Annotated in this window: 39 protein-coding genes and 1 pseudogene (2 of these 40 cut by a window edge); 31 read left to right on the top strand and 9 right to left on the bottom strand. The window is 42.2% G+C overall.

All coding sequences use genetic code 11. From position 1 onward, the window contains the following. The 8 genes and pseudogenes from FNT16_RS01360 to FNT16_RS01325 all read left to right on the top strand — a co-directional run. Nucleotides 1–227, top strand: the 3' end of a protein-coding gene (locus FNT16_RS01360) for a nitrate reductase (RefSeq protein ID WP_246072301.1). It extends 2,488 nt beyond the left edge of the window; the window shows 227 of its 2,715 coding nt (coding positions 2,489–2,715); the start codon falls outside the window, past its left edge; the stop codon is at nt 225–227. Nucleotides 228–329: 102 nt separating this feature from the next. After that, nucleotides 330–1,364 (top strand): glycosyl transferase family protein, encoded by a 1,035-nt coding sequence (locus FNT16_RS01355; RefSeq protein WP_143869861.1) that lies wholly within the window; start codon nt 330–332, stop codon nt 1,362–1,364. 223 nt (nt 1,365–1,587) lie between these two features. Next, on the top strand, nt 1,588–2,784 hold the full coding sequence (locus FNT16_RS01350) for an alginate export family protein (protein ID WP_143869860.1): 1,197 nt from the start codon (nt 1,588–1,590) through the stop codon (nt 2,782–2,784). Between the two features lie 771 nt (nt 2,785–3,555). Further along, nucleotides 3,556–4,359 (top strand): uroporphyrinogen-III C-methyltransferase, encoded by an 804-nt coding sequence (gene cobA, locus FNT16_RS01345; protein ID WP_143869859.1) that lies wholly within the window; start codon nt 3,556–3,558, stop codon nt 4,357–4,359. Nucleotides 4,360–4,378: 19 nt separating this feature from the next. Continuing rightward, complete coding sequence (gene nirB, locus FNT16_RS01340) at nt 4,379–6,958, top strand: nitrite reductase large subunit NirB (protein WP_143869858.1); 2,580 nt, start codon at nt 4,379–4,381, stop codon at nt 6,956–6,958. A gap of 18 nt (nt 6,959–6,976) precedes the next feature. Continuing rightward, nucleotides 6,977–7,303, top strand: coding sequence for a nitrite reductase small subunit NirD (gene nirD, locus FNT16_RS01335; RefSeq protein ID WP_143869857.1), 327 nt, complete (start codon nt 6,977–6,979; stop codon nt 7,301–7,303). A gap of 128 nt (nt 7,304–7,431) precedes the next feature. Then, a pseudogene (locus FNT16_RS01330) lies at nt 7,432–8,855 on the top strand (NarK family nitrate/nitrite MFS transporter). Between the two features lie 391 nt (nt 8,856–9,246). Next, the gene (locus tag FNT16_RS01325) at nt 9,247–10,962 is read left to right on the top strand and encodes a bifunctional protein-serine/threonine kinase/phosphatase (protein WP_143869856.1); all 1,716 of its coding nucleotides are present in this window, start codon (nt 9,247–9,249) and stop codon (nt 10,960–10,962) included. Between the two features lie 26 nt (nt 10,963–10,988). Here FNT16_RS01325 and FNT16_RS01320 read toward each other — a convergent pair whose 3' ends face one another. Then, the gene (locus FNT16_RS01320; RefSeq protein WP_143869855.1) at nt 10,989–13,478 is read right to left on the bottom strand and encodes an EAL domain-containing protein; all 2,490 of its coding nucleotides are present in this window, start codon (nt 13,476–13,478) and stop codon (nt 10,989–10,991) included. Nucleotides 13,479–13,821: 343 nt separating this feature from the next. Between FNT16_RS01320 and FNT16_RS01315 the strand changes: the two genes are divergently transcribed. From FNT16_RS01315 to FNT16_RS01305, 3 genes are read left to right on the top strand one after another with little or no spacing between them, the layout of a single operon-like run. Then, nucleotides 13,822–15,597, top strand: a complete 1,776-nt coding sequence (locus FNT16_RS01315) for an Lcl C-terminal domain-containing protein (protein WP_143869854.1) — start codon at nt 13,822–13,824, stop codon at nt 15,595–15,597. Between the two features lie 13 nt (nt 15,598–15,610). Further along, nucleotides 15,611–16,147 carry an Lcl C-terminal domain-containing protein gene (locus FNT16_RS01310; RefSeq protein WP_143869853.1) on the top strand — a complete coding sequence of 179 codons (537 nt, stop codon included), beginning with the start codon at nt 15,611–15,613 and terminating at the stop codon, nt 16,145–16,147. 56 nt (nt 16,148–16,203) lie between these two features. Next, nucleotides 16,204–16,530, top strand: coding sequence for a hypothetical protein (locus tag FNT16_RS01305; RefSeq protein WP_143869852.1), 327 nt, complete (start codon nt 16,204–16,206; stop codon nt 16,528–16,530). Here the strand turns inward: FNT16_RS01305 and FNT16_RS01300 are convergent. The 3 genes from FNT16_RS01300 to rdgB are packed head-to-tail and all read right to left on the bottom strand — an operon-like array spanning nt 16,512 to nt 18,790. Continuing rightward, the gene (locus FNT16_RS01300; protein WP_143869851.1) at nt 16,512–17,078 is read right to left on the bottom strand and encodes a Cif family virulence factor; all 567 of its coding nucleotides are present in this window, start codon (nt 17,076–17,078) and stop codon (nt 16,512–16,514) included. The genes FNT16_RS01305 and FNT16_RS01300 overlap by 19 nt on opposite strands. Further along, nucleotides 17,053–18,189, bottom strand: a complete 1,137-nt coding sequence (hemW, locus tag FNT16_RS01295; protein ID WP_143869850.1) for a radical SAM family heme chaperone HemW — start codon at nt 18,187–18,189, stop codon at nt 17,053–17,055. Before hemW ends, FNT16_RS01300 begins: the two co-directional genes overlap by 26 nt. Nucleotide 18,190: 1 nt before the next feature. Then, the gene (gene rdgB / locus FNT16_RS01290) at nt 18,191–18,790 is read right to left on the bottom strand and encodes an RdgB/HAM1 family non-canonical purine NTP pyrophosphatase (RefSeq protein WP_246072299.1); all 600 of its coding nucleotides are present in this window, start codon (nt 18,788–18,790) and stop codon (nt 18,191–18,193) included. 120 nt (nt 18,791–18,910) lie between these two features. On the opposite strand from rdgB, the gene FNT16_RS01285 reads away from it, so the two are divergent. After that, nucleotides 18,911–19,663, top strand: a complete 753-nt coding sequence (locus FNT16_RS01285; protein WP_143869849.1) for an SDR family NAD(P)-dependent oxidoreductase — start codon at nt 18,911–18,913, stop codon at nt 19,661–19,663. A gap of 41 nt (nt 19,664–19,704) precedes the next feature. On the opposite strand, the gene slyD is transcribed toward FNT16_RS01285, so the two are convergent. Further along, nucleotides 19,705–20,187, bottom strand: a complete 483-nt coding sequence (gene slyD / locus FNT16_RS01280) for a peptidylprolyl isomerase (protein ID WP_143869848.1) — start codon at nt 20,185–20,187, stop codon at nt 19,705–19,707. Then, nucleotides 20,184–21,083, bottom strand: a complete 900-nt coding sequence (gene ygfZ / locus FNT16_RS01275) for a CAF17-like 4Fe-4S cluster assembly/insertion protein YgfZ (RefSeq protein WP_143869847.1) — start codon at nt 21,081–21,083, stop codon at nt 20,184–20,186. The genes slyD and ygfZ overlap by 4 nt, the downstream gene beginning before the upstream one ends. A 204-nt stretch (nt 21,084–21,287) precedes the next feature. Between ygfZ and FNT16_RS01270 the strand changes: the two genes are divergently transcribed. Both FNT16_RS01270 and FNT16_RS01265 read left to right on the top strand, forming a co-directional pair. Beyond that, nucleotides 21,288–21,536, top strand: coding sequence for an FAD assembly factor SdhE (locus tag FNT16_RS01270; RefSeq protein ID WP_143869846.1), 249 nt, complete (start codon nt 21,288–21,290; stop codon nt 21,534–21,536). A 22-nt stretch (nt 21,537–21,558) separates the two neighbouring features. Beyond that, on the top strand, nt 21,559–21,969 hold the full coding sequence (locus FNT16_RS01265) for a hypothetical protein (RefSeq protein ID WP_143869845.1): 411 nt from the start codon (nt 21,559–21,561) through the stop codon (nt 21,967–21,969). 7 nt (nt 21,970–21,976) lie between these two features. Here FNT16_RS01265 and nadB read toward each other — a convergent pair whose 3' ends face one another. Then, nucleotides 21,977–23,581 (bottom strand): L-aspartate oxidase, encoded by a 1,605-nt coding sequence (gene nadB, locus FNT16_RS01260; protein WP_143869844.1) that lies wholly within the window; start codon nt 23,579–23,581, stop codon nt 21,977–21,979. Nucleotides 23,582–23,786: 205 nt separating this feature from the next. Between nadB and rpoE the strand changes: the two genes are divergently transcribed. The 9 genes from rpoE (at nt 23,787) to FNT16_RS01215 (ending at nt 31,063) form a co-directional block, all read left to right on the top strand. Then, complete coding sequence (rpoE, locus tag FNT16_RS01255) at nt 23,787–24,365, top strand: RNA polymerase sigma factor RpoE (protein ID WP_143869843.1); 579 nt, start codon at nt 23,787–23,789, stop codon at nt 24,363–24,365. 63 nt (nt 24,366–24,428) lie between these two features. Further along, the gene (locus FNT16_RS01250; protein WP_246072298.1) at nt 24,429–25,037 is read left to right on the top strand and encodes a sigma-E factor negative regulatory protein; all 609 of its coding nucleotides are present in this window, start codon (nt 24,429–24,431) and stop codon (nt 25,035–25,037) included. Nucleotides 25,038–25,122: 85 nt separating this feature from the next. Next, on the top strand, nt 25,123–26,034 hold the full coding sequence (locus tag FNT16_RS01245; RefSeq protein WP_246072296.1) for a MucB/RseB C-terminal domain-containing protein: 912 nt from the start codon (nt 25,123–25,125) through the stop codon (nt 26,032–26,034). Nucleotides 26,035–26,047: 13 nt separating this feature from the next. Next, nucleotides 26,048–26,503 carry a SoxR reducing system RseC family protein gene (locus FNT16_RS01240; RefSeq protein ID WP_143869840.1) on the top strand — a complete coding sequence of 152 codons (456 nt, stop codon included), beginning with the start codon at nt 26,048–26,050 and terminating at the stop codon, nt 26,501–26,503. A gap of 139 nt (nt 26,504–26,642) precedes the next feature. Continuing rightward, nucleotides 26,643–27,350 carry a FadR/GntR family transcriptional regulator gene (locus FNT16_RS01235; protein WP_143869839.1) on the top strand — a complete coding sequence of 236 codons (708 nt, stop codon included), beginning with the start codon at nt 26,643–26,645 and terminating at the stop codon, nt 27,348–27,350. A 324-nt stretch (nt 27,351–27,674) separates the two neighbouring features. Then, nucleotides 27,675–28,901 (top strand): nickel pincer cofactor biosynthesis protein LarC, encoded by a 1,227-nt coding sequence (gene larC / locus FNT16_RS01230; protein ID WP_143869838.1) that lies wholly within the window; start codon nt 27,675–27,677, stop codon nt 28,899–28,901. Nucleotides 28,902–28,914: 13 nt separating this feature from the next. Then, complete coding sequence (larE, locus tag FNT16_RS01225; protein ID WP_143869837.1) at nt 28,915–29,793, top strand: ATP-dependent sacrificial sulfur transferase LarE; 879 nt, start codon at nt 28,915–28,917, stop codon at nt 29,791–29,793. Beyond that, the gene (gene larB, locus FNT16_RS01220; protein WP_143869836.1) at nt 29,786–30,439 is read left to right on the top strand and encodes a nickel pincer cofactor biosynthesis protein LarB; all 654 of its coding nucleotides are present in this window, start codon (nt 29,786–29,788) and stop codon (nt 30,437–30,439) included. The genes larE and larB overlap by 8 nt, the downstream gene beginning before the upstream one ends. Before the next feature lie 15 nt (nt 30,440–30,454). Next, nucleotides 30,455–31,063, top strand: a complete 609-nt coding sequence (locus FNT16_RS01215) for a hypothetical protein (protein ID WP_246072294.1) — start codon at nt 30,455–30,457, stop codon at nt 31,061–31,063. On the opposite strand, the gene FNT16_RS01210 is transcribed toward FNT16_RS01215, so the two are convergent. After that, entirely contained in the window at nt 31,060–31,572 is a 513-nt protein-coding gene (locus FNT16_RS01210) for a YgjV family protein (protein ID WP_143869835.1), read from the bottom strand. The genes FNT16_RS01215 and FNT16_RS01210 overlap by 4 nt on opposite strands. 289 nt (nt 31,573–31,861) lie before the next feature. Here FNT16_RS01210 and lepA point away from each other — a divergent pair, with 289 nt between their 5' ends. From lepA to acpS, 7 genes are read left to right on the top strand one after another with little or no spacing between them, the layout of a single operon-like run. Beyond that, nucleotides 31,862–33,661 (top strand): translation elongation factor 4, encoded by a 1,800-nt coding sequence (gene lepA, locus FNT16_RS01205; protein WP_143869834.1) that lies wholly within the window; start codon nt 31,862–31,864, stop codon nt 33,659–33,661. Between the two features lie 35 nt (nt 33,662–33,696). Then, nucleotides 33,697–34,650: a signal peptidase I gene (lepB, locus tag FNT16_RS01200; RefSeq protein ID WP_143869833.1), complete on the top strand. Its 954-nt coding sequence runs from the start codon at nt 33,697–33,699 to the stop codon at nt 34,648–34,650. Next, entirely contained in the window at nt 34,643–35,311 is a 669-nt protein-coding gene (gene rnc, locus FNT16_RS01195; protein ID WP_143869832.1) for a ribonuclease III, read from the top strand. The genes lepB and rnc overlap by 8 nt, the downstream gene beginning before the upstream one ends. Before the next feature lie 8 nt (nt 35,312–35,319). After that, nucleotides 35,320–36,225 (top strand): GTPase Era, encoded by a 906-nt coding sequence (gene era, locus FNT16_RS01190; protein WP_143869831.1) that lies wholly within the window; start codon nt 35,320–35,322, stop codon nt 36,223–36,225. A gap of 5 nt (nt 36,226–36,230) precedes the next feature. After that, nucleotides 36,231–36,905, top strand: coding sequence for a DNA repair protein RecO (gene recO / locus FNT16_RS01185; protein ID WP_143869830.1), 675 nt, complete (start codon nt 36,231–36,233; stop codon nt 36,903–36,905). Nucleotides 36,906–36,907: 2 nt separating this feature from the next. After that, entirely contained in the window at nt 36,908–37,639 is a 732-nt protein-coding gene (pdxJ, locus tag FNT16_RS01180; RefSeq protein WP_143869829.1) for a pyridoxine 5'-phosphate synthase, read from the top strand. Further along, a complete protein-coding gene (gene acpS, locus FNT16_RS01175) occupies nt 37,640–38,014 on the top strand; it encodes a holo-ACP synthase (protein WP_143869828.1) in 375 nt (124 codons plus the stop codon). Between the two features lie 125 nt (nt 38,015–38,139). Here acpS and asnB read toward each other — a convergent pair whose 3' ends face one another. Then, on the bottom strand, nt 38,140–39,816 hold the full coding sequence (asnB, locus tag FNT16_RS01170) for an asparagine synthase B (protein WP_143869827.1): 1,677 nt from the start codon (nt 39,814–39,816) through the stop codon (nt 38,140–38,142). A gap of 405 nt (nt 39,817–40,221) precedes the next feature. On the opposite strand from asnB, the gene FNT16_RS01165 reads away from it, so the two are divergent. Then, nucleotides 40,222–57,671: the 5' portion of an immunoglobulin-like domain-containing protein gene (locus FNT16_RS01165; RefSeq protein WP_143869826.1), read on the top strand. 5,722 nt of this gene lie beyond the right edge of the window; 17,450 of the gene's 23,172 nt are visible here — the first part of the coding sequence; its start codon is at nt 40,222–40,224; its stop codon lies beyond the right edge, outside the window.

The following is a 57,671-nucleotide window of genomic DNA, read 5'->3' as shown; positions in this document are numbered from 1 at the left end:
TTAAAGCTTTAGTGGCAGGCACTCCGACACCGGAAGTTGCCAAGGGTCGCCAAATATGCAGTTGTTTCCAAGTAGGTGAAAAGCAAATTATTGAAGCAATTGTTGATTATGGTGACGATACAGTTGAAAAGTTAGGCGAGCGCCTTAAATGTGGGACAAATTGTGGTTCGTGCAAAACCGATCTAAGTGGTTTGATTCGTGCTAATTGCCCGGCTGTGGCGGTTTAATCAGCAGGCAAAGCCACTGGAATTTGATACACTAAAAAGCAGGCTGAGCCTGCTTTTTTTGGTTTATACCCCGTCAAAAAGGGTATTTAAGGTAATACAACAATGACAACCGAGTTTAAAGAATATATTAAGATGATAGGTCGCGGTCAGCGTGCCGGGCAAACGTTAGATCAAGCGCAAGCAAAAGATGCAATGTTGCAGGTATTAGATGGGCAGGTAAGTGCCGAGCAGTTAGGTGCCTTTTTAATGCTCTTGCGTGTGAGAGAAGAAACACCTGAAGAGTTGGCTGGGTTTGTTGAGGCTATTAGAAGTTCAATCAATACTGAATTTGAAGGATTACAGATTGATTTGGATTTAGGTTGTTACGCGGGTAAAAGACGTCATTTGCCTTGGATGTTGCTCGCTATTATGGCGTTTGCACAAACTGGGCGCAAAATATTTGTGCATGGTACCGCAGAGCCAGAATCTAAGCGTTTATATATGCGAGAAACATTAGAGTACTTTGGTGTAACTCCGGCTAAAAACAAACAGCAAGCTGAAGATATGCTACAAAGGTTTGGGTTTTGTTACGCAGAGCTTGAAGATGTACATGAAAAGTTGAATGAATTGATTCAATTACGTTCTTTATTTGGTTTACGCTCTTGCGCTAACACTTTGGCACGAATGTTGAATCCAAGTAATGCAGAGTTTAGTTTACATGGTGTTCATCATCGACATTTTGATGTACGTCATGTAGAAGTAGCTGAGTTATGCAATCAAGGTAATGTTATGTGCTTTCGTGGTGAAGGGGGGGAGATTGAATATAACCCTGAGCGTGATGTCAATTTACATTATTTTATTGCGGGACAAAAAGAGCACTTAACTTTCCCAGCTTTATTAGACGGGTGGCAAGTCAAACCGAGAGCGTTGGAGCTCAACCAGCTTAAAGCGTTTTGGTTGGGTGACGTTGACAATGAATACGCTGAAAAAGCGGTTGTTGGTACTTTAGGTATTTATTTGGCTTTTAATGAATTGGCTAAAGCGCAAAAAACAAAAACTGAGGAAGATAAAGCACAAATAGTAGAGCACGCCATTCAGCAAGCTCAGGATATTTGGCAACGTAGAGATTCTAAAAACGGGTTATTTGGTCAAAATTAAGCACTTGATTGAGCGTCTGACTTGGCGCGCTCTACTACAAACAGTCTGGCTTTATAGTTAGGCTGTTTTTGTCGTTTTGTTTCTCATAACACATTGATAAATATTGATTTAATTTGTTTTTTTGCTTGACCATTCAAATCTTTTTAGCGTATTCTAGTAGCGCGTCTATACATCCAGCATCACTTTCAAACACAGAATTTTTATTTGTAATTGGGAGTGACCTATGGAACTTAAAAAATCTAAACTAGCATTAACTTTGGCATCTTTAATTGGTACAGGGTTAATTTCTAGCCCCGCAATGGCTGCGGATTCTCTAGCTGAAGCTTTTAAAGAAGGCAAAGCAACGGGTGATCTTCGTTTACGTTATGAAAGTGTAGATGATGCATCCAGTGCTAATGCTCTAACCTTTAGAACGCGTCTTGGTTTTAAAACAGCTGATCTTAATGGGTTTACTGGCTTCGTTGAATTTGAAGACAACCGTGTTGTTGCGGGTGTAGATGAATACAAAGTTCCGCCGGCAGGTAAGACTGAGCCCAGTGATAAAAGTGTCATTCCTGATCCAGAGTTTACCGAGCTTGAACAAGCTTATATCGCTTATAAAAGTGGTGGTTTCTCGGCAAAACTAGGCCGTCAGGTATTAACTTTAGATGGGCATCGCCATGTGGGTCATGTCGGCTGGAGACAGGATAGACAAACTTTCGATGCATTAAATGTTGTGTATGGCGTTGGTGATTTTACCGCGAATGTTTCTTACGTCTATAAACATAACCGAATTTTTGCTGAAGCCACGGATATCGATTCAAGCGATATTTTAGTCAATCTATCTTATAAAACACCGGTTGGTAAAGTTGTGGTTTATGGTTACCAAATTGATACAGATCCAGCAGGCCGGGAAGATCTAGATACATATGGTGTCAGTTTTGCGGGTAGCACAGGCAGTGATGTTAAGTTTTTATACTCTGCTGAATACGCGACACAGGACAATAACAAAGGTAATGATACGGATTATTTAAGCTTAGAGTTGGGCGCTGTGTTTAGTGGCGTTACCGTTAAATTAGGTCAGGAAACTTTGGGCTCGGATGATGGGCTTGCAAATTTTGCGACACCTTTAGCGACGCTGCATAAGTTCAATGGTTTTGCTGATGTATTTTTAGGCGGTACTTTTGCATCGGGCGGTTTACCAAATGGTTTGGTTGATACTTATGGTTTTGTTGGCACGAAAGTGGGTGGTATTGCACTAAAAGCTTTCTATCACACGTTCAAATCAGATTTTGGTTCGATTGATTATGGTGACGAAATCGATTTGGTTGCGGCAACTAAAGTAGGAGATTATGGTGTGGGTCTGAAATACGCCAGTTTCTCTGCTGACATGGGTACTGACAAAGATATTTTATGGGCTTGGGTTCAAACTAAGTTTTAATCTTTGTTGATAGTGCTTGCTACCGCAACACGTCAGTATGTTTATGTATGTCGGCCGTAAGGCCGACATTTTGTAGGCTGCCACTTTAATCCGGCAAAAGAGCGAATAACGCTCAGTTAACTATCTGTTCATACTCACCCGTTCGCATTAATATTCATTTATCACACAGACACGCGTAAATATATCTCTATAGCTTTAACGCAGCATCCTTGCTGCGAAAGTCTGTTTAGATAAATTGAATATCAACACGCACTCGAATCCGCTTTCTCGAAACTCGCAGCTCTAGCCCAGAAAACTAGTGTTTAATATTGGGTTGTCGGGCTAAAGCCACGACCTACAATGCACTTGAAACTTGAAACTTGAAACTTGAAACTTGAAACTTGAAACTTGAAACTTGAAACTTGAAACTTGAAACTCGTAGCTGGTAGCTACCAGCTCGCAGCTACCAGCTCGCAGCTCGCAGCTCGCAGCTCGCAGCTCGTAACTCGCAGCTCTAAAAACCATTGCTCAAACAAAGTGCGCTTAACTGGTATTTCATCCGCGCATTTGCTGTGCATTAATGGTGCAGGGTGCTTCACCAAAGTGAAAAATCATTTATAGAAGAATTGTAAGGAACGCTCAAAAAGCGGTTTTTATTACTTCTTTAACGAAAAATATAGAAAATAAAATCAATTAAAACAGCAAATTAAAAAATATATTTGTCGTTATTAAAGTGTTGGCATCGGCTTTGCTTTTAATGAATTATTCGTTCATTACTAAGCTTGTGCAAAGATGTTTAAGTTAGTAACAAAAGACATTGGTGTTGGTAAAGTTTTCCTTGTTGGCGCGGGACCTGGAGATGCCGATCTTATTACAGTTAAAGCGCTAAGATGCATTCAAACTGCAGATATTATTTTATATGACCGTTTGGTCAGCGATGATATCCGTAGTTTGTTTCCTGCCACTACACCTGCATTTTATGTAGGTAAAGCAATGGGTCACCATTGTATTCCGCAAGATCAATTAAATGCTCTACTCATCGAAAAAGCACAAAAAGGTTTCAGTATCTGTCGTTTAAAAGGCGGCGACCCATTTGTATTTGGTCGAGGCGGTGAAGAAATGCTGGCGCTAAAACAGCAAGGTATTGAAGTTGAAGTCGTCCCAGGTGTCACCTCTGGTGTTGGCGCGGCCGCTTATGCGGGTATTCCGGTCACGCATCGTGGTACTTCGCAGGCTTGTACTTTCATCACTGCACATGCTGAAAAAGAATTAAACGTGGATTGGCAAGCTTTAGCTCGCTTAGATCACACACTCGTTTTTTATATGGGATTAAACAAGTTGCCGGACATTCGTCAGCAGCTTACAACGCATGGTTTAGCTGCGGATACACCAGCCGCACTAATTGAGAATGGTTGTCGTAAAGAGCAAAGAGTTTTTACAGGGAGTGTATCTGACTTAGAAGGGTTGGCAAAACAACACAAGTTGCAGTCGCCCACTTTGGTCGTAATTGGTCATGTTGTCGAGTTAGCAGAATCCCTGCACTGGTTTGGATCACTGACCAGTTCAAATTCTGAATGGACGCAGTTGTCAGCTTAATAGAGGGTAAGTAAATAAAATGAGCAAGCAAAAAATAGTTGTTGTTGGTAACGGTATGGTTGGGCATAAGTTCATCGAAAACATGATTGAACATCCAGATTATGACCAGTATGAAGTCGTCACATTTTCAGAAGAGCCGCGTCTTGCCTATGACCGTGTGCAGCTGTCCTACTACTTTGCTGGTAAAACAGTAGATGAGTTAATGCTGACGTCTCCAGACTTTTATGACGAAAATGGAGTGCGTTTTATTGTTAATGATAAAGTCGTAACCATTGATAGCGATAATAATAAAATCGTGACGGCCAGTGGGCGTGAAGAATCATACGACAAACTTATTTTAGCCACTGGTTCTTATCCTTTTGTTCCACCTGTACCGGGTCGAGAGCAAGATCACTGTTTAGTATACCGAACCATTGAAGATTTAGAGGCGATCACTGCATCAGCAAAAGAAAGTAAAGTAGGTGTTGTAGTCGGCGGTGGTTTGTTAGGTTTAGAAGCGGCCAATGCGCTACAAAACTTAGGCTTAAAATCACACGTTGTTGAATTTGCGCCTAGATTGATGGCTGTTCAATTAGACGAAGGTGGCGGTCAGTTATTACGTAGTAAGATTGAATCGCTTGGTGTGGGTGTTCACACCGAAAAAAATACAACTGAAATCGTAGCTGGTGAAACGTGTCGTTATCGAATGAATTTTGCAGATGGCACGCATTTAGAAACAGACATGATTGTTTTTTCTGCTGGTATTCGTCCACAAGATGAGTTAGCTCGTCAATTTGATATCGAAATTGGTCCTCGTGGCGGTATCGTCATTGATAACTTCTGTCAAACATCGGCTAAAGATATTTACGCCATTGGTGAATGTGCGCTATGGGATGGCAAAATATTTGGCTTAGTGGCACCGGGCTACAATATGGCCAAAGTTGCGGTATCTCATATCACAGGTGGTCAAGAAGCGTTTGAAGGCGCGGATATGAGTACCAAATTAAAATTATTAGGTGTTGATGTGGCGAGTATCGGTGATGCGCAAGGTCGCACACCGGGTAGTTTAAGTTACACCTATAGTGATGGTCATGCGGGTGTTTACAAACGCTTAATTGTCTGTGCAGAGAACAAAAAAGTACTGGGTGCAGTATTGGTCGGTGATGTGGAAGCATACGGCAATTTGTTACAAATGATGTTAGGCGATATTGATATCCCAGGTTCTCCAGAGGCTTTCATTTTACCCGCAATGGACGGTGCAGCGCCGGCACTGGGTGTCGATGCGTTACCAGACAGTGCGCAAATATGTTCATGTCACGATGTTTCAAAAGGCGATATTTTTGAAGCGGTAAAAGGAGGTTGTACTGATATAGCCGGCATTAAATCTTGTACCAAAGCGGTAACAGGTTGTGGTGGTTGTGCTGCGATGACGACTCAGGTGATGAACGCTGCATTAACTGAAATGGGTGTCGAAGTTAATAACAATATTTGTGCACACTTTGAATACACGCGACAGGAATTATTTGACATTGTACGTGCGAAGAAAATCAAAACGTTCGATCAGCTAATCAGTGAACATGGGCATGGAAAAGGCTGTGAAATTTGTAAGCCAGCTGTCGGTTCTATGTTAGCCACTCAGTGGAATGATTATGTTCTTTCCGACGACAATATACAGCTGCAGGATACCAATGATATCTTTTTAGCCAACATGCAAAAAGATGGTACTTACTCTGTTGTTCCACGTATGGCTGCTGGGGAAGTAACACCGGATCAATTGATTGCATTGGGCGAGATTGGTAAAGAGTTTAACTTGTATACCAAACTAACGGGCGGTCAACGTATAGACTTCTTCGGCGCACAATTGCATCAGCTTCCAGTTATTTGGGAAAAGCTCATTGCTGCCGGTTTCGAAACAGGCCATGCGTACGGTAAATCTTTACGTACGGTTAAATCTTGTGTCGGTTCGACTTGGTGTCGTTACGGTATGCTAGATTCTGTCTCTATGGCTGTCTTATTAGAAATGCGCTACAAAGGCATGCGGACCCCGCATAAGGTGAAAATGGCGGTTTCTGGTTGTACCCGTGAATGTGCTGAAGCACAAAGTAAAGATGTGGGTGTCATTGCAACGGATAAAGGTTGGAACCTTTACGTTTGTGGTAACGGTGGTATGAAACCGCGCCATGCTGATTTATTTGCAACCGATTTAGACGATGAAACATTAATCAAATACGTCGATCGATTCTACATGTTCTATAGCCATACAGCAGATCGTTTACAGCGAACTTCGGTTTGGATGGATAACATGGAAGGCGGCTTAGACTACCTTAAGTCTGTCATTATTGACGATAAATTGGGTATCTGCGAAGAGCTTGAAGCTGACATGCAGCGCATTATCGATAACTACGAATGTGAGTGGAAGAAAACGATTCATAGTAAAGAAAGACTTAAGCGATTTGCTCACTTTATTAACTCTGATGCGACAGACGATTCGCTTGCATATGTTGCAGAGCGTGGTCAAGAGCGTGCCCGTATTGATATGCAAGCCAGAGCAAAAATTAGCAAAGGTGAAATTATTAAAACCCTTGACGTCACTGAAGTCGAAGCGGTTGAGCCAGTATAAGTGCAGGAGATATTTAAAATGAGTCAAGATTGGAAAGATATTTGTAATTTCTCTGATTTAGTAAAAAACACAGGTGTTTGTGCACTGCACAATAACGAGCAGGTTGCCATTTTTGTTGATGATGAAAATCACGTTTACGCGATTTCAAATTATGATCCATGTGGCAATGCGTATGTGTTATCGCGAGGTCTAATTGCTGATTGCAAAGGTAGGCTAACGGTAGCCTCTCCTTTATACAAGCAGCACTTTGATTTGCAAACGGGAGAATGTTTAGAAGAGCCGGAAAACTCGGTTAAAGCTTATCCTGTGCGTGTTGAAAATGGAAAGGTGCAACTTTCAGCCTAGTCGATTTTAGTTACTTACCCTCTAAGTAGTAACTCGCCGGCCTTCGGGTCGGCCACCAAATTTTTAATTTTGAGGTTTATATCGTGGATAAAGACACTAAGTTTAATCTTTTTTCCTTTACCGGAAAAATGAAAGTCCTGCACATGTCGTGGATGGCTTTTTTTATCACATTTTTTGTGTGGTTTAACCATGCACCTTTGATGGGCGCAATCGCAGAATCGTTAGGACTGAGCGCAGCTCAGGCTAAGACACTCCTTATACTGAATGTTGCGCTGACGATTCCAGCGCGAATTATTATCGGTATGTTGACTGATAAATTTGGTCCTCGCCGAGTATATTCTGCTTTGCTTTTTATTAGTGCTTTTCCATGTTTTATGTTCGCGTTTGCCGATAGCTTTGAAGTCGCCGCGTTAGCACGTTTGTTGTTAGGTTTTATTGGTGCTGGTTTTGTCATTGGTATTCGCATGGTCAGTGAATGGTTCCCACACAATGAATTAGGTACTGCAGAAGGTATTTATGGTGGCTGGGGTAACTTTGGTTCGGCTGCGGCTTCATTTACTTTACCTTGGATTGCAGTGTTAATTGGTGGTGATGATGCTTGGAGATACTCAATTGCAATTACGGGTGTTGTGTGTTTCTTCTGGGGTTTGTTTACTACAACACAGTAAGCGATACACCAAAAGGGTCTACTTATTTCCGTCCTAAAAACATTGGTGGTATGGAAGTAACCAGTAAAGGCGATTTTGCATTTTTAATTGTCATGAAATTACCTATGTATTTCGCGTTAGCATTGTTGACTTGGAAGTTATCGCCAAACGGTGTTCAACTTATTTCTGAAACTTTTGCATTAGCCGCTTATGTGGGGTTAGTGGCGCTATTTATTATCGATTGTTATAAAGCGTATGAAGTTAACCGCGAAATGTTTGTCAAGCCGGTACCTGAAATTCAGCGTTATAAATTTAAGCAGGTTGCAGTATTAAATATTTTGTATTTTGCAACTTTTGGTTCAGAGTTAGCAGTGGTTTCTATGTTACCTATGTTCTTTGCTGATACTTTTGGTTTGTCAGCAGTGGTTGCGGGTATGGTTGCTTCGGCGTACGCTTTTATGAACTTAATGTCTAGACCGGGCGGTGGTTTAATCTCGGATAAGTTTGGCCGTAAAAAGACCTTATTGATTTTAACCGCGGGTTTAGCAGTCGGTTATTTTGTCATGAGTCTGATTGATGCAACATGGCCTGTATGGGTTGCTATGGTAGCAGCAATGGCTTGCTCGTTCTTTGTACAAGCAGGTGAAGGTGCAGTATTTGCTGTAGTACCGCTTATCAAACGTCGATTAACAGGACAAATTGCCGGGATGACCGGTGCGTACGGAAACGTTGGTGCAGTCACTTACTTAACGATTTATTCTATGGTTGATGCGTCAACATTCTTCATTGTAATCGCATGTACAGCAGTGCTTGGGTTTGTTACGCTGCTGTTGATGGAAGAGCCAAGTGGGCACATGGCTGAAGTACGTGAAGATGGTTCAGTTGAGTTGATAAAAGTGGGTTAATCTTTAAGGTTAATTTATAAATTTTTAAAAACCGTCAAGCGAAGTGCTGCAATGCAGGCTTCGCTTTTTTACTTTTAAAAGATCAACCGACCTTAGGGCGTGTTTATCTTTGTTTATAATTTGAGCTGAGAGAAAAAATGGTCTTAGGCAAGGCAGAAATAATGAATTTTAGTCATCTAAATAAGTTATTTCTAACGCTGCATAAGACCATTTTGGCCTCAGCCCGAAGGGCAATGGCTATTTTAACCCTTAACGGCATTAGAATTCGTTTATTTAGAATGACTAACCCCCACTCATTCTGCTTTGTTAATGATTAAAATAGCCTATTGCTCAAAAATAATACAAAGATTCACACGCCCTAATAATTGGTTAAAATAAAAATGGATATACAATGAAAAGTACGCTTTCTATTGAGATCGGCGGTTCGAGTATCGCAGGTGTAAAGCCGGTTAATCAAGATGCCTTTGCTGCCCAAATTCCAAAAGGGCAGGCGTTAGATTTTAAAGGCGTTGCTGTTGCGATAGCCGATGGGATTAGCAGTAGCCGCCGTTCGCAGGAAGCCGCACAACTTTGTGTTACCCAGTTTATTACCGATTATTATTCAACGCCAGATACTTGGAATGTTAATAAATCTGCGGCTCGAATTTTGACCGCGCTGAACTCTTGGCTGCATAACGAAAACCGCAAAAAAACAGATGATGGATTGGTCTGTACACTCAGTACCTTAGTTATAAAATCTTGTACGGCACATTTGTTTCATATTGGTGATAGCCGGATATATCGGATGCATGACGGTGATTTTCATTGTTTAACGCGCGATCATGTCCATGGCTCACGCTCAGAAAATTTTTTAACGCGGGCAATGGGGATTGATAGTCATTTAGAAGTTGATTATCAAACAGTAGATGATTTGAAAGTAGGTGATTACTTTATCTTAAGTACCGATGGGCTGCACAATTTTGTGAGTGAAAGTACCATTTGCAAAATGGTTTCACAAGCCGAAGATCTCGTTAAAGCGGCAGAAGAATTAGCGGCTATGGCAGTGGAAAATGGCAGTGATGATAATATTTCTTGTGTTATTTTACGTATAGATAGCTTGCCACATGAAGATGTTGAAGAAGCGCATCGACGAATCAGTAAATTGGTTATTCCGCCTGTTTTAGAAGCGGGCCAGTCTATTGATGGTTTCACCGTGAGGCGCGTGTTGTTTAGCGGGACACGCAGCCATGTATTTTTGGTTGAAGATCAAGATAAAAATCAATTTGCGTTAAAAATGCCATCACACGGATATCGTGATGAACCCGAGTATTTAGATGGTTTTTTACGTGAAGAGTGGATTGGTACACGTTTAAAACACAGAAACGTGATGCGCATTCACGCTCGCCCAGAAAACAGCCCGTTTATGTATCACCTGTGCGAATATTTAGGTGGACAGAACTTGCGCCAGTGGATGATGGATAACCCGAAACCGAGCTTAGATGAAGTGCGTAAAATTATTACTGAGGTCGTGCATGCGCTGCGTTATTTTCAGCGTAATGGCATGGTACATCGAGATTTGAAACCTGAGAATGTCATTATAGACAAGTTTGGTCAAATCAAAGTAATTGATTTTGGAACGGTTGCGGTTGAAGGTTTAGAGGATATTCTTAGTCCAATAGAGGAGACATGTCCGGTCGGTTCTGTTGATTATATTGCACCTGAGTATTTAATGGGACACAAAGGGACATTCCAGGCAGATTTGTATTCTGTCGCAGTGATGTTTTATGAGATGTACGTAGGGCAATTGCCGTTTGAATTAGGAAATTTAAGGAATAAAATTCCAGATAACTATAACTTTTGGCGTTATCGAAGTGCAAAAGACTATCGTGTGGATGCGCCCAAGTGGCTAGATATCGCTTTAGAAAAAGCAACTTCGCCCAATCCGAGTTATCGCCATCAGGCATTTTCCGAGTTTTTAGCGGATATTAGCTCACCTAATCAGACATTGATGCGCCGCTATGAGTCTAAACCTTTAATAGAACGCAATCCAATTCAGTTTTGGAAGATAAGCAGTTTGTTGCTTTTTGTAAGCAACTTGCTTTTAATATATTTATTGCTCAATCGCTAATCTCATAAACTTAAAGCACTGGTTTTTCAGTTAACCAGTGCTTTAACTTCGGCACTTAAAAATGTATGAATCGGTGCAGGCTTGGCTATGTGGTAACCTTGCGCGAAATCGACACCTATTTCTTCTAATAAATTTAAGGTTTCTTGGTTTTCAACGAATTCGGCAACTGAGACCTTGTTTAAACTGCGAGCAATTTCATGAATAGCCCTCACTAGAGCTAAATCGATAGGATCGTCTGGCATGTCTTTGACAAAAGAGCCATCTATCTTAACGCTATGCGCGGGTAGTTGTTTAAGGTAGGTAAAGGTACTAAAACCTGTACCAAAGTCATCTATCGAGAAGTCACAGCCTAACTGAGTTAAACGTTCTATCATGCGCAGGGTACCTGCTAAATTGGTTAAACTGGCACTTTCCGTTAGCTCAAAAATAATCCGTTTAGGATCGACTCTATATTGCATCATTTTCTGTTCAATGAGTGGGGTTAGTTTTTCATCACTAAAGGCGTGCGCTGAAAGGTTAATTGCCATTCTGGGGATTTCAGGGTAATCCGCAAGATATTTAATGGCTTTTGCGACAACTTGATGGTCAAGCAATTTTATATCGTCGGCTCTTTCTAACGCTGGGATGAAACTTCCAGGGTAGATCAATTTGTTGTCAATATTTAAGCGGACCAAAGCTTCATAGTAGGCAATCTCACGTGTTCGTATTTCAATAACAGGTTGGAAATGTAATACGATTTGGTCATTAGCGATAGCTTGCTGTAACTGATGAATCCACTCTATCGTATCTCGCAGGTTCTCACTGTCCTGATCACTTTCTGAATAAATGTGGACTAAATCTCGACCTCTACGCTTTGCCACATACAAGGCGATATCAGCTTGCTTAAGGTATTCGTGTCCATCTTTTGCAATACCGTTTATACTGGTTACCCCGACACTGCAACTTAATTTATAAACTTGATCATTAAATTGATAATGGCCAGATTTGACGGTGTCGCATATCTCTTCCGCTAATTCATGTGCATCTAACATGCTTGAATGAGAGAGTAATAACGCAAACTCGTCACCACCGATGCGGCATAATAAGTCTGATTTTCTTAAACGAGATTTGATTGCACTTGCGACCTCTTTTAATACCATATCCCCTTGGTGATGGCCTTGAGAGTCATTAATAACTTTGAAATGGTCTAAGTCAATATACAATAGTGCATGTGGGCCTTCGCCACGACTGGCCATTTTGCTGTATCTGTTTAGTTCATTATCGAAATAGTAGCGATTATGTAAGCCGGTAAGGGTATCGTGTAATGCAAGATGTTCTAATTTAAATTCGGCGGATTTGCGTTTCGAAATATCGTCAATTGTTGCGGTTAATACGCTGCGTTTATCATGGTCTGAATTACTGGAGAATCTAGCTTCTACCCATATATCCTCGCCGTCTTTATGTTTAAGCTTAAATTCCAACGAGCAGTTTTTAACTTGCTGTAACAGCATATCGTTGATGGTATCGAAAACTAAACCTTCTTGGGCCTCAAATTTGGGACACACATAGTTGATGAACGGGCGTTGTATTGTTTCATGTATCTCAAAACCCGTTAAATTAGACCAAGCTTTATTGATAAAATTAACTTCACCTTTGTGGTTGAGTTCCAATACAACTGTTGTCATATTGTCTAATAACTGCTGGTGTGCTTGTGATATTTCCCGGTATTCAATTTCTCGTTGTCTGAGTTCAGTTACTTTTTCAGCAAACTGTTGGTTGCTGATCATGAAATCTTCACGTCTTGAGGCTATTTCGCAGACGCGCCTTAGTTGCTCAGCTCTAAATGGTTTTGTTATAAAATCAGCAGCCCCTTGGATGATCATGGTTTCCGCCATGTCAATTGTGCCATGCGCCGTCATGATAATTACAGCTTGTGCCGGTTTAACGGCCATCATATGCTCAAGCACTTTTTCTCCCGATAAGCCGGGCAACATCACATCTAATAATACAATGTCATAGTTTTGCTTACTCCAAAGTTCAATGCCTTCTTCCCCTGTCGCGGCAACAGTCACATCAAACCTGTGTTGTAGTATGCGCTCCACAATTTCTTGAATCGACTCATTATCTTCAACAACTAACATCGACACTTTATCTGAAGTCGAGGATTCACCTGACTGTGCGTCAGATAATACTTGTGATATTTGATCGATATTTTCATACGGAATGAGTTTATTAATACCGAATTCACGAGCGGTTGTTTCTGCTATATGTTCACACCAAGTTGCAGCTAAGACGATAATTGGGATGTTTGCAGAACAGCGAAAAATGCCAGAACGAACCATACGAGACAATCGCCAGCCATCGAGCCCTTCGATTTCAATGTCGGTCACGAGCGCGTGTATGTTTTGTTTGCGCAAACATTGAATGGCTTCAGTGCCACTGTTTGCACAAACCACTTCGTATACACCTGTATTTTCTATTTGCGCTTGTATCGTTTGACAATGTGTTTGATTGCCATTCACTAGCAGTAGTTTCATCGAACTCCTCATCCTGATTCTTCTTCTACCTGTGTTTTTTAACGAACATTTTGATAGCCCGAGTATTGTTTTGTTTTACTTTATTCTAACAGGCGACAGATTGTTCTGAGATTAACAAATAATCTTTAGTAGGGCGACACATTTTTTATAAACCCCTGATAGTTCTCTAAGTTAGCTTAATTTTGAAAGCGGGCTGGGAATAATATAATGCCAATCGCACCTCATTTGGTATATAGATTGCTAGTAACTAAATTATAGTTATAAATATTGGCACTTTTTCAATATTTAAGCGATTTAACGAACAGTTTCGTCGAGATTTTGACGTTTTAAGGTAGCTGTAACAATGAAAATTGAAATGAATAGGGTAGAACGACAAAGCAAATGGGTTATTTTGACATTCTTGTTGTTTTTAACAACCGCTTGTTCAGGCTCTTTGGAATCCGAACGACAGCAGGGTAATCAACCTGATTCAGGTTCACTAAACGTGGACATTGGTGGCGACATTGAATTGGCGATTGGCAGTGCGCCTATTGCTATTAATAGTTTAGTCACGGGCGGCGCTGAACCTTATACTTATGCTTGGTCAACTCAGCCGGTGTTGTTTAATGAAGCGTTATCTGCAGAGGATGCTGCAAATATAGAATTTGAAATTCCTGAAGATGTCACGACCGAAAGCACCGTATTGTTAACACTTAAAGTGACAGATGCAAATGGTGTAGCTGGACAAGCGCAAATCAATGTCTCTATTTCTCCTAACAACACATTGCCTATTGTTACACTTGCAGCAGACGATAATGATCAAGTGGTCGATTCGGGACAAGGTTTTAACTTAAATGCTGAGTGGATTGATGCTGAAGATGGCGAAAATGTCGCTGCAGCGCAGATATTTGTAGAACAATTATCAGGTATTACCATTGAAAATTTACCTACATCCGGTTTGCTGGTTTCATTTCCGATGTCTGACGATTCCTCTCCGGCACTAGCCGTCATTGCAGATAATCAGTTTGTAAATCAAAGTAGTAGTGTTGTTACTTTAAGATTTACATTGTCTGTAACTGATCAAGCGTCAGGTATTCGCACGCAAAGTATTGATATTGATATTTTACCTGCGAGTGAGTCTGCTCCGGTTGTCAGTGCGGGTAATAACAAGGTGGTTTATGAAGGAGAGTTGGTGACCTTGTTTGGTTCTGTCTCTTCCAATGGCATCAGTCAATTTAACTGGAATCAAGTTGACGGTGAAGTACCTTTGACTTTAGTTGGCGCGCAAAACCAAAATTTGCAATTTACCGCGCCGGATGTGCAAACGCCGACAATATATGAATTTCAGTTTACTGCTACGAATAGCACGACCAATAGACGTAACTCAGATTTTGTGCGCGTGACTGTTTTACCTGTTACCGATACAAATGGCTTAAATGACACTGGGGTTACTTTGTGTGCGGATCAGCAAAGCAATAGTGTGAACTGTGGTCTAACGAGTTTTCCACGTCAGGATGCTGAATCAGGGCGTGACCCAGCAGAGTTAATAAATGGTTTAAATAAAACCGGTGCAGGAGAGCTTGGGTTTGATTTTTCTTTACTAGACGAAAATGGTGAAGAAATTTATTCTGGCACACCAAGTTGTATTCGAGATAATGTCACTGGGTTAATTTGGGAAATTAAATCGACCTCCGGCTTACGCGCGCACACACATACTTTTACTTGGTTTGATAGTGGTGATACTAATGGTGGCATAGAGGGGACACAAAATTCATCGCAGGCAAGCTGCTTTGTCGATACCAATATTAGTTCTTGTGACACTGAATCTTACGTAAATGCGGTCAATTCGATTGGCCTGTGTGGTGCTAATGATTGGCGTTTACCTAGAGTTTTTGAGCTAGCCTCTATTCTTAATTATGGTCAGACTGAAGATAAGATGGCGCTTGGCGGAGATAATAGACAGTTGTGGCCCAATCATGCCAAACCTGATACTCCGTATTGGACAAGTTCTTCCAGTGTATTTGGTGTGAGTGATCCGGAAAATGTAGCAGCACCAAGAGCCTGGGCTATAAACTTGTCAACCGGTAACGAAGCGTCGCGTAGTAAAAGTAATACAGCACATGTATTGTTAGTGCGCTAACGGAGAATAAACGATGAAATTTACGCTGTTAACTGCTACAACTTTATTTGTTTCGAGCTTTAGTCTAAATACATACGCATTTTGTACCGACTCAGTGGCACCAACTGTTGATACAAGTAATTATATCCTGGATAGTCAAAACGGGGTTATCACAGATGCCAAAAATGGATTAATGTGGTCTGTGTGCAACCATGGTGAAAATTGGATTGCATCAGATTCTCGTTGTGACGGCAGCGCGGAAAGCGTTACTTGGCAAAGCGCTTTACAATCTAGTACGACAACGTCGTTAGCCGGTTATGATGATTGGCGGGTACCGAATATAAAAGAGTTGATGAGTCTTATTGAACGACAATGTGCGGAGCCTGCGATCCCGATTAGTCTTTTTGCAAGTACCGAGAATGAAGCATACTGGACCTCAACACCCGTTTACAACACAGGAACAACTAATTTAGTTTGGGCGGTCCACTTTAAAGAGGGGACAAACATACAAAGAGATAAATCGAGTGCAGCACTTATTCGATTTGTGCGCAAAGTGTCAAATGCAAATTAGATTTCAAATGTGTATATTTTTTATGCATTGTGGTTGTTATACTTAAGGAAGATAAAATGAAGAATGTAAATTGCTTCTTAATGTCTGATAATGCTGTCGTTCAGGAGATTGTTATGGACAAAGACAAACAGACAGCAATTCGACGCAAAAAAATGACTGTTAGCGCATGGCTAATTCTGATTTGTGTGGCGTTGCTGCCCGTCGTTATAGCTTGGGGGCTTTCCCAATTTAATATTGCGGATAGTACAATAACCATTTTCACCATTATCGGCGTTTTAGTCGCCGTATTGGGAATTCAGTTATATTGGGCACGTCGCAACAACCTAAAGGACCTGGATAAAAAGAAAGATCATCTAAAAAATAATCAATCATCAAATAAGTAATTTGGTATTTTAATTTCTCTATTTGAATCAGGACTGTTTGTGAATATCACTTTAGGGGTGTAGTTAATCCAATCGACTTGTTTAGCTATTTTATAGTCTTGATCAAATTCTAATACCATCATCATATGCCATGGACCAAACTTTATACCGTCATAGATAAATGGCATAAAGTAGCCTGTAACTATCGCCGTGCTGTTGTCTACCCATATTTCCTCTACCACAACCGCACTGGCTGAATTCCCGAGTGAAAACTTTTCATCATGCCAGTTAAAAAAAGCTTTTATTGCTTCACGACCTGTAGCCTTTTCACCTCGAATAATATCTTTGACCTGAGCATTTTCAGCATAAAAGCTTAAAAAATACTCGAAGTCATCATGAAAGGCATACGCTGTCATAAATTGACTGGCAACTTCTTTAACTTTTTGCGCTTTTATTGGGTTTTCCGCTTGAGTTGATTTAGGTGTTGTATTGCAACCAAGCAGTGTTAATGACAGTGCTAATGTCAGTGCTAAGTACAATGCATTAAACAAATATTTCGAGTAAATCATTAAGGTATCTGTGTCCATGTTGAGTCACTTGCCAGTGACTTTTTGTAACTTCAATAAGCTCTTTGTCTGCCGCTTGTTGGATCATAGTGTTTATAGTGTTTACATGAAGGCCGGTAAGATTTTCAAAATCGAGCTGTTCACACACTTCAAAAAGTCGAAAACGATTCATAAAAAACTCAAATATACGCTCTTCTTTTGCGACTAAGTGCGTTTTATAATTAAATTCTTTTGCGGCTTGCATATAGCCTTTCGGGTGTTTTATTTTCTCATATCGGAAAATTTCATTGCGCTCAGCACGTGTTATCTTACCGTGTGCACCACAGCCTATTGCTAGGTAGTCACCATAGCGCCAATAATTTAAGTTGTGCTTACTTTGATGATTATTTTTGCTGTATGCACTAATTTCGTATTGTCTATAGCCATGTTTAGCCAACAGTGCTTGGCCTTGTTGTTGAATTTGCCACAAGGTTTCGTCTAGCGGTAAAGTGGGAGGTTTTGAGGCAAATAATGTATTGGGCTCTATGGTTAATTGATACCAGGATAAATGTGGTGGTGCTAAATCGATTGCTTTTTGTAAATCAAATAACGCATCTTCAACACTTTGTGCTGGCAATCCGTGCATTAAATCAATATTAAAACTATTAAGCTTTAGTTGCGTCGCCAATTGAGCGGCCTGTTGTGCTTGTAATGGATTGTGAATGCGCCCTAATTGCGTTAATTTATCTGCTTGGAAGCTTTGTACGCCAATCGAGAATCGATTGACACCAGCTTGTTTAAATCCCGTAAATTTTTGATTATCGAGTGTGCCCGGGTTTGCTTCAAGTGTAATTTCGCAATGCTCATCGAGCTGCACTAAACTCTTAACCCCTCTAAGTATTTTATCTATTGCTTGAGCACTAAAAATGCTGGGTGTGCCACCGCCAAAAAAAATACTTTGAATTTTTCGGCTTTGTACTAGCGGTAAGTCTTGTTGCAGATCTTTAAGTATCGCAGCGATATATTGATCTTCTGGGATGCCATTTTTCACAGCATGCGAATTGAAGTCGCAATACGGGCACTTCTGCACACACCAAGGAATATGGATGTATAAACTAAGAGGAGGAAGTATCATATCAGGCCAGTTTATCTATTTCGCGTGCCAATAATTTTAAAGCTTGCGCTCTGTGACTTAAGGTGTTTTTTCGTTCTTTATTTAATTCAGCAGAGGTACAGTTTTCACTTTTTACAAAAAATACTGGATCATAGCCAAAACCATTGCTACCGCTTTGCGTTTCGGTTATCTGTCCGTGCCAAGTACCGTGACAAATTAATGGGGTTGGATCTTTTTCGTGCCGCATGAAAACCAGTACGCACTGAAATTTGGCAGTCCTTTGGATGGCAGGCACACCTTTTAGTGCGGCCTGTAATTTATCTATATTGTCTTGGTCAGTCGCATCTAAGCCTGCATATCTTGCTGAATATATACCCGGTAAACCATGTAAAAAATCTACTTCTAAACCGGAATCATCTGCAATGGCTGGTAAACCGGTATGGTGACATGCATTGCGTGCTTTTAGAATTGCGTTTTCGACAAAAGTTAAACCTGTTTCATCGGCTTCAGGTACGTTAAATTCGCCCTGAGAAACAACTTCATAGTGTTTGTCTGAAAGCATTTGATTTAACTCAGCTACCTTGCCTAAATTGCCTGTAGCTAAAACTATTTTTTTCATCATGACCTGCCACTCTAGTGTATTTTCCCGCTAGTTTACTGTGCCTTGCTTTCTGAGTCGAATTAGATCTAATGCTTGAGTACATTCGTAAACCAATAAATGGCGTTTAATGTGGATGGATAAATGAAACCTTGTATCGTTATCGCAGGTGCGAGCAGTGGTATTGCTCAGGCTTTATTTAACTATTGGTATGAAAAATTTCAGTCTTTTAATTTTTTATTGATAACGCGCAGACCCGAACACCTGAAAGCATCCTTGCCTACTTATCAGAGTCATTTTGCTAACCGTGTTTCATGGCTGGCGGTCGATCTGTCACAAGCGAGTTCTGTTGATACAGTCTCTACATATGTTAAAACACATCAATTAGATACGCGTTATTGGATTAATTGTTGCGGCTTTTTGCACAACGCTCACGTCAAACCCGAAAAGTCATTGCAGCAATTATCTGTTGAGGCTTTAAATATTAACTTGCAGGGTAATTTGCACCCTCATATACATTTTGCTCAGATTGTAAACAATTGTTCTCAAGCCACGCAAAGACAAACCTGTATCAATCTGTCAGCATTGGTTGGTAGTATCAGTGAGAATTATCTGGGGGGCTGGTATAGCTATCGCATGAGTAAAGCGGCACTCAATATGTTGGTGAAAAATATTTCGATTGAATGGCGTCGTCGATACCCAAATAATATTATTGTGGCTGTGCATCCGGGCACCACAGATACAAAATTATCTAAACCCTTTCAAGCAAATGTCGATAAGGAAAAGCTATATTCAGCACAACTTACAGCGCAGAGATTAACAAAGGTTATTCAAGGTTTAACCGTCGAGGATTCTGGGCGATTATTGCATTGGGATGCAACAGCAATTAACTATTGATTGCTGTTGCCTATTTTTATTCAGCTTTGTAGACTAACAATCTAGTGGCCACAGCCACCAGCGCCATGGACATGGCCATGAGCGAGCTCTTCTTCGGTTGCTGCGCGCACTTCAACAACTTCCACGTCAAATTCTAACGTTAAACCAGCCAGCGGATGGTTACCGTCTACTGTTACAAAACCGTCTTCGATTTTAGTAATAATAACAGATTGTTGCCCCTGATCTGTATCAGCACGTAAGTGCATACCTTCATGAATTTCTTCAATATGGTCAAATACATCAGCCGGTAGCTTTTGAGAAAGTTCTTCATGGTATTCGCCATAAGCTTGTGCAGGTTCAATCGTACAAGCAAATTTATCACCTGCTTCTTTACCCGCCAATTGGTCTTCTAAGCCTTTAATTAAAAAACCCTTGCCGTGAATAAACGCAAGTGGCTCACCACCTTTTGAGCTATCGATCTGCTCGCCATCGGCGTTTTTTACTTGATAGTGCATGGATACAACTGTATTTGCTTCGATTTTCATTTACTTTCCTCATAGTCTAGTGAGTAAGGTAGAGCGGACAGCTGAACCTGGAGGCTACTATCATCTTTTACTCGGTATTGTGCTGAGATATCACTGTCTATTGGCATAACAGCGATCCCTCTAGTTTGATTTGTTTGTGCGTCATAGGTACTTAATATGACTTCTCCGCTGCGTCGCCAATTGTCACCTAACGCAACTTCAATATCACTGCCCGTTATAACTTGGTTGTTTGCTGAAAACGCGAAACTGGCTTTTTTACAGCCACCGCGGTAGCGCATTCGGGCAACGGTTTCTTGTCCTAAATAACAGCCTTTCTTAAAGCTAATGCCTTTAAGCGCATGTGCGTTTAGCATTTGGGGTACATACGTGTTTTGGTGCAAATCAGTGATAAACGGAATGACAGCTGCAGACAATGCTTGTTCAAAGTCGCCAGTGTTTTCTTCGGCATCTAGTGCGCTAATCGATTGTGCATCACTTGCAGATTCGGCGATAATAAGCTCAATATTGTCACACATACCTACACGATAAGCCGAACCCTGAGGTGAGACTTGATGTTGACTGGTCGACTGATTTGCGCCTAATAAGGCAAAAAATTGCAAGGAATTTGCATCCGCTATTATTTCTACTTTTGAAAAGACACTGAATTTTTTGAGTTCACTTAACGACTTTTCAATACTGGATTGATGTTGAAAAAGCAGTATTTGATCTTTAAGGACAATTAAATAAAACTGTGACCACACTTTTCCTTTGGCATCACAATGGCATGCAAAACTGGCCCTGTTCTCAGCCAAAGCTTCCACATCACAAGTGAGCTGGCTGTTGAGATATTTTTTTGCATCTTCTCCGGTGACTCTGATGGCCTGCCACTGCGCTAAGGATACCAATTTATTTGCCATATTAGGTAAAACTCCAAACAATTTATGCGTTCATCTGGCTGTTAGTTATGTGGGTATTGTAGCAAATCACAAGTGTTGATTTATATAGACAATTATAAATATCTAGGATGACCCATTATGCTGTTGTATTAATAATTACTATCGACTGCAATTTTATCACTCTGGGTATATACTCAGGCAGTAAATTAATTTGTAGGAATATCTATGCAAAGTGAAGCAAGAACCAGATGGGCATGCCGCAGAGGTATGTTGGAATTAGATGTAATATTAATGCCATTTATGGATAACCATTACGCGCAATTACCAGAAGAAGAAAAGCTTATATTTCAGCGTTTGTTGGCAGGAGATGATCCTGAGTTGTTTGCTTGGTTTATGGGGCATGAAGCGTGTAACGATGCCGAACTTGCGCAAATGATTAAAAAAATACATAAACTAAATGGCGCACTCGTATAGTATTAGGGTTTCGAGGCGTTCAATGCTGGCAGTGTATATATATACTGCCCATTTAGTGTTTTTTATTTTAATGATATGCACTTTACATTTACCAGATGCTGGATTACTACGTCTGTTATTTATCGCAAGTTTTGCAACGCTGATGGGCTGTTTAGCGTATTTTGCTAAACGACAACTCTATCAGAGGTTGCCGCAACGGTTTTTACTGTTGTTTAAAAAATCACATGGCTGTCAATTGATTCTCGATGGTGAACTTTTAAACTTGAGTCGTCGGAGCTTTTACCTAGGCAATTGGTTTTTCATTCGCTTTGGAAGTCATCATGCCAGCTGGCTATTAGCGCCAGATATGTTAAATAATTCAGAACAATGCCGCTTACGACGCGGTATTAAACTATTAAGACATTCTGGTGCAACTGGCACAACGTCCTCGTAAAACGAATTTATTGCGGATCTAAAACTGTAGGTTTAGAGTTTTTGTCCAGATCTGGGTAATCCAGATTGTAGTGTAAACCGCGGCTTTCTTTTCGCTCCATTGCACAGCGGACAATGAGTTCTGCAACGTCTAGTAAATTTCTGAGTTCTAATAAATTGTTACTCACTTTAAAGTTCGCGTAGTAGTCTTTTACCTCTTGCTGCAGTAATTCTATACGTCGCAGTGCGCGTTCCAATCGTTTATTCGTGCGAACAATACCAACATAATCCCACATCAATAACCGTAGTTCGTGCCAATTGTGCTGGATCACGACTTCTTCATCGCTGTCAGAAACTTGGCTTTCGTCCCAAGCCGGGATAGCAGGGAATACTGAAGTGTCGAATTCATTGGCCAGTATTTGTTTGGCCGCCGCTTCAGCGAATACCAGACATTCAAGTAATGAATTACTTGCCATGCGATTTGCCCCATGTAGCCCAGTATATGCAACTTCACCAATCGCGTAGAGGTTTTCGATATCCGTTTGTCCGTTGAGATCCGTCATCACCCCACCGCAAGTATAATGTGCCGCGGGTACAACCGGAATCGGGTTTTTACTGATGTTTAATCCATACTTTTTACAGCGTTTATATATATTCGGAAAATGATGCTTAATAAAATCTTTAGGTTTGTGGCTAATATCTAAATACATACAATCAGCCCCGAGACGTTTCATTTCGAAATCAATTGCCCGCGCCACAATATCACGAGGAGCTAACTCAGCCCGCTCATCAAAATCTGGCATAAAACGGCTGCCGTCTGGTCGACGCAAATAGGCACCTTCACCGCGCAATGCTTCTGTTAGCAGGAAGTTTTTTGCATCAGGGTGGAATAAACAAGTAGGGTGGAACTGATTAAATTCCATATTTGCCACTCGGCAACCTGCACGCCATGCCATTGCGATACCATCACCACTTGCGATATCGGGATTTGAAGTATATTGGTAAACTTTACTGGCTCCGCCCGTTGCTAAAACAACACGCGCCGCTTTAATCACTTCAACTCTTTCATCATTACGGTTCCATACGTAAGCACCATAAACAAGTTTGCCTTGTTGGCGAATTTTTTTAGCAGTGATTAAATCAACCGCATTGTAGCGCTCAAATATATTAATATTTGGATGAGATTGAGCAGAACGAATTAACGTTTTTTGTACCGCTTTGCCGGTTGCATCGGCGGCATGTAAGATGCGTCTGTGGCTATGACCACCTTCTCTTGTTAAGTGAAATTTTTCAACGCCTTGCTCATTGACAACCGTGTCAAATGGTACGCCATAACTAATTAAGGTTTCTAAGCTTTGACGGGCATTCTCGGCAGTAAATCTAACAGCCTTCTCTTCGCATAAACCGGCACCGGCAATTAAAGTATCTTGCACGTGCGATTCAATGCTGTCGTTTTTATCAAATACGGCGGCAATACCCCCTTGAGCATAATAAGTTGAACCTTCTTTGAGTTTTGACTTACTAAGTACTATTACATTGGCAGAATCGGCCAATCTAAGTGCTAGGGTCAGGCCTGCTGCACCTGCACCTATTACTAATACATCACATGTATGCTCAAGCGCGGTATGTTTCATATATATTATTAATTAACTCTTTATGTGTAAGTATATTACTATGAACAGTTATATTTGGGTTGATTTTACAGTTAAATAAATTTTTTAGAACTTTTTCTGCAACTGACTGTCTATCAACTCATAAATGTGAAATATTCACAGTACTGATAATACAATTGTTTTATCGTATCAATAATTTAATGAGATTACAGGAGCGCGAGCCAAAATGAAGCTGGATTTAAGCGATCAGCAACTAGTTGAGCGTGTTCAGCGAGGTGATAAACAAGCGTTTAACTTGTTGGTGCAAAAGTATCAACATAAGGTTACCAATTTGGTTTCTCGCTATGTTAAGCACCCAGGTGATGTGGCAGATGTAGCGCAAGAGGCTTTTATTAAAGCATATCGTGCAATACCCGGTTTTCGAGGGGAAAGTGCATTTTATACTTGGTTATACCGCATCGCAGTGAACAGTGCTAAAAACTATATTGCTTCTCAAGCAAGGAAAGTAGCAGTAAATGATATTGACGTGTCAGAAGCTGAGTTTATCGATAGTGCAGATGCATTAAGGGTAAATAGTTCGCCAGAACAGCTGATGATGTCTGATGAAGTTAAAAAAGTGGTATTTAGCACAATTGATACTTTGCCAGATGATTTAAAAACGGCCATCACATTAAGAGAAATTGATGGTTTGAGCTATGAAGAAATTGCAGAGGTAATGGATTGTCCGGTTGGTACAGTTCGATCTCGCATTTTCAGAGCACGCGAAGCGATTGACGGTAATTTACAACCTATGTTAGCGCGCTAACAGGTTTGTACTTTAGTTTGCATAAATTTTTGTTGGAAAAGTGAAGTGAGTATGAGTTCAAAAATGAAAGAAAACATTTCCGCCTTTGTTGACGGTCAGCAGGATAACAATCAAGCGATTGATAAACTAAAGCAAGACCCTAAACTGGCTGAGTGTTTTGGCAGATACCATTTAATTGGTGATGCCATGCGAAACGAACTACCTCAAGAATTAAACTTTGACATTGCTGCTAAGGTTGCACAAGCAATTGATAAAGAGCCAGTGGTGTTAGCGCCAAATGCTAAACATACGGCACAACAAGCAGTTAATGTTGAAAATGCTCAGTCAACTAAAAGTAAAGTGGTGAGTTTTTTCCGGCCAGCGATGCAATATGGTATCGCGGCCTCTTTTGCAGCAGCGCTTGTGATTGGCTTTCAAGTAGAGCAAAATAGTCAGCAAGACGTTCAGGTGCCTCAGCCTGTGTTGCAAACATTTCCAGTTGGTGGTGCACTTGACCCAGTGAGTATGCAACACGTAGAAGCTTATCCAAGTGTTAGCACGTCTGATGCTATGCTGCAAAGACAACGTATCAATGCATATATTATGGATCATGCTCAACAACTTAAAACAAGGCAGTATAGTCAAATTGAAGACAAAGAAAATGTTCAAACTAAAGGGGCTCAGCCTGACTAGCAGATTTCAAAGTCGCATGAATGATTTATTATTAGGCCACCTGTCCAAATGGACTAGGTGGCTTATTTTTTTCAGCGTTATTGTGGTGAGTCCTAGGATATATGCTGAAACTCAAGATGCAGCCCAATGGTTGCAACGTATGAAAAATTCAATTAGCCAATTAAACTATGAGATTTCGTTTGTCGTTGTTGCGGGTAATAAAGCCGATCCATGGCGTTGGTTTCATGGTGTAGTCGATGGTGATGAAGTAGAAATATTAACGGCCCTTAATGGTCCGGGCCAGCAGCTTATTCGCAAAAATGATGTCGTGACTTATTTGCAGCCTGAGCAGTCACCTTACAGTATTAGAGACACCATTAGCGACGGTCCATTACCTGAGTTATTGCGCGCAGATCTGAAAAAAATAGCAGAAGCATATGAGTTTCATTTGGTTGGTAAAAGCCGGGTTGCGGGGTTACCTGCGCGACTGATTCGAATTATTGCAAAAGATAATAACAGATTTGATTATTGGCTATGGTTACATGAAGAAACGGGCTTAATGCTAAAGTCAGCAATTGTCTCCAGAGATGGCGAAGCTTTAGAGCAAATCCAAGTCTCTAATGTTCAAGTCACCGATACCCCGAGTAGTTTGTTAACTGAAGTGAATGAAGCTGAGCTACCAGAAGCGTTTACAATAAAAAATAGCGCACCTATTCGGAGCGTAGATTGGCAAATTTCATGGGTACCAAGTGGCTTTGAACCTGTTAAAGTAGACCGCCATTATTTGTATGGTAGCGATCGCGAATTAGTTGACTATGTTATGTTGTCTGACGGGGTTGTATGGTTCTCAATTTACTTACGCAAGTTAAAAAGTCATGAGTCGTTCACGCCGGTATCTCTCAGCTCCGGGGCAAATACTTATTTAACGCAGCAAGTTCAGCAGGCCGAAGTTACTGTAATTGGCAAAATACCTTTTGAAACGGCTGAACGTTTAATCGATTCAATACGTTGGAAATAGCAGAAACTCCGTCATGATGTACGAAAAGGCAATAGTAGTAGAGCGTTTTGACTCGCAGCACATTTGGGTGGAAACTCAAATAAAAACCACCTGCGGTAAATGTCAGCACAATAGTGAATGCGGAACAGGGGTGTTGGCGAAACTGCTGACCACTCGTACCAATAAAGTTTTAGTGTCTTGTTCTCATGCTGTTGAAGCTGGTCAGGTTGTGACGCTTGCGGTAGCCGAAAATAATCTAGTTTTCGGTTCTTTTGTGCTGTATGGCATCCCTACTTTGTCATTACTCTTAAGTATGTTGTTATTTACACTGGTTTTTGATGCCGAGTTGCTTGTATTGTTATTTAGTCTGTTAGCAACACTGGCGAGTTTTCAATTGGTTAAGTATTTTCAAAGCCAGCGGCCTTCTAACCAGATAACAGCGGTGGTCGTCGAAGAAGTGGATGTTCAGACCTTTAACTGTAAATATTAACAGCCACGTCTATTTTTTTGGATGTGTATATGGAATGCAACACAGCGAATGTTGTTTTCTAAAAAGGTTAAATGGTAAGATAGATTGTTCAGTTCAGGTCATATGCAGTGAATAACATTCGGGACAAAGAAATTTCGTTATGGTGAGTAAAGACACATTTAAAGTAATTACAACGGATAGGTTGTACATCAAAGTGGCTGATCAACTAAGAGAGTTGATTGAAAACAAAACATTTAAACCGGGTGAGAGGTTTCCTGCAGAGCGTTCGCTGGCGGAAAAGCTAGGTGTAAGTCGCCCAACAGTTCGTGAAGCTATGATTGCACTAGAGCTTGCTGGCCTGATTGAAATTAGAACCGGTTCAGGTATTTATGTCGCTAAAAATGCAGGGGTAAAAGATGCAAAACTGGCTGATGATGGGATTGGGCCGTTTGAAATTCTAGAAATGCGTTATGTACTCGAGTCTGAAATTTGTGCATTGGCAGCGCAAAGAATAACCACAGAACAATTAAATGAGTTGGCACAAACTTTGGAAGAAATGCAGGCTCAACAAGAGCAGGGAGAGGCCAGCGAAGTAGCCGATAATAAATTCCACCTAATTATTGCTAAAGCCAGTCAAAACACAGCCATGTATGAATCTGTAAAGTGGTTATGGGACTTACGCAATAGAGAATATATTAGTACTGCTTTTTTTGAACGCATTCGCAATGAAGGGATTTTACCTTCTATCGAAGAGCACCGTAAGATTTATCAAGCATTAAAAAATGGTGATAGTGAGCGTGCACGATTGGCAATGAAAAACCATATTGATAGCGCGATAAACAACGCAGCTAAACATTTTAACGATTAAATTTTAAGTTTATGCCCACCTGATATACTTTTTGTGAAGAAGCGCTCTTCATTTATCTTAATAGCGAATTTTTATGCGCTTTTGGATATTTTGTTTGAATATACTTAAATTGGTAAGGCCGCTTGACCTTGCTTCCTTTTTTGAGTATGCTCAACTTGTTCTAATGTTCCTTCAATCACTTATTGCGAGCGTTTTTAGAAATTTAAGCCAATGCTTATTCATTTTTGAGCTTAAAAGTAATTGTAATAATACTGAAGTTGAACTTTGTAGTGCCAAACCGCTATTTTAAAGCCTCAAAAAGTCATCAAATATAAGGTTTATTTAATGTGTCAAATGCATATTCAGTTAGATATTGTGGGTGGAATTGCCGGTGATATGTTTGTTGCCGGAATGCTGGATTGTTTTAGCTCATTAAAACCAAAGGTGCTTGAAGCGGTAGCAACCGTTGTACCGCATAACGTTGGACATGCCGAGCTTACAGAAGGCATAAACTCAGGTATCAGTGGTTTGCACTTTAAGTTACATGAAATTGAACGTGATGGTATACAACATAATCACCATGGACATCACACACATCATTCAGATGGCGACCATCAACATACTCATCATACAACATATCGATATATCTGCCAGCATTTGCAACAAAGTGGTCTGGATGCATCAGTATGTCAAGTTGCGATTGATATTCTAACGATTATTGGTAAAGCTGAAGCCAAAATTCATTCGAAGTCGCTGGATGAAGTACATTTTCATGAGCTAGCTGATTGGGATTCTGTAATGGATGTGGTTGCTGTTGCAGTTATTTTAGATGCTTTAAAAGATACACGTTGGAGCATTTCAAAATTGCCGTTGGGGCAAGGATTAGTTAATACAGCGCATGGACTCATTCCTGTACCTGCGCCGGCCACAGCAGAAATACTGCAAGGGTTTGAATTTGTCGATGACGGTGTAGCTGGTGAGCGTATTACGCCAACCGGAGCCGCAATTTTACGTTATTTACATGATACAGAAGGCTTATGTACTAGCGCAAAAGGGATATTGCAAGGTACTGGTTATGGTTTAGGGACAAAAAAACTGGCAAACATGCCAAATATATTAAGAGTTTTGCACTTCAGTCAGCCTAAACAACCGTTACAGCAAAGTGATCAGGTGATGCTGATAGAATTTGATGTAGATGATATGACGGGGGAAGAGTTGGCAACAGCGGCGGACATTATCCGTGCGACCGAAGGTGTGATTGACTTACTGAGTTATGCCACGCGAGGTAAAAAAAATCGACCCGTTGAATCGTTTCGAGTTATGGTAAAACCAGATCAATTAACGCAAGTCGTTAATGCGTGTTTTAATCAAACATCAACCATTGGCTTACGTTATCGGCTCGAATCTAGGCAGTTACTCAAACGTCTGTTAAGTAGGGTTGATGAGCATCAAGTGAAAGAAGTGAGCCGTCCTGATGGTACAAAAACCATCAAAATTGAACACGATGAGCTATTGCAACTTCCAACCTTACTGCAAAGAAGAAAGACAAAATATACAGCTGAAACTAATTAACCTGGGTGAAACCATGAAAAATACTGCAAACAGCGAGCGATTAAGCAATGAGATCTTACAGAAAAGAGATAATCTCATTGCATATATAGATCAGTTCCCAATGGTTGCAATCGCGGTCAGTGGAGGCATAGACAGTATGCTGCTAGCTTATCTTGCGCATCGATTTTCGCGTGCCGATGTCGCAGTTGTGCATGCACAATCACCGGCTGTACCAACTCAAGCTCTACAACGAATTCTAAATTATGCAGAGCGTGAAAATTGGTCGCTTAAGTTAGTCAATGCCGGCGAGTTTGAAGACGCGAATTATCTTAAAAATCCAGCTAATCGCTGTTATTTTTGTAAGAGTAATTTATATAATCGGGTGGCGAGTTGTGCTCAAGGTGTGATTTTTTCAGGTACGAATCTGGATGATTTAAATGATTACCGACCCGGCTTAGTGGCCGCACAAGAACAGTCTGTTTGCCATCCTTACGTTGAAGTGCAAATTACTAAAGCTGAAATTTATCAACTAGCTCGCTTTTACCAACTCACAGAGTTACAAGATTTACCCGCACAACCTTGTTTAGCCAGTCGTGTTGAAACAGGTATCCAGATTACCAAAAAAGACTTAGATTTCATCGATAAAGCTGAACAGTTTACCCGTCACCAGTTTGCAGATGGTAAAAATATTCGCTGTCGTATAACTCATCAAGGTGTGGTTATTGAGTTTGATTGTTTACCCCGCGATGAACAATTAATCGCTTATAAACTAAAGATAACTGAACTTTGCGCACAACACAGTTACTTATTTTGCGGTGTACGAAAATATCAGCGTGGTTCTGCTTTTTTGTTAGATACGCAAAATCGTAAGCCGCCTAAAAACGTAATTTACAAAGAGGTGGTTAATGGCTAATTTTGTTTGGGATGCAGAGCGCCAAAAAAGAACAGGCGTGGCAGAAGCGGTATTTTGTAGTGGCAAAAGTGCCCAAGATTTAGCGGATATAGTGACGCATAATATAGCGCATAGTTTACCTTTGTTGATGACCCGCTTAACGCAAGCGCAGTGGCAAAGTTTACCGATAAGTTTGCAACAACAATTGAGTTATGACCAAGTGTCACAAACCGCTTGTGCTAATACGCCGAACATAACCCAGGAACCGCAGCACGTTTGTATTGTATGTGCGGGTACTTCCGATTTAAGTGTCGCTCGAGAAGCGCAGCGCACTTTAGAATTTAATGGACTTGCCGCACCTTTAATTGCGGATGTCGGTGTAGCTGGGCTTTGGCGTTTGATGGACCGAATTGAAGAAATTCGCAGGTATAAAATAATTATCGCGGTGGCGGGTATGGAAGGTGCTTTATTCAGTGTATTGGCAGGTCTGGTCAGTGCGCCTGTGATTGCTGTGCCCAGTGCAGTGGGTTACGGAGTCTCTGAAAATGGTCAGGCAGCGCTAACTAGCGCTTTGTCCTCCTGCGCACCGGGTGTGTTAACGGTGAATATTAACAATGGGTTTGGTGCCGCCGTTGCGGCGATTAAAACTTTGCGTCAATTTGAGTAGATATTGGAACTTATCGTGGATTTACAAAATAGCAGTGTAATATTTTTAGGTTTAGTGGTTGGGCTGTTACACGCCTTTGATGCAGATCATGTTATGGCGATGTCTACTTATGTTAATAAAACATCGCGCATTAAGTTGGTGCTACTATATGCCACAAGATGGGGGATTGGCCACGGTGGTGTACTGTCGTTTTTGGCCTGTATTTTACTATTGATTGGATTCCAATTGCCACAATGGTTAGTACATGCTTTTGAAATGGCAGTTGGCGTGTTGTTGATTTATTTAGGGGTACGATTACTTGCAGCTTATAACCGGGCTTGGTTTGATAAATTGTCGAAACGTTTCTTTAAGCATGATCACATGCCGCTATTTATAGGTATGTTGCATGGTGTTGCCGGCAGTGCGCCCTTATTAGCACTGTTGCCTAACATGCAGCAAACTGATTTTATGTTGCATATTGCACTGTTTTCAATTGGTTGTTTAGTTGGGATGTTTTTATTTGGCCTGGGTTTGGGTTTAATACAAACGCGTATCTTGCAACCGCATACGCGATTATCTTCATTGTTTACCCAATTGATGGGGTGCTCATCAATTGGCTTAGGCGGTTATTGGCTAATCGCTTAAGCGTTGGCCAAACGCTTCTTTTTGGCACTGTAGATCCTAAAAATTGTGAACACATTGGCGATTATAACCAAAGCTTCAAGGGCGGTACCCCCTAACGAACCAATTACACTATTATGTATTATCCAAAAAGTCGCACCTAAGATAAAGACCAATCTCATTTTAATACCTTCTAAAAAGAAGACCGCATATGTGCCTGCACAGCCACCCATAATAGGTAAAAAACTGATGGGCGACTGGTACAAATAAATGCCCCAGAGTAAGTTTAAACTAATAAACCCACTGGCAGCCCATTTGTTACTAAACCTCACACATACGATTGTTCTAATTAAACTCAATGTGTTGCTGGCAGCAGCGGTTGCAGAACCCATTAAAACAAAATGTAAAGTTTGACTGGCAAACAGGAACACCATACAAATTTTTAGTTTTAAGTCGTCTTTTTGTAAAAAAGTACAAATGCCCAAAAATAAACTGAGAAAACCGATTAACTGTGCTGTGTTTATTTCTATCATGGGCCTGTAAATTTTTAATATTGGGTTGGTAAAAACGAAGTCGTGTGATCATTTAATGCAAGCGGAAAGAGTTTAACATAAATTAAGGGATGTTGGTCTTAGCTTTAATCCAATGTTCTCAAAAACGTAACATACAAACAAAACTTTATAGCTTTAGTATTCAGTGTATAATGTCGCGATTAACTTAGTTAAAAACGAATTCAGAAAATAAAGAAGGTAGGAGAAATTTTAAGTGTGCAGATCGAATAGTTGATCGCAACCTCGACCTTCTTTTTCAAGAGGCTAAAAATTGAGTAAATTCAACAATATCCGCAACTTCTCCATTATCGCGCACATCGACCACGGCAAATCCACTCTATCAGACCGCTTGATTCAAATGTGCGGTGGTTTGACTGATCGTGAAATGGCATCACAAGTGCTTGATTCTATGGACTTAGAACGTGAGCGCGGTATCACTATAAAAGCACAAAGTGTGACATTAAATTATACAGCTAAAGATGGTGAAACTTACCAGTTAAACTTTATCGATACTCCAGGTCACGTTGATTTTTCTTACGAAGTTTCACGTTCACTGGCAGCATGTGAAGGGGCATTATTAGTTGTTGATGCCGGGCAAGGGGTTGAAGCTCAGACTTTAGCGAATTGCTATACTGCCATCGAAATGGATTTGGAAGTCGTACCTATCCTGAATAAAATTGATTTACCTGCCGCTGAGCCTGATAGAGTCGCTGAAGAAATAGAAGATATTGTTGGTATTGATGCGTTGGATGCGGTTAGATGTTCAGCCAAAACGGGTTTGGGCGTTGAAGATGTATTAGAGGTTATCGTTAAACAAATTCCACCGCCGGAAGGTGAGCCCGATGCCCCATTACAAGCATTGATCATTGACTCTTGGTTTGACAACTATCAAGGTGTCGTCTCGCTCGTGCGTGTTAAACATGGTGAAATCCGCACCGGTGAAAAAATGAAAGTGATGTCTACTCAGCACGATCATGTGATTGACGAAGTGGGCATATTCACACCACACCAGACCAAAACAGGTGTATTAAAAGCCGGTGAAGTCGGTTACATCATTGCGGGTATTAAAGATATTTTAGGTGCGCCGGTAGGCGATACCATTACCATGACAAAAAATCCGGCAAAAACACCACTACCTGGGTTTAAAAAAGTAAAACCTCAAGTTTATGCGGGTATTTTTCCCGTATCGAGTGATGATTTTGAAGATTTGCGTGATGCATTAGGTAAACTTAGCTTAAATGATGCGTCGTTGTTTTATGAACCAGAAAGCTCTACAGCATTAGGTTTTGGTTTCCGTTGTGGCTTTTTGGGTATGCTGCACATGGAGATTATTCAGGAACGTTTAGAGCGTGAATACGATCTGGATTTAATAACGTCAGCACCCACAGTAGTGTATAAGGTAGAGCTTAAAGACGGCTCGGAAGTGATGGTTGATAATCCATCTTTATTGCCACCAATCAATAATATTGAATCTATTCATGAACCTGTCGCAGAATGTAATATTTTAGTACCTCAGGAACATTTAGGCAGTGTGATTACTCTATGTGTTGAGAAACGAGGTGTGCAACGCAATATGAGCTATCACGGTAATCAAGTTAGTGTTGTATATGACATCCCAATGGCCGAAGTGGTACTCGACTTTTTTGATCGCTTAAAATCAACCAGTCGAGGCTATGCATCATTAGATTACAATTTTAAAGAATTCCAAGAATCAGATATGGTTCGGGTTGATATTCTAATTAATGGTGACAGAGTTGATGCGTTGGCCTTGATTACGCACAGAGATAATTCACAGTACCGCGGCCGAGAAATGGCCGATAAACTGAAAGAGCTGATACCAAGACAAATGTTTGATATTGCTATTCAGGCGGTTATTGGTAGTCATGTTATTGCGCGTACAACGGTTAAACAATTGCGTAAAAACGTTATTGCTAAATGTTATGGTGGTGACGTTTCGCGTAAGAAAAAATTACTACAAAAGCAAAAAGAAGGTAAAAAGCGCATGAAACAGCTCGGTAACGTAGAAGTGCCACAAGATGCCTTTTTAGCTGTACTTAAATTAGGTAAGTAAACTCGGAACTATTTAAAATCGATTCAGGAAATTTTATGGCCAATTATTTTTCGTTACTTTTGTTTATATTAACCGTCACTACTGGCTTGATCTGGTTGTTAGATCTGATTTTATGGGCGCCAAAACGTAAACAAAAGTTAGCCGCAGCAGGTGCTGCAACACAACTGGACTTAGAGGATGAAGTTAAACACAGAATTGCTCCTCAACATCCGGTCGCTGAGTTTTCTGAATCGGTATTTCCAGTTATCGCATTTGTATTTGTACTACGTTCTTTTTTGTATGAACCGTTTCAAATTCCCTCTGGGTCAATGATGCCAACCTTATTGGTAGGCGACTTTATATTAGTTGAAAAGTTTAGTTATGGGATTCGCAATCCAATTGCCAATGAAATCTTGATGGAAACGAATAAGCCAGAACGCGGCGATATTGCGGTCTTTAAATTTCCTGACAACCCACAATTAGATTACATCAAGCGGGTGGTTGGTTTGCCGGGTGACCGTATCATATATCGCCGGAAATACTTATATGTAATGCCGGCATGTCAAGGTGAAGCCGCTTGTGAAGAAAAGTATCAGGAAATGGAAAAACAACTGATCAAACGTGGCGAGTTCCAGCACGGTCCATATTCATTAGATCGTTATGTTGAAGATTTGGGCGGCGTCAAACATGATGTCTTGTTAAACTTCCGTATTCCAGATATGACAGCTCAGTACTTTAAACAAAGTTCTACCTACAATCGTGATGAATGGATTGTGCCAGCTGGGCATTACTTTGTATTGGGTGATAATAGAGACAACTCACAAGACAGTCGTTATTGGGGATTTGTACCAGAAGAAAATTTAGTGGGTGAAGCCGTTTTTGTTTGGATGAGCTTTGAATTTGGCAGAGACGAAGACGATTGGTTACCAACTTGGGTTCCAACCAAAGTTAGATTTGATCGAATTGGTAAAATTGAAGGTGGCAGTGAAGTTGAGCCTAAAGATGAATAATTTGGAGCGTTTAAGCAAAACGCTAGGCTATACGTTTAATGATATTAATTTACTTGAACAAGCGTTAACTCACAGAAGTGCTAAAAGTGTACATAATGAGCGCCTTGAATTTTTAGGGGACTCGGTTTTGAGTTTTGTCATCGCCGAGAAGTTGTATGCACAATTCCCAAAATGCAAAGAGGGTGATTTAAGCCGCATGCGTTCGACATTAGTGCGCGGTGAAACCTTAGTTGAGTTGGCGCAAAATTTTAAAATAAGCGATTATTTAGTGCTCGGTCCAGGTGAGTTAAAAAGTGGTGGCCATCGTCGAAATTCTATATTGGAAGATGCGGTGGAAGCAATAATCGGTGCCGTATACCTAGACTCTAATATGGACACCATAAAAGATTTAATATTAACTTGGTACAGAAGCCGCTTAGAAACTTTAAAACCTGGCCAATCGCAAAAAGATGCAAAAACACAGTTGCAAGAATGGCTACAAGGGCGCAAGCAAGAATTGCCAGTTTATCAAGTTGAAGAAATAACGGGCAAAGATCATAAACAGACGTTTACCGTCAGTTGCATTATTGACGATGAATCCAGTACCTTGGGAAAAGGTTCTAGTCGTCGTAAGGCGGAGCAGGAAGCTGCTCGAGCTATGCTAAATCAATTAACCTCTTAGGTATTTTCATGAATCCAGATACATATTGCGGGTTTGTCGCAATAGTAGGCCGACCGAATGTCGGAAAATCGACACTGATTAACCGTATTGTCGGTCAAAAAGTGAGTATAACTTCGCGCAAACCACAAACCACACGTCACAGGGTATTGGGTATCCATACAGAAGGTAAATATCAAACTGTTTATATTGATACCCCAGGACTTCATTCTGATGAGAAGCGCGCAATCAATCGCTTAATGAACCGTGCCGCGCACAGCTCTCTAGGTGACGTTTCTTTAGTATTGTTTCTAGTTGAAGGTACGCATTGGGAAAAAGATGATGAAATGGTGCTTAAACGCATCAAACAAGCTGGTGTACCGTGCGTGCTGTTAATTAATAAAGTGGACAATGTAAAAGATAAAGAGAGTTTATTACCGCACTTGCAATTTTTGTCAGCGCAGCATGATTTTAAGGATATTATTCCTATTTCTGCGACTAAAGGTGATCATGTTGATACGGTCGAAAAATTTGTCAAAGCGAGTTTAGAGCCTTGTGAATTTTACTTTCCTGAAGACTACTTCACTGACCGCTCGTCTCGATTTATGATCAGTGAGCTGATTCGTGAAAAAGTTATGCGTAACACTGGCGACGAATTGCCTTATGACACTGCGGTGGAAATTGAAAAATATGAAACGCAACCTAATGGCGTACTTAAAATACACGCTGCGATTTTGGTTGCTCGTGATGCACAAAAAAGAATTGTAATCGGTAAGGGTGGAGAAAAAATCAAAACCATCGGGCGAGATGCGCGCTTAGATGCCGAGAAAATGCTAGGCTGTCGTATATTTTTAGAGCTTTTTGTAAAAGTTAAATCCGGCTGGGCAGATGACGATAGAGCTCTGCGTAGTTTGGGTTATGGCGATGACGCATTTTAACGTATATGCAGCAAGCGGTTTTACTTCATAGTCGTCCGTACCGCGAAAATTCATTTATTTGTGATTTGTTAACGGAAGAAGATGGTCGTATCAGTATTTTTTATCGAAAGTCAAAAAATGCTGAACCGTTAACATTATTTAATGTGTATTGGATTTCATTGGCCGGTGGCCAGAATGAGTTATATTTTATCCGTCAATTGGAGTTAAAAGAACGGTTTGATAATTTAACCGCAGAAGTTTTATACAGTGCTCTGTATATTAACGAAATTACTTGCAAATTACTTGCAAAAGTCGCAACGACTCAGGCAATCTTTCCCGCTTATATTGAGTGTCTATCCACGCTATCTTGTACACCTTCAAGTCTGCAGACAGCGCTTAGAAACTATGAATTAGAAGTACTTTCTGAGTTAGGCGTCATACCCGATTTTGCAGCGGATGTTGAAAGCCAGCAGAGTTTGAGGGATGATCAACTGTATTATTTTGACCATACAGCAGGCTGGTTTCGGCAAGCTAAACTCGGAGCGCCTGCTGTTTTAGGTAAGCACATAAAACAAATTGCTTTGCGAGATTTTTCTGACCCACAATGTTTGCGCAGTACTAAGGTATTGATGCGTTGGTGGATTGAACAGTTAGTTGGAAAGAATCGTATAAAAAGCAGAGATTTATTTAAGAGAAAATAAGTATGAAAGAGATTTTTTTAGGCGTCAATATAGATCATATCGCAACCATTCGACAGGCTCGAGGTACGAGTTTTCCAGACCCAGTTCACGCTGCCGCAGTGGCGGAGCATGCTGGGGCTGCTGGCATAACTGTGCATTTACGCGAAGATAGACGGCATATTCAAGATCGAGATGTTGAAATATTAGCAAAAACAGTGACAACTCGGCTCAATTTAGAAATGGCTGTAACAGAAGAAATGATTCAGTTGGCTGAGCGACTTAAACCAGAATTTTGTTGCTTAGTGCCGGAAAAACGAGAGGAACTTACCACTGAAGGTGGGTTAGATGTTGCGGGGCAGTTGGATAAAATTATAGATGCCGTAGAGCGAATTAGTGCTGTCGGCACGCAGGTATCTTTGTTCATTGATGCGGATAAAAACCAAATTGAAGCGGCTCGCAAGACGAATGCACCTTACATTGAAATTCATACGGGGGGCTATGCAGATGCTAAAACTGAAGCCGAAGCTGAAGAAGAGCTAGAAAGGATACGTCAAGCAGCTAAATTTGCTGATTCGATAGGTATTAAAGTCAATGCGGGACATGGATTAAATTATCATAACGTGAAGCCTATTGCCGCCATTCCGCAAATGATAGAGCTTAATATCGGACATGCGATAATAGCACGCGCTGCTATTGATGGTTTGGAAAAAGCGGTTAGAGATATGCGCCAGTTAATGATAGAGGCACGTGGTTAAATGGCAATAATTGGCATTGGTACAGATATTGTCGAAATCAGCCGATTCGATACAGTCAATCTAAATGCTATTGCAAAACGAGTATTAACGGCTGAGGAGCTAAGTGCTTTTCAGCAAAATAAACAACCTCATCGGTATTTAGCCAAACGCTGGGCGGCAAAAGAAGCTGCAGCTAAGGCGCTTGGAACGGGGATTGCGGCTGGTGTGACGTTTCACGATTTTGTTATCAGTAACTTACCCAGTGGCGCTCCGGTATTACAGTTATTTGGTAAAGCTGCAGAAAGACTGGGAAGCAATGTTAACGTGCATATTTCTATTTCAGATGAAAAACAATATGCGACCGCGACTGTGATTTTTGAAAGTATCAGTGCTTAGAACTTATTTATAGAAGTCTAGTAAATTCTGAAAGTACCAATATAATTGATAATACAATCTATAAAAAAGCCCCCATTTTATTGGAGGCTTTTATATTCAATTAACTATAGTATAGTTTTTTGTATTTAATTCTTTTTCTCATAGGCTTCGTTATGCACAGAAGCAACCGCGCGACCCGAAGGATCAGCCATTTTACTAAAGCTTTCATCCCAAGCTAACGCTTCAGGTGTACTACATGCAACAGATTTACCGCCTGGAACACATTCGGCACAGCTTGCATGTGGGAAGAATTCTTCGAAAATACTACGGTAATAATACGCTTCTTTAGTGTCTGGTGCGTTGTGCGGATATCTATGATCAGCATTTGCCAATTGATCATCCGATACTTGCGCAGCAGCATGCTCTTTTAAGCTATCAATCCAACTATAACCTACACCGTCACTAAATTGTTCTTTTTGACGCCATAAAACTTCTTCAGGTAAATAACCATCAAAGGCTTCACGTAGAATATTCTTCTCAATTTTACCATCACGACACATCTTCGCTTCTGGATTAATAGACATGGCAATATCTAGGAAGTCTTTATCTAAGAAAGGTACGCGTGATTCAACACCCCAAGCAGACATCGCTTTGTTTGCGCGTGCACAATCAAACATGTGTAGTTTGTTTAACTTACGTAATGTTTCTTCATGGAATTCTTTAGCGTTTGGTGCTTTGTGGAAATATAAATAACCACCAAATACTTCGTCTGCACCTTCACCTGATAATACCATCTTAATACCCATAGCTTTAATTTTACGTGCCATTAGGTACATAGGGGTGGAGGCGCGAATCGTTGTAACATCATAAGTTTCTAAATGGTATATAACGTCGCGAACGGCATCAATACCATCTTGCACTGTGTAATGAATTTCGTGGTGAACGGTACCAATTGCATCTGCAACTTTTTTGGCGGCAATTAAATCGGGTGCACCCTCAAGTCCTACCGCAAATGAGTGTAATTTAGGCCACCAAGCGTCAGTCTGGTCATTATCTTCGATACGTTTTTCTGCAAATTTTTGTGTAATAGCAGAAATCACAGACGAGTCTAAACCACCTGAAAGTAATACGCCGTAAGGCACATCAGACATTAAATGTGTTTTAACGGCTTTTTCTAATGCTGCATTGATATCTTTCGCGTCGGCTTTGTTATCTTTAACCGCATCATAGCTCATCCAATCACGCTGGTAATATTTTGTCAGCTCACCAGTTGCACTGTGTAAATAATGCCCAGGAGGGAACTCTTTAATTGAATGACAAGCCGGAACTAAAGCTTTCATTTCTGAAGCAACATAAAAGTTACCATGCTCATCCCAACCCATATATAAAGGTATGATCCCAATATGGTCGCGAGCAATTAAGTATTCATTTTTTGCTTCATCATAAAGAATAAATGCAAACATGCCTTTAAGCTCATCGATAAAGCTAATGCCTTTTTCTTCATACTTAGCCAAAATAACTTCACAGTCAGACTTAGTTTGAAATTTGTAATCGATGCTTAAGCCTGCTTCCAGCTCTTTGTGATTATATATTTCACCGTTGACAGCCAAGATGTGATTTCGATTTTGGTTGAAGAGTGGCTGTGCGCCATTGTCTACATCGACAATAGCCAAACGTTCGTGAGCTAAGATTGCATTTTCACCAGCATAGATACCAGACCAATCTGGACCACGGTGTCGCATTGTTTTAGACAGCTCTAAAGCTTGCTGTCTTAATTCTGCTCGATCTGTTTTCAGATCGAGAATACCAAAAATTGAGCACATAGAGTTTATTACTCCCTCTTCAACCTATTCAAACTATTCGAAATCACAACGGGGTATGTATCCCCAATTAAGGGTTAGTCAGCATATTCATAAATGCATAGAATGCAAGACCTGATTGTTATATGGCCTAAATTTTTTGTTGCATGACTAAGCGGACGCGCATTATAGCAAAGTGTTCTTAATCTGAACATCTTTAGTCACGACAAACATCAAATGGTTTTTCACTTAAATTGTAAATGGGTTGACGTTTGGTCAAAAATGTGTCGATTCCTTAACAAATATAGGTTTAAGTGGCATATAAATGACGTATTATAGTTTAAAAAAAATTATGCCTAAGCTAGACTCAATATCATATCTTAACTGATATTTGTGTCAGTTTTGGCGGCTGAGATTTTGGGGTAATAAATGGCTAGCGAAGTAGTATTAAAAGATTCAGGAAGGGTTTCTGATATTCAAGGCGTTGTTTATAAATCTGTCAATGGTGAGCTTATTCCTGTTGCAGTAGGTGAATCTTTGGTCGCTGGGCAAATTTTGGTATTAGAAGCCGGTGCTAAAATTAAATTTATTAAACCTAATGGTGAAGAAGAAGAAATAGTCGCATCTGATAGTTCTGAACAAGTCATTCAAGTTGATGGCGAGGTAGTAGAACAAGGAGATGAACAAGATACGACAGGGGATGAAATTGAACAAATTCAACAAGCGGTTGAAGAAGGGGATTTAAGCCAAGTAGCAGCGACGGCAGCAGGGGGCAGTAACAGCTCCGAAGGTGGCGCGTCAGTGACATCAATTGAGAGGAACGACCAGCAAACAATTGCTAATGCAGGTTTTTCTACCGGTTCTAATCAGTCAAATACACAACAAGAGTTTACTTTTACTCCACCACAGCCAGTTTCTGAATTCTTGCTGGACTCAACAGCACCGAGTGGTGCTTTTGATGATTTAGTTACCAATACCCTGACACCTACTTTGACAGGCACGGTAGATGATGCTTCCGCAACCATTACCGCGACTGTTAATGGACAGCCTGTTAATGTTTTAAATAATGGTGATGGTACATTTAGCTTCGAATCTGGCTTTTCTTTGCAAGAAGGTAATAATCAAATAGAGGTGACTTTTACTGATGCCAGTGGTAACCAATCCAGTATAACTGCTTCTATTACTGCAGATACAGTTGTACCTACCGGTACTGTCAATGATCAAGTAACGGATGATGTTACACCTGAAATAACAGGGACAGTCGATGATCCCGAAGCTTTAGTTGTGGTTTCTATTAATGGCCAACAATTTCAAGCTGTTAATAACGGGGATGGCAGTTGGACGTTAGCTGATAACCAAGTCGCTGAGCTTGCCGAACAGGGACATGTTGTTACAGCTGAGTTTTTTGACTTAGCGGGTAATTCCAGTAGTGCTTCAGGCACCGTCACAGTTGAAATTAACGAAGCGCCGGAGATTGAACTTAGAACGAACAATATTTCTGAAAATAATAGTTTTGCAGGGCAAGTCATTGCAAATATTTCGGTATCAGATCCGGATGGTGATTTTGTTACTGTCAGTTTATTAAATAACGAATTAGGTTATTTTACGATTCAAGGAAATCAGGTTGTATTAACCCAGGTTGGTGTTGATGCAATTCAAAATGATGAGTTAAACTTAACAAGCCTTAATTTAACAGTCAGTGCAACTGATGGTGAATTGACATCGAAAAGTGAGGCCGTTGTGTTGGTCGCTCGAGGTGACAATGCCGCAGTTTTGTCTGTTGATATGAGTGGCGAGCTCTCGGAAGCCGGTGGCGCTATTACTTATACCGCGTCGTTATCTCAAGCCAGCCAAGCAGACATCACAGTTACCTTGGATGGCGGTGAAACAATTGTTATCGGCGCGGGGCAATTAACCTCTTCAATTACAGTACCTGTCGCAGCAGATAATAATGTTTATGTAGACCAGCGCGTTATAGAAAACTCTATTCAAAGTGTTACGGGTGGCAGTTTTGATAATTTGGTGGTTGATTCTGCGCCTATGTCGTTGAATGTAGCGGATACGATTGATGAGACCGTTATTTCGTTACAGGCAACTGATTCGCTTACTGAAAGTGGCGGAGAAATTGTTTATACAGCAACTTTATCAAACCCAGCACAAACTGATGTAATTGCGACATTGGCTAATGGCAGCCAGATCACGATAGCAGCAGGAAATACCAGTGGCTCAGTCACATTGAATGTTGCACCTGATGAAGATGTATACCTAGATAGTTTTGTTATTAGTAATTCAATAGTTGATGTTGTTGGTGGCAATTTTGAGCGACTTGTGACTGATTCAACATCAGCAACTACAGTGGTTCAGGATACAACTGACACCACTACTTTAAGGTTACAGGCAACAGAGAATGTGAACGAAGGTGGAGATATTCTTTACGTCGCAACTTTGTCCAATCCTGCTGAAACCGATGTTACGCTGAGCTTAACGACCGGTGAGTCAATCACTATTGTAGCCGGTGATACACAAGGTAGTGTTATTGTCTCAACACAAAATACACCCATTGCAGATGCAAAGACTATTCTATCGCAAATAGACATTGATTCAGTCACAGGTGGAAATTTTGAAAATTTAGACATCTCTACAGAAGCCGTTGCGACGGTCGTTTCTGATGTAGCAGATACGACAACATTAAGTTTATCAGCTAACTCTAGTGTGACTGAAGGCGCAGGTATTATCTACACGGCTACTTTGTCTTCACCAGCAGGATCAGAAGTCACTTTATCTCTGACAAATGGCACAACTATTGTTATTCCAGCGGGAGAAACTGAAAGTAGTGTTGTTGTTGAAACATCGAATGATGTTTATTTGGGTGAACAAGTAATAAATGTCGCAATTGATGCAGCCTCAGTCATTGGCGGAAACTTTGAAGATTTATCAATTGATAGCGATTTTGTTTCTACTCGAATTGTAGACGCTATTGATACTGTATCTTTGTCGTTAAATGCAACAGCGGCAGTGACAGAAGGTGAAAGCATTGAATATACAGCGACACTGAGCGAACCTGCACAGACAGATGTGACGTTTTCATTATCTAATGGTCAAGTGATGACGATTGCTGCCGGGTTGACGCAAGCTAGCATTACCCTTGATACACAAGATGATGTTTATCTTGATGCGGGAGAGATAACTGCTTCTATCATTGCTGATTCTGTATCTGGCGGTAATTTTGAAAATTTAGCCGTAGATACAAACACTGTGACAACAGTTGTATCGGATACCATTGATACTGTTTCTCTAAATTTAACTGCGACCGAAACGGTAGAGGCAGGCGGAAGCATTGTTTATACGGTTTCATTGAGTCATGCAGCGCGATCTGATTTTTCTGTTGAATTATCTAATGGCGAAATTGTGACGGTTGCGTCTGGAGCCCTTGAGGGTAGTGTAACTACTTCAGTCGACAGTGCGCAGTCAGAAGATGTTGTTGTAAATATTTTGGAAGACAGTTTAAGTGGCGGCTCTTTTGAGCAGGTTCAGGTTGCTAATGGTTCTGCAAGAACAGTGGTCAATGATTCGGTTGATACGGTTGAATTAAATTTATCTGCGACATCCAGTGTCTTTGAAGGCGGCACTATTATTTATACGGCCAGCTTAAATGCAGTCACTGATAGCGATATTACAGTTCAATTAACTAATGGGCAGTCTATCACTATTTTGGCAGGTCAAAGCTTTGGTGAAATAGCTGTTAATGTTGACGATGATGTGTATGTTGGTGCGGATGCTGTGACTGCGGGTATTGCACAATTAGAAGATCAAAGCTTCAACATTACCGGCGGCAATTTCGAGAACCTAGTGGTGGGTACTTCAAGTGCAACCACGACCGTTTCAGATTTTGACACTGATGTGACCCTGAATTTATCAGCCACTTCTAGCGTATTAGAAGGCGGTACTATTACTTATACCGCAACCTTAAGCCATGCAGCTGAAACTGACATGACCATTGGCTTAACCAATGGCCAAAATATTACGATTGCAGCGGGTAGCACATCAGGCACGGTTAATGTGACAGCTAGCGATGATGTCTATGTTGGCGCGGATGCGGTTACGGCTGGCATTGCACTGCTTGAAGATGAAAATTTTGATATCACAGGCGGCAATTTCGAGAACCTAGTGGTGGGTACTTCAAATGCAACCACGACCGTTTCAGATGTTGACACTGATGTGACCCTGAATTTATCAGCCACTTCCAGCGTATTAGAAGGCGGCACCATCACTTATACCGCAACCTTAAGCCATGCTGCCGAAACTGACATGACAATTGCTTTAACCAATGGCCAAAATATTACGATTGCAGCGGGTAGCACATCTGGCACAGTTAATGTGACCGCTAGCGATGATGTTTATATCGGCGCAGATGCGGTGACTGCAGGTATTGCACAATTAGAAGAAGGCTTCAACATTACCGGCGGTAATTTCGAGAATTTAGTTGTTGAAACCAGCTCGGTAACCACATCGGTATCTGATGTCGATACAGATGTCACCTTAAATCTATCAGCGACAAGCAGCGTATTAGAAGGCGGCACCATCACCTATACCGCAACCTTAAGCCATGCAGCCGAAACAGAAATGACGATTGGCTTAACTAATGGTCAAAGTATTACGATTGAGGCGGGTAGCACATCTGGTACGGTTAATGTGACTGCGGCAGATAATGTTTATATCGGCGCAGATGCGGTGACTGCAGGTATTGCACAGCTTGAAGATGAAAATTTTGATATCACAGGCGGTAACTTCGAAAATCTAGTAGTTGAAACCAGCTCGGTAACAACATCGGTATCTGATGCCGACACAGACGTCACCTTAAATCTATCAGCCACTTCTAGCGTATTGGAAGGCGGCACCATTACTTATACCGCAACCTTAAGCCATGCAGCTGAAACTGAAATGACGATTGGCTTAACCAATGGTCAAAGTATTAACATTGCAGCGGGTAGCACATCTGGCACAGTTAATGTGACAGCTAGCGACGATGTTTATATCGGCGCGGATGCTATTACAGCTTCAATAGCTGTTGACCAACAGCAGCAACCTGCGATCACAGGCGGTAATTTCGAAAACTTAGTGGTCGGCACCAGCTCGGTAACCACATCAGTATCCGATGTGGATACCGACGTCACCCTGAATCTATCGGCCACTTCCAGCGTATTGGAAGGCGGCACCATCACCTATACCGCGACTTTAAGTCATGCTGCCGAAACTGACATGACGATTGGTTTAACCAACGGTCAAAGCATTACGATTGCAGCGGGTAGCACTTCTGGCACGGTTAACGTTACGGCTAGCGATGATGTTTATATCGGTGCAGATGCGGTGACTGCAGGTATTGCACAATTAGAAGATCAAAGCTTCAATATTACCGGCGGCAATTTCGAGAACCTGGTGGTGGGTACTTCAAGTGCAACCACGACCGTTTCAGATGTCGATACAGACGTCACCTTAAATCTATCAGCCACTTCTAGCGTATTAGAAGGTGGCACCATTACTTATACCGCAACCTTAAGCCATGCGGCCGAAACTGACATGACGATTGGCTTAACCAATGGTCAAAGTATTACGATTGAAGCGGGTAGTACCTCTGGTACGGTTAATGTGACTGCTAGCGACGATGTTTATATCGGCGCAGATGCGATTACAGCTTCAATCGCTGTTGATCAACAGCAGCAACCTGCGATCACCGGCGGCAATTTCGAAAACCTAGTAGTTGAAACTAGCTCGGTAACCACGACCGTTTCGGATGTGGATACCGACGTCACCCTGAATCTATCGGCCACTTCCAGCGTATTGGAAGGCGGCACCATCACCTATACCGCGACTTTAAGTCATGCTGCCGAAACTGACATGACGATTGGTTTAACCAACGGTCAAAGCATTACGATTGCAGCGGGTAGCACTTCTGGCACGGTTAACGTTACGGCTAGCGATGATGTTTATATCGGTGCAGATGCGGTGACTGCAGGTATTGCACAATTAGAAGATCAAAGCTTCAATATTACCGGCGGCAACTTCGAGAATTTAGTTGTTGAAAACAGCTCTGTGACAACGACCGTTTCGGATGCCAATACCGATGTTAGCCTGAATTTATCGGCCACTTCCAGCGTATTAGAAGGCGGCACCATCTCCTATACCGCAACCTTAAGCCATGCAGCCGAAACTGAAATGACGATTGGCTTAACTAATGGTCAAAGCATAACGATTGCAGCGGGTAGTACCTCTGGTACGGTTAATGTGACAGCCAGCGATGATGTCTATGTCGGTGCAGATGCAGTTACTGCCGGCATCGCACTGCTTGAAGATGAAAATTTTGATATCACCGGCGGCAATTTCGAAAACCTAGTGGTGGGTACTTCAAGTGCAACCACGACAGTTTCAGATGTGGATACAGACGTCACCTTAAATCTATCAGCCACTTCTAGCGTATTGGAAGGCGGCACCATCTCCTATACCGCAACCTTAAGCCATGCTGCCGAAACTGACATGACAATTGCTTTAACCAATGGGCAAAATATTACGATTGCAGCGGGTAGCACATCTGGCACAGTTAATGTGACCGCTAGCGATGATGTTTATATCGGCGCAGATGCGGTGACTGCAGGTATTGCACAATTAGAAGAAGGCTTCAACATTACCGGCGGTAATTTCGAGAATTTAGTTGTTGAAACCAGCTCGGTAACCACGAGCGTTTCAGATTCCGATACAGACGTCACTTTAAATCTATCAGCCACTTCTAGCGTATTGGAAGGCGGCACCATTACTTATACCGCAACCTTAAGCCATGCCGCCGAAACTGACATGACAATTGGTTTAACCAATGGCCAAAGCATTACGATTGAGGCGGGTAGTACCTCTGGCACGGTTAACGTTACGGCTAGCGATGATGTGTATGTGGGCGCAGATGCAGTGACTGCAGGTATTGCACAATTAGAAGATCAAAGCTTCAATATTACCGGCGGCAATTTCGAGAACCTAGTGGTGGGTACTTCAAGTGCAACCACGACCGTTTCAGATGTCGACACTGCTGTGACCCTGAATTTATCGGCAACTTCTAGCGTATTAGAAGGCGGCACCATCTCCTATACCGCAACCTTAAGCCATGCTGCCGAAACTGAAATGACGATTGGCTTAACCAATGGTCAAAGTATTACGATTGCAGCGGGTAGCACATCTGGTACGGTTAATGTGACAGCTAGCGATGATGTGTATGTTGGTGCAGATGCGGTGACTGCGAGTATTGCCGTTGATCAACAGCAGCAACCTGCGATCACAGGCGGCAATTTTGAAAACCTAGTGGTGGGTACTTCAAGTGCAACCACGACCGTTTCGGATTCCGAAACAGACGTCACCTTAAATCTATCAGCCACTTCTAGCGTATTAGAAGGCGGCACCATCGCCTATACCGCAACTTTAAGCCATGCAGCCGAAACTGAAATGACAATTGCTTTAACCAATGGTCAAAGTATTACGATTGCAGCGGGTAGTACATCTGGTAGTGTTAATGTGACTGCTGCAGATGATGTTTATATCGGCGCGGATGCGGTGACTGCAGGTATTGCACTGCTTGAAGATGAAAATTTTGATATCACCGGCGGCAATTTCGAAAATCTAGTAGTTGAAACCAGCTCGGTAACCACGAGCGTTTCAGATTCCGATACAGACGTCACTTTAAATCTATCAGCCACTTCCAGCGTATTAGAAGGCGGCACCATTACTTATACCGCAACCTTAAGCCATGCCGCCGAAACTGACATGACAATTGGTTTAACCAATGGTCAAAGCATTACGATTGCAGCGGGTAGTACCTCTGGTACGGTTAATGTGACAGCTAGCGATGATGTGTATGTGGGCGCAGATGCGGTGACTGCGGGTATTGCGCAATCAGAAGAAGGTTTCAATATTACTGGCGGCAATTTCGAAAACTTGGTTATTGAAACTAGCTCTGTTACCACGACCGTTTCGGATGCCAATACCGATGTTAGCCTGAATTTATCGGCCACTTCCAGCGTATTAGAAGGCGGCACCATCACCTATACCGCGACTTTAAGCCATGCAGCCGAAACTGACATGACAATTGGTTTAACCAATGGTCAAAGTATTACGATTGAGGCGGGTAGTACTTCGGGTACGGTTAACGTTTCGGCTGGCGATGATGTTTATATCGGCGCAGATTCTGTGACTGCGAGTATTGCCGTTGATCAACAGCAGCAACCTGCGATCACAGGCGGCAATTTCGAAAACTTGGTTATTGAAACTAGCTCTGTTACCACGACCGTTTCAGATGTCGACACAGACGTCACCTTAAATTTATCAGCCACTTCTAGCGTATTAGAAGGCGGCATCATCACCTACACCGCAACCTTAAGCCATGCAGCTGAAACTGAAATGACGATTGCTTTAACCAATGGTCAAAGTATTACGATTGAGGCGGGTAGTACCTCTGGCACGGTTAACGTTACGGCTAGCGATGATGTGTATGTTGGTGCGGATGCTATAACAGCTTCAATCGCCGTTGATCAACAGCAGCAACCTGCGATCACAGGCGGCAATTTCGAAAACCTAGTCGTTGAAACTAGCTCGGTAACCACATCGGTATCTGATGCCGATACAGATGTCACCTTAAATCTATCAGCCACCACGAGCGTATTAGAAGGCGGCACCATCTCCTATACCGCAACCTTAAGCCATGCAGCCGAAACTGACATGACGATTGGCTTAACCAATGGTCAAAGCATTACGATTGAGGCGGGTAGCACCTCTGGTACGGTTAATGTGACGGCTAGCGATGATGTGTATGTTGGCGCCGATGCGGTGACTGCAGGTATTGCGCAATCAGAAGAAGGTTTTAATATTACTGGCGGCAATTTCGAGAACCTAGTGGTGGGTACTGCAAGTGTAACCACGAGCGTTTCAGATGCCGACACTGATGTGACCCTGAATTTATCGGCAACTTCTAGCGTACTAGAAGGTGGTACCATCTCCTATACCGCAACCTTAAGCCATGCTGCCGAAACTGAAATGACAATTGCTTTAACCAATGGTCAAAGCATTACGATTGAGGCGGGTAGCACATCTGGTACGGTTAATGTGACTGCTAGCGATGATGTTTATATCGGCGCAGATGCGGTGACTGCGGGTATTGTGCAATTAGAAGAAGGCTTCAATATTACAGGCGGCAATTTCGAAAACCTAGTCGTTGAAACTAGCTCGGTAACCACATCGGTATCTGATGCCGATACAGATGTCACCTTAAATCTATCAGCCACCACGAGCGTATTAGAAGGCGGCACCATCTCCTATACCGCAACCTTAAGTCATGCAGCTGAAACTGACATGACAATTGGTTTAACCAATGGTCAAAGTATTACGATTGAGGCGGGTAGCACATCTGGTACGGTTAATGTGACAGCTAGCGATGATGTTTATGTCGGTGCGGATGCGGTGACTACGGGTATTGCGCAATCAGAAGAAGGTTTTAATATTACCGGCGGCAATTTCGAAAACCTAGTGGTGGGTACTTCAAGTGCAACCACGACCGTTTCAGATGTTGACACTGATGTGACCCTGAATTTATCGGCAACTTCTAGCGTGTTAGAAGGCGGTACTATTACTTATACCGCAACCTTAAGCCATGCTGCCGAAACGGAAATGACAATTGCGTTAACCAATGGGCAAAGCATTACGATTGAGGCGGGTAGCACATCTGGTACGGTTAATGTGACAGCTAGCGATGATGTGTATGTCGGTGCAGATGCGGTGACTGCAGGTATTGCACAATTAGAAGATCAAAGCTTCAACATTACCGGCGGAAATTTCGAGAATTTAGTTGTCGGTACTTCAAGTGCAACCACGAGCGTTTCAGATGTTGACACTGATGTGACCCTGAATCTATCAGCCACTTCTAGCGTATTAGAAGGCGGTATTATTACTTATACCGCAACCTTAAGCCATGCAGCTGAAACTGACATGACCATTGGCTTAACCAATGGCCAAAATATTACGATTGCAGCGGGTAGCACATCAGGCACGGTTAATGTGACAGCTAGCGATGATGTCTATGTTGGCGCGGATGCGGTGACTGCAGGTATTGCAGTGCTTGAAGATGAAAATTTTGATATCACGGGCGGCAATTTCGAAAACCTAGTGGTGGGTATTTCAAGTACAACCACGACCGTTTCAGATGCCGACACAGACGTCACCTTAAATTTATCAGCCACCACGAGCGTATTAGAAGGCGGCACTATTACCTATACTGCAACCTTAAGCCATGCAGCTGAAACTGAAATGACGATTGGCTTAACCAACGGTCAAAGCATAACGATTGCAGCGGGTAGTACTTCGGGTACGGTTAATGTGACGGCTAGCGATGATGTGTATGTTGGCGCCGATGCGGTGACTGCAGGTATTGCGCAATCAGAAGAAGGTTTTAATATTACTGGCGGCAATTTCGAGAACCTAGTGGTGGGTACTGCAAGTGTAACCACGAGCGTTTCAGATGCCGACACTGATGTGACCCTGAATTTATCGGCAACTTCTAGCGTACTAGAAGGTGGTACCATCTCCTATACCGCAACCTTAAGCCATGCTGCCGAAACTGAAATGACGATTGGTTTAACCAATGGTCAAAGGATAACGATTGCAGCGGGTAGCACATCTGGTACGGTTAACGTAACCGCTGCAGATGATGTGTATGTTGGCGCAGATGCGGTGACTGCAGGTATTGCACAATTAGAAGATCAAAGCTTCAACATTACCGGCGGCAATTTCGAGAATTTGGTTGTTGAAACCAGCTCGGTAACCACATCGGTATCTGATGTCGATACAGACGTCACCCTGAATTTATCGGCCACTTCTAGCGTATTAGAAGGTGGTATTATTACTTATACCGCAACCTTAAGTCATGCAGCTGAAACTGACATGACAATTGGTTTAACCAATGGTCAAAGTATTACGATTGAGGCGGGTAGCACATCTGGTACGGTTAATGTGACAGCTAGCGATGATGTTTATGTCGGTGCGGATGCGGTGACTACGGGTATTGCGCAATCAGAAGAAGGTTTTAATATTACCGGCGGCAATTTCGAAAACCTAGTGGTGGGTACTTCAAGTGCAACCACGAGCGTTTCAGATGTTGACACTGATGTGACCCTGAATTTATCGGCAACTTCTAGCGTGTTAGAAGGCGGTACTATTACTTATACCGCAACCTTAAGCCATGCTGCCGAAACGGAAATGACAATTGCGTTAACCAATGGGCAAAGCATTACGATTGAGGCGGGTAGCACATCTGGTACGGTTAATGTGACAGCTAGCGATGATGTGTATGTCGGTGCAGATGCGGTGACTGCAGGTATTGCACAATTAGAAGATCAAAGCTTCAACATTACCGGCGGAAATTTCGAGAATTTAGTTGTCGGTACTTCAAGTGCAACCACGAGCGTTTCAGATGTTGACACTGATGTGACCCTGAATCTATCAGCCACTTCTAGCGTATTAGAAGGCGGTACTATTACTTATACCGCAACCTTAAGCCATGCAGCTGAAACTGAAATGACGATTGGTTTAACCAATGGTCAAAGCATTACGATTGAGGCGGGTAGCACATCTGGTACGGTTAATGTGACTGCTAGCGATGATGTCTATATCGGCGCAGATGCGGTGACTGCGGGTATTGTGCAATCAGAAGAAGGTTTCAATATTACAGGCGGCAATTTCGAAAACCTAGTCGTTGAAACTAGCTCGGTAACCACATCGGTATCTGATGCCGATACAGATGTCACCTTAAATCTATCAGCCACCACGAGCGTATTAGAAGGCGGCACCATCTCCTATACCGCAACCTTAAGCCATGCAGCCGAAACAGAAATGACGATTGCTTTAACCAATGGTCAAAGCATAACGATTGCAGCGGGTAGCACATCTGGTACGGTTAACGTAACCGCGGCAGATGATGTCTATGTTGGCGCAGATGCGGTGACTGCGGGTATTGTGCAATCAGAAGAAGGTTTCAATATTACAGGCGGAAATTTCGAGAATTTAGTTGTTGGCACCAGCTCTGTGACAACAACCGTATCTGATGCTGACACTGATGTGACCCTGAATCTATCGGCCACTTCTAGCGTATTGGAAGGCGGCACCATCTCCTATACCGCAACCTTAAGCCATGCAGCTGAAACTGACATGACAATTGGTTTAACCAATGGCCAAAGCATTACGATTGAGGCGGGTAGTACTTCTGGCACGGTTAACGTTACGGCTAGCGATGATGTGTATGTTGGTGCGGATGCTATAACAGCTTCAATCGCCGTTGATCAACAGCAGCAACCTGCGATCACAGGCGGCAACTTCGAAAACCTAGTGGTGGGTACTTCAAGTGCAACCACGACCGTTTCAGATGTCGATACAGACGTCACCTTAAATCTATCAGCCACTTCCAGCGTATTAGAAGGCGGCACCATCTCCTATACCGCAACCTTAAGCCATGCAGCTGAAACTGACATGACAATTGGTTTAACCAATGGCCAAAGCATTACGATTGAGGCGGGTAGTACTTCTGGCACGGTTAACGTTACGGCTAGCGATGATGTGTATGTTGGTGCGGATGCTATAACAGCTTCAATCGCCGTTGATCAACAGCAGCAACCTGCGATCACTGGCGGCAACTTCGAAAACCTAGTGGTGGGTACTTCAAGTGCAACCACGACCGTTTCAGATGCCGACACTGATGTGACCCTGAATTTATCAGCGACAAGCAGCGTATTAGAAGGCGGTACTATTACTTATACCGCAACCTTAAGCCATGCAGCCGAAACTGACATGACGATTGCTTTAACCAATGGCCAAAATATTACGATTGCAGCGGGTAGCACATCTGGCACAGTTAATGTGACAGCCAGCGATGATGTTTATATCGGCGCAGATGCTATTACAGCTTCAATCGCTGTTGATCAACAACAGCAACCTGCGATCACAGGCGGCAACTTCGAAAACCTAGTGGTGGGTACTTCAAGTGTAACCACGACCGTTTCAGATGCCGACACAGACGTCACCTTAAATTTATCAGCGACAAGCAGCGTACTAGAAGGCGGTATTATTACTTATACCGCAACCTTAAGTCATGCAGCCGAAACTGAAATGACGATTGCTTTAACTAATGGCCAAAGCATTACGATTGCTGCGGGTAGTACCTCTGGTACGGTTAATGTGACAGCTAGCGATGATGTTTATATCGGCGCAGATGCGGTCACTGCAGCTATCGCACAATTAGAAGATCAAAGCTTCAATATTACCGGCGGTAATTTCGAAAACTTGGTTATTGAAACTAGCTCGGTAACCACGACAGTTTCGGATGCCGACACTGATGTGACCTTGAATCTATCGGCCACTTCTAGCGTATTGGAAGGCGGCACCATCTCCTATACCGCAACCTTAAGCCATGCAGCCGAAACTGACATGACGATTGGTTTAACCAATGGTCAAAGTATTACGATTGAGGCGGGTAGTACTTCGGGTACGGTTAACGTTTCGGCTGGCGATGATGTTTATATCGGCGCAGATTCTGTGACTGCGAGTATTGCCGTTGATCAACAGCAGCAACCTGCGATCACAGGCGGCAATTTCGAAAACTTGGTTATTGAAACTAGCTCTGTTACCACGACCGTTTCAGATGTCGACACAGACGTCACCTTAAATTTATCAGCCACTTCTAGCGTATTAGAAGGCGGCATCATCACCTACACCGCAACCTTAAGCCATGCAGCTGAAACTGAAATGACGATTGCTTTAACCAATGGTCAAAGTATTACGATTGAGGCGGGTAGTACCTCTGGCACGGTTAACGTTACGGCTAGCGATGATGTGTATGTTGGTGCGGATGCTATAACAGCTTCAATCGCCGTTGATCAACAGCAGCAACCTGCGATCACAGGCGGCAATTTCGAAAACCTAGTAGTTGAAACCAGCTCGGTAACAACATCGGTATCTGATGCCGACACAGACGTCACCTTAAATTTATCAGCGACAAGCAGCGTACTAGAAGGCGGTATTATTACTTATACCGCAACCTTAAGTCATGCAGCCGAAACTGACATGACAATTGCTTTAACTAATGGCCAAAGCATTACGATTGCAGCGGGTAGTGCCTCTGGCGCAGTTAATGTGACAGCTAGCGATGATGCGTATGTTGGCGCGGATGCGGTTACGGCTGGCATTGCACTGCTTGAAGATGAAAATTTTGATATCACAGGCGGCAATTTCGAGAACCTAGTGGTGGGTACTTCAAATGCAACCACGACCGTTTCAGATGTTGACACTGATGTGACCCTGAATTTATCAGCCACTTCTAGCGTATTGGAAGGCGGTACTATTACTTATACCGCAACCTTAAGCCATGCAGCCGAAACTGAAATGACAATTGGTTTAACCAATGGTCAAAGTATTACGATTGCAGCGGGTAGTACCTCAGGTACGGTTAATGTTACGGCTGGTGATGATGTTTATATCGGCGCTGATGCGATTACGGCTTCAATAGCTGTTGATCAACAGCAGCAACCTGCGATCACAGGCGGCAACTTCGAAAACCTAGTGGTGGGTACTTCAAGTGCAACCACGACCGTTTCAGATGTTGACACTGATGTGACCCTGAATTTATCAGCCACTTCCAGCGTATTAGAAGGCGGCACCATCACTTATACCGCAACCTTAAGCCATGCTGCCGAAACTGACATGACAATTGCTTTAACCAATGGCCAAAATATTACGATTGCAGCGGGTAGCACATCTGGCACAGTTAATGTGACCGCTAGCGATGATGTTTATATCGGCGCAGATGCGGTGACTGCAGGTATTGCACAATTAGAAGAAGGCTTCAACATTACCGGCGGCAATTTCGAAAACCTAGTAGTTGAAACCAGCTCGGTAACAACATCGGTATCTGATGCCGACACAGACGTCACCTTAAATTTATCAGCGACAAGCAGCGTACTAGAAGGCGGTATTATTACTTATACCGCAACCTTAAGTCATGCAGCCGAAACTGACATGACAATTGCTTTAACTAATGGCCAAAGCATTACGATTGCAGCGGGTAGTGCCTCTGGCGCAGTTAATGTGACAGCTAGCGATGATGCGTATGTTGGCGCGGATGCGGTTACGGCTGGCATTGCACTGCTTGAAGATGAAAATTTTGATATCACAGGCGGCAATTTCGAGAACCTAGTGGTGGGTACTTCAAATGCAACCACGACCGTTTCAGATGTTGACACTGATGTGACCCTGAATTTATCAGCCACTTCTAGCGTATTGGAAGGCGGTACTATTACTTATACCGCAACCTTAAGCCATGCAGCCGAAACTGAAATGACAATTGGTTTAACCAATGGTCAAAGTATTACGATTGCAGCGGGTAGTACCTCAGGTACGGTTAATGTTACGGCTGGTGATGATGTTTATATCGGCGCTGATGCGATTACGGCTTCAATAGCTGTTGATCAACAGCAGCAACCTGCGATCACAGGCGGCAACTTCGAAAACCTAGTGGTGGGTACTTCAAGTGCAACCACGACCGTTTCAGATGTTGACACTGATGTGACCCTGAATTTATCAGCCACTTCCAGCGTATTAGAAGGCGGCACCATCACTTATACCGCAACCTTAAGCCATGCTGCCGAAACTGACATGACAATTGCTTTAACCAATGGCCAAAATATTACGATTGCAGCGGGTAGCACATCTGGCACAGTTAATGTGACCGCTAGCGATGATGTTTATATCGGCGCAGATGCGGTGACTGCAGGTATTGCACAATTAGAAGAAGGCTTCAACATTACCGGCGGTAATTTCGAGAATTTAGTTGTTGAAACCAGCTCTGCAACCACATCAGTATCTGATGTTGACACAGACGTCACCTTAAATTTATCAGCGACAAGCAGCGTACTAGAAGGCGGTATTATTACTTATACCGCAACCTTAAGTCATGCAGCCGAAACTGACATGACAATTGCTTTAACTAATGGCCAAAGCATTACGATTGCAGCGGGTAGTGCCTCTGGCGCAGTTAATGTGACAGCTAGCGATGATGCGTATGTTGGCGCGGATGCGGTTACGGCTGGCATTGCACTGCTTGAAGATGAAAATTTTGATATCACAGGCGGCAATTTCGAAAACCTAGTCGTTGAAACTAGCTCGGTATCCACATCGGTATCTGATGCCGATACAGATGTTACCCTGAATTTATCGGCCACTTCCAGCGTATTAGAAGGCGGCACCATCACCTATACCGCAACCTTAAGTCATGCAGCCGAAACTGAAATGACAATTGGTTTAACCAATGGTCAAAGTATTACGATTGCAGCGGGTAGTACCTCAGGCACGGTTAATGTGACAGCTAGCGATGATGTCTATGTTGGCGCGGATGCGGTTACGGCTGGCATTGCACTGCTTGAAGATGAAAATTTTGATATCACAGGCGGCAATTTCGAGAACCTAGTGGTGGGTACTTCAAATGCAACCACGACCGTTTCAGATGTTGACACTGATGTGACCCTGAATTTATCAGCCACTTCTAGCGTATTGGAAGGCGGTACTATTACTTATACCGCAACCTTAAGCCATGCTGCCGAAACTGACATGACAATTGCTTTAACCAATGGGCAAAATATTACGATTGCAGCGGGTAGCACATCTGGCACAGTTAATGTGACCGCTAGCGATGATGTTTATATCGGCGCAGATGCGGTGACTGCAGGTATTGCACAATTAGAAGAAGGCTTCAACATTACCGGCGGTAATTTCGAGAATTTAGTTGTTGAAACCAGCTCTGCAACCACATCAGTATCTGATGTTGACACAGACGTCACCTTAAATTTATCAGCGACAAGCAGCGTACTAGAAGGCGGTATTATTACTTATACCGCAACCTTAAGTCATGCAGCCGAAACTGACATGACAATTGCTTTAACTAATGGCCAAAGCATTACGATTGCAGCGGGTAGTGCCTCTGGCGCAGTTAATGTGACAGCTAGCGATGATGCGTATGTTGGCGCGGATGCGGTTACGGCTGGCATTGCACTGCTTGAAGATGAAAATTTTGATATCACAGGCGGCAATTTCGAAAACCTAGTCGTTGAAACTAGCTCGGTATCCACATCGGTATCTGATGCCGATACAGATGTTACCCTGAATTTATCGGCCACTTCCAGCGTATTAGAAGGCGGCACCATCACCTATACCGCAACCTTAAGTCATGCAGCCGAAACTGAAATGACAATTGGTTTAACCAATGGTCAAAGTATTACGATTGCAGCGGGTAGTACCTCAGGTACGGTTAATGTTACGGCTGGTGATGATGTTTATATCGGCGCTGATGCGATTACGGCTTCAATAGCTGTTGATCAACAGCAGCAACCTGCGATCACAGGCGGCAACTTCGAAAACCTAGTGGTGGGTACTTCAAGTGCAACCACGACCGTTTCAGATGTTGACACTGATGTGACCCTGAATTTATCAGCCACTTCCAGCGTATTAGAAGGCGGCACCATCACTTATACCGCAACCTTAAGCCATGCTGCCGAAACTGACATGACAATTGCTTTAACCAATGGCCAAAATATTACGATTGCAGCGGGTAGCACATCAGGCACGGTTAATGTGACAGCTAGCGATGATGTCTATGTAGGCGCGGATGCGGTTACGGCTGGCATTGCACTGCTTGAAGATGAAAATTTTGATATCACAGGCGGCAATTTCGAGAACCTAGTGGTGGGTACTTCAAATGCAACCACGACCGTTTCAGATGTTGACACTGATGTGACCCTGAATTTATCAGCCACTTC

The organism is Catenovulum sediminis (assembly GCF_007289895.1).
GTDB lineage: Bacteria > Pseudomonadota > Gammaproteobacteria > Enterobacterales > Alteromonadaceae > Catenovulum > Catenovulum sediminis.
Note: the sequence above shows the minus strand (reverse complement) of the source record. Positions and strands in the feature narration are given on the sequence as shown.

Coding starts and splice junctions, on each gene's coding strand:
- FNT16_RS01355 (WP_143869861.1), top strand. CDS start 330: ATGACAACCGAGTTTAAAGAATATATTAAGATGATAGGTCGCGGTCAG.
- FNT16_RS01350 (WP_143869860.1), top strand. CDS start 1,588: ATGGAACTTAAAAAATCTAAACTAGCATTAACTTTGGCATCTTTAATT.
- cobA (WP_143869859.1), top strand. CDS start 3,556: ATGTTTAAGTTAGTAACAAAAGACATTGGTGTTGGTAAAGTTTTCCTT.
- nirB (WP_143869858.1), top strand. CDS start 4,379: ATGAGCAAGCAAAAAATAGTTGTTGTTGGTAACGGTATGGTTGGGCAT.
- nirD (WP_143869857.1), top strand. CDS start 6,977: ATGAGTCAAGATTGGAAAGATATTTGTAATTTCTCTGATTTAGTAAAA.
- FNT16_RS01325 (WP_143869856.1), top strand. CDS start 9,247: ATGAAAAGTACGCTTTCTATTGAGATCGGCGGTTCGAGTATCGCAGGT.
- FNT16_RS01320 (WP_143869855.1), bottom strand. CDS start 13,478: ATGAAACTACTGCTAGTGAATGGCAATCAAACACATTGTCAAACGATA.
- FNT16_RS01315 (WP_143869854.1), top strand. CDS start 13,822: ATGAAAATTGAAATGAATAGGGTAGAACGACAAAGCAAATGGGTTATT.
- FNT16_RS01310 (WP_143869853.1), top strand. CDS start 15,611: ATGAAATTTACGCTGTTAACTGCTACAACTTTATTTGTTTCGAGCTTT.
- FNT16_RS01305 (WP_143869852.1), top strand. CDS start 16,204: ATGAAGAATGTAAATTGCTTCTTAATGTCTGATAATGCTGTCGTTCAG.
- FNT16_RS01300 (WP_143869851.1), bottom strand. CDS start 17,078: ATGATTTACTCGAAATATTTGTTTAATGCATTGTACTTAGCACTGACA.
- hemW (WP_143869850.1), bottom strand. CDS start 18,189: ATGATACTTCCTCCTCTTAGTTTATACATCCATATTCCTTGGTGTGTG.
- rdgB (WP_246072299.1), bottom strand. CDS start 18,790: ATGATGAAAAAAATAGTTTTAGCTACAGGCAATTTAGGCAAGGTAGCT.
- FNT16_RS01285 (WP_143869849.1), top strand. CDS start 18,911: ATGAAACCTTGTATCGTTATCGCAGGTGCGAGCAGTGGTATTGCTCAG.
- slyD (WP_143869848.1), bottom strand. CDS start 20,187: ATGAAAATCGAAGCAAATACAGTTGTATCCATGCACTATCAAGTAAAA.
- ygfZ (WP_143869847.1), bottom strand. CDS start 21,083: ATGGCAAATAAATTGGTATCCTTAGCGCAGTGGCAGGCCATCAGAGTC.
- FNT16_RS01270 (WP_143869846.1), top strand. CDS start 21,288: ATGCAAAGTGAAGCAAGAACCAGATGGGCATGCCGCAGAGGTATGTTG.
- FNT16_RS01265 (WP_143869845.1), top strand. CDS start 21,559: ATGCTGGCAGTGTATATATATACTGCCCATTTAGTGTTTTTTATTTTA.
- nadB (WP_143869844.1), bottom strand. CDS start 23,581: ATGAAACATACCGCGCTTGAGCATACATGTGATGTATTAGTAATAGGT.
- rpoE (WP_143869843.1), top strand. CDS start 23,787: ATGAAGCTGGATTTAAGCGATCAGCAACTAGTTGAGCGTGTTCAGCGA.
- FNT16_RS01250 (WP_246072298.1), top strand. CDS start 24,429: ATGAAAGAAAACATTTCCGCCTTTGTTGACGGTCAGCAGGATAACAAT.
- FNT16_RS01240 (WP_143869840.1), top strand. CDS start 26,048: ATGATGTACGAAAAGGCAATAGTAGTAGAGCGTTTTGACTCGCAGCAC.
- FNT16_RS01235 (WP_143869839.1), top strand. CDS start 26,643: ATGGTGAGTAAAGACACATTTAAAGTAATTACAACGGATAGGTTGTAC.
- larC (WP_143869838.1), top strand. CDS start 27,675: ATGTGTCAAATGCATATTCAGTTAGATATTGTGGGTGGAATTGCCGGT.
- larE (WP_143869837.1), top strand. CDS start 28,915: ATGAAAAATACTGCAAACAGCGAGCGATTAAGCAATGAGATCTTACAG.
- larB (WP_143869836.1), top strand. CDS start 29,786: ATGGCTAATTTTGTTTGGGATGCAGAGCGCCAAAAAAGAACAGGCGTG.
- FNT16_RS01210 (WP_143869835.1), bottom strand. CDS start 31,572: ATGATAGAAATAAACACAGCACAGTTAATCGGTTTTCTCAGTTTATTT.
- lepB (WP_143869833.1), top strand. CDS start 33,697: ATGGCCAATTATTTTTCGTTACTTTTGTTTATATTAACCGTCACTACT.
- rnc (WP_143869832.1), top strand. CDS start 34,643: ATGAATAATTTGGAGCGTTTAAGCAAAACGCTAGGCTATACGTTTAAT.
- era (WP_143869831.1), top strand. CDS start 35,320: ATGAATCCAGATACATATTGCGGGTTTGTCGCAATAGTAGGCCGACCG.
- recO (WP_143869830.1), top strand. CDS start 36,231: ATGCAGCAAGCGGTTTTACTTCATAGTCGTCCGTACCGCGAAAATTCA.
- pdxJ (WP_143869829.1), top strand. CDS start 36,908: ATGAAAGAGATTTTTTTAGGCGTCAATATAGATCATATCGCAACCATT.
- acpS (WP_143869828.1), top strand. CDS start 37,640: ATGGCAATAATTGGCATTGGTACAGATATTGTCGAAATCAGCCGATTC.
- asnB (WP_143869827.1), bottom strand. CDS start 39,816: ATGTGCTCAATTTTTGGTATTCTCGATCTGAAAACAGATCGAGCAGAA.